Below are 57671 nucleotides of genomic sequence, written 5' to 3' on the forward strand. Positions count from 1 at the left end.
ATATCCGGGTTTACCGTCAGCAGCGCCTCCGGCGAAATTTTGCCGTAAACGCCGGGGAAGCGGCTCGCGGCAATATTATCCCCCCCAGCAAAGGCCAACAGATCGGCAAGATTCCCACGCCCGACGGTGGTACAGCAGTCGCTTTTATCGCCCAAATGCAGTTGAAGCATTACCGTGGGCTTAACGGGTTTAGCGTCCGCTAAGCGTTGGGCAATTTTCTCCATATGCTGCCGATAAAAGGCGATAAACTTCTCCGTTTTCGGCTGGTCGTTGAGCGCTTCGCCAAGAATACGCAGGCTCGGGACGGTGTTATTCAGCTGATCGACGCGGAAATCGACATAGATAACCGGGATATGCGCCTGCGTCAGCTGGTTTAGAAAGCTGTCATGATTGCTCTCTTTTTTGGCGTAGATCGGCAAAATCACCAGGTCCGGGTGCAGGGCGATAACTTTCTCGACGCTTATCTGCGAGAAGTTATTGTTGCCGATAATCGGGATATTGGCGATCTCCGGGAAAGCCGCGGTGTAGCGGTTCCAGGTCTGCGGGTCCAGACGCTGTAGATCCGCAGGCCAGCCGACTACGCGCTTCGCCGGGTTACCGTCTTCTACCAGCGCAAGGGTGTAGATCATCCGGCTTTCGCCGACGACAAGGCGCCGCGGGTTATCCGGCACCTCAACCTTACGCTGCAGAATATCGGTAATCGTTTTGGCCTGACTGCCGGCGCTGAGCGCCAGCAGGGCCGCCAGTAACAGCGACTTTCTCATCTCAGAAACCCACGCTGGCGGAGAGGTAAACGGTGCGAGGCTCGCCTTCGATAACGCGCAGGTTACCGGCGCTGGACTCATAGTACTCACGGTCAAACAGGTTTTTGACGTTCAGCTTCAGCTCGGTGTTTTTGCCAACCAGCTTGCTGTCCCAGGCAATGAACGCATCCGCCACGGTGTAAGCCGGCATGGTGAAGCTGTTTTCCGGGTCACCCGCACGGCTGCCAACATAGCGTCCGCCGCCGCCCAGGCGTAATTCACCCGGCAGCCAGGAGAAACGCAGGGTATGGCTGAGGTAGAGGCCGCCCATGGTCGTCGGGGCGTTCACCAGACGGTTGCCGACGTTTACCGGGTTGATATCGTCTTCGACGATCTCGGTTTTGTCGTAGCTGTAGTTCGCCGTCAGGTTCCAGTCCTCGGCAATTTCGCCGTTGAGCTCTAATTCTGCGCCGGTAGAGCGCGCTTTCGGGATGTTGCGCGTAACGCCATTGATAAACACCGACATGTCTTTTTCATCAATGCGGTAGAGCGCCAGGCTGCTGGTAAGGCGTGGTGACATTTGCCATTTCGCGCCCACTTCCCAGGTGGTGCCTTTTTCGGTGGAGGCGACGTTGCCGTTATCGTCGGTCTGTGTCGAGGGCGTAAATGATTTGCTGTAGCTGCCGTACAGCGAAACGTCCGGAATGATTTTGTACACCAGGCCCATTTGCGGCAGAAAGGCATCGCCTCTGTCTTCAAGCGTGGTTTGCGGCTTTACCCAGCCCGAGCTGGAAGTTTGAGTGTAGCGCTGCAGGCGGCCACCCAGCACGGCTATCCACTGGTCGGTCAGATGAATGCTGTCTTTCGCAAACACGGAGCGGCTGTAGAGATTAGTGCGCAGGTTACTGTTGGCGTCGCTGTAGGTGCTGCTGTTGGTTACCGGCGCTTCGCCGTACACCGGGTTATTCATATTGAAGGTTTTTGACACCTTCCCACGGTACGAATACTTTTTGTAGGTTTCGTTTTGCTCGTAGTCCGCGCCCAGCGTGATGTCGTGGGTCATCCCCAGCAGTTCCGGACTGCCGTTAATATCCCATGACGCGTAATCGGTCTGATGGTTAAAGCCGCGGTTGGCGTCCGCGCGGCGGGAGACGATACCGCTGTTTGGATCGACCGCCGTGGCGCGCACTTCGTTGCTGTCGTAGCGGCGCTGCATCCAGGCGTAGTTCAGATTGGTTTCCCAGGTGTCATCCAGCTTGTACGAGTAATTGGTCGTCAGGCGTTTGTTCTTGCCCCAGGCGTGGTTGGCGTAATCGTCGATGCGGCGATCGTAAGGGATGTTCAGCGGTTTACCGTTGATAAACGCCGTGCCGCGGTCATAAGGAATGTCGAACTTATATTCCACGTAGCTGATGTTGAAGGAGGCTTTATCGCCATACCAGCTCAGGGACGGGGCAATCAACGTGTGTTCATCGGTGCCGAAGTTGCGCCAGTAGTCTTCGTGCTGGCGTTCAGCCACCAGGCGGAAGGCGAAACCGTTGCCGAGCGGGCCGGTCACGTCGACCATGCCGGAACCGCCGCCGTTACTGCTGCTTGTGCCGCTGACGTGGGTGTTCCAGGTGTACTGTGGTTTCTTGCTGACGAGGTTAATTACGCCGCCGGGGTTCAGGATGCCGTAGAGCAGGGAGGCCGAGCCTTTCAACACTTCAACATGATCGATGCTGGAGTCCATCGCCAGGCCCTGGTTGCTGCGCACGCCGTCGATAAACACCGAGCCGTCGCTGTTCGAACCAAACCCGCGTTTGACAAAGCCGTCCTCGATGCCGCCGAGGGTATTACTCTGCGCGACGCCGCTGACGAACTTCATCGCGTCGTTGACCGAAGTGACCGCGTAATCGTCAATCACCTGAGGTGTGACAACGCTAACGGACTGCGGAATTTCGCTGCGCGGCGTTTTGCTGCGCGAGGCGATGGCAGAGTCATCCTGGGTATAGCTGGTTGACGAGCCGTCCGGGTTAGCGTTGGCCACGACCGTCAGCGTGTCTTCTTTGGGCTTATCGGCCGCAAAAGCCGGGGCACCCACGATGAAGGTTGAAATGATTAATAATTTTGAATTAAGAAGCGCCTGGCGAACGAAAGTAGAACCAAATGAAATGCGAGTCATGTTGTTTATTGTCTGTGCTGAAGCGATTTTATAATGGGAATTAAGATGATAATGACAATAATTAGCATTTACAATATTAACTCTGCTTACATAATTACTGGTTTTTTATCCAAAATCCTGATGATTTAGCGGGGAATAAGCAGGAAAAGAGGGGATCGCGGGACGAGCGTCCCGCGTGAATGCGAAGGGGGTTATCCGACTTCCGGCAGCAGGCCAACGGCAATCAGACCCTGAATCACGATAACCGCGATACCGCAGGCGAAGACCAGCGCGAGCAGGGGTTTGCCGCCCGCAACTCGCCAGGCTGCATCGACGTGCTGCTTACGGCTCTGCCACACCAGCATGGAAGGCACCAGCAGGGCAAGCACCGCCAGCGCAACGCCCGCATAGCCCAGCGCCATCACAAAGCCCTGCGGGTAAAACAGCGCAAAGACCAGCGGCGGCAGGAAGGTCATCAGCCCGGTTTGCAGGCGGCCAGAAGCCTTGCGGTTGCGGGCAAAGAGGTCACCCAGGTAGTCGAACAGCCCCAGGGAAACACCAAGGAACGACGTGGCTAGCGCGAAATCGGCAAACAGATGCACCGCCAGCTCCACGTGCGGGGTGGCCACAACCTGACGAACAACCTGCAGGAATCCGTTAAGTCCCGAGTGTTCGGCCATCAGCCCGGTAAAGGTAGCGGAGTCAATCGCGCCGAGGGTGGCGAGCTGCCAGAAGATATAGGCCACCAGCGGAATGGCGCTGCCGACGATAAACACCCAGCGCAGCTTACGAATATTGCCGTTCATGTAGCTAACGATGCTCGGCACGCTGCCGTGGAAGCCAAAAGAGGTGAAAATTACCGGAATAGCGGAAAGCGCCAGCCCTTTTTCAATCGGCATCGTCAGCAGGTTGGTATGATGAATATGCGGCATCATCAGCGCCAGCATCACCACCAGTAAAATGATTTTGGCGCTAAACAACACGCGGTTAAACATGTCCACCATGTGAGTGCCGACGCAGACAATCCCGCCCGCGACCAGGGTAAACATTAATACGCCGGAGGTGGCTGAAATTGAGGTCGAAAGCCATTGACTCAGGCTTGCGGCCAGCAGTTCACCCGCCCCGCTGATGTAGGCCGCCGTAAGAGCGTACATCAGGAACAGCATGCTAAAACCGGTTAACCACTGCCCGGGGCGACCAAGATAGCGCCGGGCGAGGGTGCCAAGGCCGGTGTCCGCAGAGACGTGCTGATAAACTTCAACCAGCAGCAGCGCGGTATAACACATCAATGCCCAAAGGCCGACGAGCATCAGCAGCGTGACGCCAAAACCTACCCCCGCCGAAGCCAGCGGCATCGCCAGCATTCCTGCGCCAATTGTGGTTCCCGCCACGATGAAAACACTGCCAAGAGTCCTGTTCTTCACGCTTCCCTCTGAATTTACGAAGAGCTGTATGCAATTATGCCGCGCAGGGTAAGGGAAAATCTCAGGTGCGTCAAATGAGAGTTACGGTGTGTGTATCGTTATGTTTACAATCCAAATGGAGTTTAAGTGACGTTGTCACGTAATAAAATTAAACCAATGAGCGCTTGCCATGCCGGGGAGAATTAGGGCTTTATTAATATAAATAGTAATAATAACTAATCTCTTTCTCATGGAGAGCATCAATCAATGAAAGCAAATTTTGTCCTGACAGGGTTACTGCTCGCTTCGGCGGGCTGCGGCGCAACCACGTATCCCATCACGGTTACCGACATGGATAACCAGCGCATTACTATCGAAAAAGAACCGCAGCACGTCATTTTGCAGGACGGACGCGACATTCTTTCCCTCGCACTGCTCGACCGCGAAGATCCGTTCAAGCGCGTCGTGGCCTGGAATAACCTGCCGAAAAAACAGGATACCCAAACCTGGGACGTACTGAAGCGCAAATGGCCAGAGGCCACAAAGATTATTGATATGGGCTTTAGCGATCAGGGCGAAGTAAACCTTGAGAGCGTGCTGGCCCAGCAGCCGGACATCATGATTGCGCAACTGCGAGCCAAGCCTGCGCTGGAGCAAACCGGCGTCATTAAATCACTTAAGAAACTGAATATTCCCGTAGTGTTTGTTGATTATGAGCTGCACCCGGTGGAAAACACCGCCAACAGCGTGAAGCTGCTCGGCACCGTGCTTAATCAGGAGAAACGAGCGAAAGAGTACACCGATTATTATCAGCAGCACCTGACCCATATCCAGCAGGTTACCGCCGACGTTAAAAATAAACCGACCGTATTTATTGAGCCGATTGCCGGCAACACCGAAAACTGCTGTTTCACCCACGGGCATAACGGTTGGGGGGCGCTGGTCGAAGCCGTAGGCGGGAAGAATATTGGCTCTACGTTGCTGCCGGGCAGCGCAGGATTTGTGTCGATGGAGCAGATAATCGCCATGAAGCCTGACGTCTATATTATGTCTGGCTCCAAACGCCCGAACCCGAGCGTGTTGCCGTTTGGCTACGGCGGCACGCCTCAGGAAGTGAACGCCACCTTTGATAAGCTGCTGGCTCGTACCACGTTCCAGAGCATTGAGCCGGTAAAAGAGGGCAAAGTGTATGGCGTTTACCACCACTTCTATAATCACCCGTATAACATCATCGGGATGGAGATTTTAGCCAAAGACCTGTATCCGCAAAAATTGCAGGATCTTGACCCTACGGCGGATTACCACCAGATAATTACGCAGTTTACGCAGATTCCTGACGATCCGATTCTGTTGAGCTATTCGTATAAGAAACCGTGATTTCAAGAACCGCAGGCATCCCTCCGCCGCTTTCCGTGCTTTGTGGACTTCATTAAAGTGCGGAATCAAAAGTAAAAAACCCGCCAAAAGGCGGGTTTGAAAGGCTTTCACGATGACTTCGTTAAATAGACGTCCGCCGGTAATCGCGGTATTCCGGCTGCCAGAAGTTCTCATCAATCGCCTGCTTCAGGGCTTCGGCAGAGGTCACCACCGCCACGCCTTGCTGCTGGGCAATTTTCGCCACCGCAAAAGCGATCGCACGGGACACTTTCTGGATATCCTTCAGCTCAGGCAGCACCATGCCTTCACCGTCGTTCAGCAGCGGAGAGTGCTGCGCCAGGGACTCGCTGGCCGCCATCAGCATTTCGTCGGTAATGCGTGACGCACCGGAGGCAATCACCCCCAGGCCAATGCCCGGGAAGATGTAGGCGTTGTTACACTGGGCGATAGGATAGGTTTTGTCTTTCCAGCTCACCGGCGCAAACGGGCTGCCGGTGGCCACCAGCGCGGCGCCGTCGGTCCAGGTGATGATATCCTGCGGAGTCGCTTCCACGCGGGAGGTTGGGTTGGACAGCGGCATCACGATTGGGCGGGCACAGTGCTTGTGCATTTCGCGGATAATCTCTTCGGTGAACAGGCCGGTCTGGCCAGAAACGCCGATAAGAATATTTGGCTTCGCGTTACGCACCACGTCCAGCAGCGAAATCGCTTCGTTTTCCAGATCCCACTCAGACAGGCTTTCGCGACTCTGCACCAGTTTGGTCTGGAAGGAGAGCAGGTTAGGCATGTTGTCGGTCAGCAGGCCGAAGCGGTCGACCATGAACACGTTGCTGCGGGCGGCTTCTTCGCTCAGCCCTTCGCGCTGCATCTGAGCGATGATTTGCTCGGCGATGCCACAGCCTGCAGAGCCTGCGCCCAGGAAGACGATTTTCTGCTGGTTGAGCTGGCTGCCTGCCGCACGGCTGGCGGCGATCAGCGTGCCGACGGTTACCGCCGCGGTGCCCTGAATGTCGTCGTTAAACGAACAGATTTCGTCCCGGTAACGGGTCAGCAGCGGCATGGCGTTTTTCTGCGCGAAGTCTTCGAACTGCAGCAGCACGTCCGGCCAGCGGTGGCGCACGGCCTGAATAAATTCATCCACGAATTCGTAGTAGTCGTCGCCGGTAATACGCGGGTGGCGAGAGCCCATATACAGCGGGTCATTCAGCAGTTGCTGATTATTGGTCCCTACGTCCAGCACCACCGGCAGGGTGTAAGCCGGGCTGATGCCGCCACAGGCGGTGTAGAGCGAAAGCTTACCGATCGGAATGCCCATGCCGCCGATGCCCTGGTCGCCGAGGCCGAGAATACGCTCGCCGTCGGTCACCACGATCACTTTAATGTTGTGGTTAGGCACGTTCTGCAGGATATCGTCCATGTGGTGACGATTTTCATAGTTGATGAACACGCCACGGGAACGACGATAAATTTCGGAGAAGCGTTCGCAGGCCGCGCCGACGGTCGGGGTGTAAATCACCGGCATCATCTCTTCCAGATGATTTTCAACCAGGCGGTAGAACAGCGTTTCGTTGGTGTCCTGAATGTTGCGCAGGTAGATGTGCTTGTCGATTTCGGTTTTGAAGCCCTGGTATTGGATCCAGGCGCGTTCCGCTTGTTCTTCGATGGTTTCAACCACTTCCGGCAGCAGGCCAAGCAGGTTGAAGTTACGGCGCTCTTCGATGCTGAAAGCGCTGCCTTTGTTCAGCAGGGGGAATTCAAGTAAAACGGGTCCGGCGTAAGGGATGTAAAGCGAACGATGTTTTTTAGGTTTGATGTCCATGTGCATACTCTTTTTTCGACGTAACGTCTTGCCAATAAGGCTCATTCGGTGAGTTGTCGCGCGATATTATGGCACAGCGGTTTGGCATCTGACACAGCCAGACTAAGAACTTTGGTTACACAAGTCCCCCAAATCATCAGGAATTTTGTTTCAGCGCGTTCTCCGAGTGTGTTTAAATAGCTAAACCAGTTTAGCAAATTTTAGCTTGAGAATGGAGATACCATGAGCGTACAGGTTTGGGTTCTTGGAGACGCGGTTGTCGACCTGCTTCCGGACGGCAACGGCCGACTATTGCAATGCCCGGGTGGCGCGCCGGCCAACGTCGCCGTAGGCATTGCTCGCCTCGGCGGCAGCAGCGGATTTATCGGCCGCGTAGGGGACGATCCCTTTGGTCGTTTTATGCGGCAAACCCTTAAAGACGAAAACGTAAACATCGATTTTATGCGTCTGGATGCAGACCATAGAACCTCCACCGTGGTGGTCGATCTTGACGAGCACGGCGAACGAACGTTCACCTTCATGGTTCGCCCCGGTGCGGATTTATTCCTTGAATCGGGCGATATCCCGTCCTTCAGGCACCACCAGTGGCTGCACGTCTGCTCGATAGCCCTTAGCGCAGAGCCCAGCCGAAGCACCACGTTTTCAGCGATGGAGCAAATTAAAAAAGCCGGCGGCCAGGTGAGCTTTGACCCCAATATCCGCACCGATCTGTGGCACAACGCCGCCGAGCTTCAGGCATGCCTGATAAGAGCCTTGCTGCTGGCCGATGTCGTGAAGCTTTCCGTCGAAGAGCTGATTTTTATCAGCGGTAAAGCTGACCTTCGGGAAGGTATTACCGAGCTGGCCGGTCGCTATCAGATGAGCCTCCTGCTGGTGACGCAGGGCAAGGATGGCGTGCTGGTCTACTACCGGGGGGAAATCTATCACTTTGAAGCCAGGCCCGTAGTTTGCGTGGACACCACCGGCGCGGGTGATGCCTTCGTCGCCGGGCTGCTCAGCGGCCTGGCGGCTCAGGGATTACCCGAAAGCGAACGGCAGCTGGCCGAGATTGTCGCTCAGGCGCAGCTTTGCGGCGCGCTGGCGACGACGGCGAAAGGCGCGATGACCGCCTTACCGCGTCGCGAGGAAGTCGAGCAGTCGCTGTAGCCGGGTAAAATATATTCTGATTGTCGTGCCTGTCACATTTACTAAATCGGTTTAGCCAAATTCATTGCTTTCAGCATTCAGGCCTGGTTACCCTTTTTTGACTAAACCGGTTTAGCAAAATAACTGACATTAGCCTCTCAGGGACACGACGAACATGTATCAGAAAAGCAAACTGGCGGTGATGATAGCGCTGCTGGTCGGCACGGCCTCCGTACAGGCCACCACGGATTTAAGCAGCATCGAATCACGCCTTGCGGCGATGGAACAGCGATTACAGGATGCAGAAAGCCGCGCTCAGGCGGCCGAGAAACGCGCAACCGTTGCCGAAAATAAAGCTCAACAGCTCGCTTCCCAACAGCAACAAACTCAGGCGACGACCAAAGAAGTTGCTGAACGCACCGCCAGGCTGGAATCTAAAGCGGATAAACAAAATGGCTTTGAGTTCCACGGGTATGCGCGTTCAGGCCTGCTAATGAACGATTCTGCTTCCAGCAGCAAAAGCGGCCCTTATTTAACCCCCGCAGGGGAAACCGGCGGCGCGGTAGGGCGCCTGGGTAACGAAGCGGATACCTACGTTGAGCTGAACCTGGAACATCGCCAGACGCTCGACAACGGCACAACCACCCGCTTTAAGGCCATGCTGGCTGACGGGCAAAAAACCTATAACGACTGGTCGGCAGACTCAAGCGACCTGAACATTCGCCAGGCTTTTGCCGAGCTGGGCAATCTGCCCGGTTTCGACGGCCCGCTTAAAGGCAGTACCTGGTGGGCAGGTAAGCGCTTTGACCGGGACAACTTCGACATTCACTGGCTCGACTCGGACGTGGTGTTCCTCGCGGGTACCGGCGGCGGCGTGTATGACGTGAAATGGAATGACGGCCTGCGCAGTAACTTTGCGGTCTATGGCCGTAACTTCGGCAACCTCGAGGACACCGGCAACACCGTCCAGAACTATATGCTGACCATGAATCACTTTGCCGGGCCGTTCCAGCTGATGGTGACGGGGCTGCGGGCGAAAGACAACGACGACCGCAAAGATGCAAACGGCGATCTGATTCAAAAAGAAGCGGCGAATACCGGCGTGCATACCCTGGTGGGGCTGCATAATGACAGCTTCTACGGCCTGCGCGAAGGTAGCGCCAAAACCGCGCTGCTTTACGGCCACGGCCTTGGGGCAGAGGTGAAGGGCATTGGCTCAGACGGCGCGCTGCTGTCGGAGGCAAATACCTGGCGCTTTGCGAGCTTTGGCGTGACGCCTATTGGCGGCGGCTGGCATATTGCCCCGGCATTGCTGGCACAAAGCAGTAAAGATCGCTACGTGAAGGGCGACAGCTATCAGTGGGCGACGGTCAACGCGCGGCTTATTAAAGAGGTGACGCAAAACTTTGCCCTGGCCTTCGAGGGCAGCTATCAGTACATGGATCTTAAACCCGAAGGTTACAAAGACCGCAATGCGGTCAACGGCAGCTTCTACAAGCTTACTTTCGCCCCAACGCTGAAGGCCGGCAGCATCGGCGACTTCTTCAGCCGCCCTGAACTGCGCCTGTTTGCCACCTGGATGGACTGGAGCAGCAAGCTGGACAAATACGCCGGCAATGACGCCTTCGGCAGCAGCGGCTTTAACGCCGGCGGAGAATGGAACTTTGGCGTTCAGATGGAAACCTGGTTTTAACGAACTTGCCTCCCGCCGCGGCGGGAGAGCCACGAAATAACAATAAAGCGTTTAAGAGGTGTCTATGGATTTCAATCACATTGCCCGCGAGCTGATTCCGCTGCTGGGCGGTAAAGAAAACATCGCCAGTGCGGCACACTGCGCCACCCGGCTGCGGCTGGTGCTGGTTGACGATGCGCTCGCAGACCAGCAGGCGATCGGCAAAATTGACGGGGTGAAGGGGTGTTTTCGCAATGCAGGGCAGATGCAGGTCATCTTCGGCACCGGCGTGGTCAACAAGGTGTATGCCGCGTTTATTCAGGCCGCAGGGATCGCGGAGTCCAGCAAGTCAGAGGCGGCTAATCTGGCGGCGAAAAAGCTGAACCCGTTCCAGCGCATAGCGCGTTTGCTGTCGAACATTTTTGTTCCCATCATCCCGGCCATTGTGGCCTCTGGTTTGCTGATGGGGCTGCTGGGGATGGTGAAAACCTACGGCTGGGTTAGCCCGGACAACGCGCTCTATATCATGCTGGATATGTGCAGCTCCGCCGCGTTTATTATCCTGCCTATTCTGATTGGTTTTACGGCCGCCCGCGAGTTCGGCGGCAACCCTTATCTGGGCGCGACGCTGGGCGGGATTTTAACGCACCCGGCGTTAACCAACGCCTGGGGCGTGGCTGCCGGGTTCCACACCATGAACTTCTTCGGGCTGGAAGTGGCGATGATTGGCTACCAGGGCACGGTCTTCCCGGTGCTGCTGGCGGTGTGGTTTATGAGTATTGTTGAAAAACAGCTCCGCCGCGTTATTCCCGATGCGTTAGACCTGATCCTGACCCCGTTCCTCACCGTCATTATTTCCGGTTTTATTGCGCTGCTGATCATCGGCCCGGCCGGACGGGCGCTGGGTGACGGCATCTCGCTGGTACTCAGCACGCTCATTGCACATGCGGGCTGGCTCGCCGGTTTGCTCTTTGGCGGGCTGTATTCGGTGATTGTGATAACGGGCATCCACCACAGCTTCCACGCCATTGAGGCCGGGCTGCTGGGCAACCCGGCTATTGGCGTCAACTTCCTGCTGCCAATCTGGGCAATGGCCAACGTCGCGCAGGGCGGTGCCTGCCTGGCGGTGTGGTTTAAAACCCGGGACGCGAAAATCAAGGCCATCACGCTGCCCTCGGCGTTTTCGGCCATGTTAGGCATTACCGAGGCGGCCATCTTCGGTATCAACCTTCGCTTTGTTAAACCCTTTATTGCAGCGCTTATCGGTGGCGCCGCGGGCGGGGCCTGGGTGGTCTCCGTGCATGTCTACATGACGGCCGTGGGCTTAACCGCGCTGCCGGGCATGGCCATCGTGCAGGCCAGTTCGCTGGTGAATTACATTATCGGCATGGTTATCGCCTTTGGCGTGGCGTTTTCTCTCTCGCTGCTGCTGAAATACAAAGCGGAGTCTGAATAATGACGTTAGATTCCCGCCTGCCCGCCATCTTACTGGCGGTAATGAAAGGCCAGCCAAAGGCCCTGCAGGATACCCACTACCCGCAGTGGCACCACGCCCCGGTGACCGGGTTAATGAACGATCCCAACGGATTCACCTGGTTTGCCGGGCGCTGGCACCTGTTTTATCAGTGGAACCCGCTGGCGGCCGACCACAAGTACAAGTGCTGGGGCCACTGGAGTTCGGCAGATTTAATGCAGTGGCGGCACGAGCCGCTGGCGCTGATGCCGGATGAAGATTACGACCGCAACGGCTGCTACTCAGGCAGCGCCGTAGATAACGCAGGCAGGCTGACGCTGTGCTACACCGGCAACGTTAAGTTTGACGACGGCAGCCGCACGGCCTGGCAGTGCCTCGCCGTAGAAAACAGCGACGGCGGTTTTGACAAAGTGGGCCCGGTTTTGCCGCTGCCTGCGGGCTACAGCGGCCACGTGCGTGACCCGAAGGTCTGGCAGCACGAAGGCGTCTGGTACATGGTGCTGGGCGCTCAGGATCTGCACAAGCAAGGCAAGGTTTTGCTGTTTTCCTCTGCCAACCTGCATGACTGGGAGAGCAGGGGGGAAATCGCCGGTCACGGCGTCAACGGGCTTACGGATGCAGGCTATATGTGGGAATGCCCCGATCTTTTCCCGCTGGACGGTAAACACCTGCTGCTGTGCTGCCCACAGGGGCTTGCCCGCCGGGCTGAACGTTTTCTTAACGTTTACCCGGCGGCATATCTGGTCGGCGACTTTGATTACGCTTCGGCCAAATTTAACCACGGCGAGCTGAACGAGCTGGACGCCGGCTTTGAGTTTTACGCCCCGCAAACGGCGCTGGCTCCGGACGGACGGCGTTTGCTTGTTGGCTGGATGGGCGTACCGGATGGGGAAGAGATGCTGCAGCCAACGCGGGAGCATGGCTGGATCCACCAGATGACCTGCCTGCGGGAGCTGACGCTTAAAAACGGCAAGCTTTATCAGCAGCCGATTGCGGAACTGGCTCAGCTTCGCGAAGCGGAACAGCGCTGGCAGGGCGAAGCCAGCCTGGCACCGGCGCTGGAGGCAAAAAGTCTTGAACTACAGATAGAGCTGAGCGGCGAGCTGGGCATCCATTTTGGCGGCGGCCTGACGCTAGAAGTTACCGGGCAGGGCATTACGCTTCAGCGTCCGGGCCTGGCGACGGGTGAGCCACTATACCGCTACTGGCACGGCAAGGTTTCTTCCCTGCAGATCCTCAGCGACAGCTCGAGCGTAGAGATTTTTATCAATCACGGGGAAGGCGTGATGAGCAGCCGCTATTTTCCACAATCTTCAGAGCGGCTCTCTTTCAACGGTGAGTCGGAGGTCACGTTGCGCTACTGGTCGCTGCGTTCCTGCATGATAGAATGAGGGTTTGGACTAACTGCCACGGTTGCGCTGTGAAAAAAACCAAACGCGTCACGATTAAAGATATTGCCGAACTGGCGGGCGTTTCAAAGGCGACCGCCAGCCTAGTGCTCAATGGACGAGGCAAGGAGCTGAGGGTGGCGCAGGCTACCCGCGAGCGCATCATGACGATTGCGCAACAGCAGCACTACCAGCCGAGCATTCACGCGCGTTCGCTGCGCGACGATCGCAGCCACACCATTGGTCTCGTGGTGCCGGAGATAACCAACTACGGCTTCGCCGTTTTCTCCCACGAGCTGGAAATGCTCTGCCGCGAGGCGGGCGTTCAGCTGCTTATCTCCTGCACGGATGAAAACCCGGGGCAGGAAAACATGGTGGTCAGCAATATGATTGCGCGCCAGGTAGACGGCCTGATTGTTGCTTCGAGCATGCTGAGTGCGGTGGATTACCACAAGCTGAGCGAACAGCTGCCGGTGGTTCTGTTCGACAGGCACATGAACGACACCACGCTGCCTCTGGTTATCACCGATTCTGTGCAACCTACCGCCGAACTGATTGAGCCTATTGCCCGCCAACATGCGGATGAATTTTACTTTCTGGGCGGGCAGTCAAGATTATCGCCAACGAGGGATCGCCTGGAAGGATTCACTCAGGGACTTACCCGCGCAGGCGTTGCGTTGCGCCCGGAGTGGATTATCCACGGCAGCTATCATCCGAGTGCCGGCTATGAGTCTTTTGCCGCACTTTGCGCGCAGCTTGGCCGCCCGCCAAAGGCGCTTTTCACCGCCGCCTGCGGCCTGCTTGAAGGCGTGCTGCGCTACATGAGCCAGCACAACCTGCTGGAAAGCGATATCCATCTGGCAAGCTTTGACGATCACTATCTCTACGACTCGCTGTCGGTGCGAATCGACACCATTCAGCAGGATAACCGCCAGCTGGCTTTTCATTGCTATGAGCTGATTAGCAACCTGATTGACGGGCAGTCGCCGGAGCCTTTGCAGCGCTATCTTCCGGCCAAAATAGTGCGCCGACACCCATAAACCACGCGGTTCATCGTCCACCAGCGCTACTGATGGCCAGGAAACCATAAGCCAAACCGGGTTACGCCAGCCTGACTTTCAACCCGGCAGCGGCCCTGATGCAGCTGCATGATGGAGTTAACGATGGATAACCCAAGCCCGCTCGAGTGCGCCGAGTCGTTACGGGAAGGATCCGCGCGGTAAAAACGATCGAAAATCCTTTCCTGATGCGCAGGGGAAATCGTCTCTCCGCGGTTAATCACCTCGATAGACAGACCTTTATCTGCTGGCGTCGCCTCAATGAGAATCTCGCTACCAGGCTCTGCATAGCGCACCGCGTTAGAAAGCAGGTTCGCCAGCGCCCGGCGCAGCAGCAGGGCATCGGCATATACCGTTCCGCTGGCGCGAATTTGAATCGTTACGTCACGGTCGGCGGCCAGGTCCTCAAAATACTCACCGATACGATGGACCTCTTCGGCAACCTCAATATGAAGCCGCTGGATCTCCTGGTCAGGCTGCTCCGCCTGGGCCAGAAACAGCATGTTGTCGATCATCCGCGACATGCGCTGCAGCTCTTCAAAATTCGAGCCCAGCAGCCGCTGGTAATAAGCGTTGTCCCTCGCGGTGCCCAGGCCGACTTCCGTCTGGCCGAGCAGGGTGGTTATCGGCGTGCGCAGGTCATGGGCCATATCGGCGCTGACCTGTTTTAACTGCTGGAACCCGCGTTCCAGGCGTTCGAGCATGGCATTAATCTGGTCGATCAGCGTATCAAGTTCGGTCGGAACATCCTGCTTATCAAGCCGTGAAGAGAGCGTTTTGGTGCCGATTTTTGCCGTGCGGTCGGCCAGCCTGCGCAAAGGGGAAATGCCACGACGGGCAAAAATCACCGCCAGCACAACGGAGATTGCCGCCATCATCGAGGCAAAGAGAATAATCTTGTTGCGGTACTCTTCCAGGATATGAGTTCTGTCGCTCAGTACGCGCGCCGAGATAATCTCCAGCGGTGGTAAATCGTTGGCAGAAGGGCTAATCGCGGCCATATACACCATCGGCGTGCCGTCCGCGTTATTGGCGTGATGCACGGCCTCAAGCGTCAGCCGCTGGTTGGCAGCAACTGCCGTAACGCCGGGAATCGCGCGCTGCATGGGGTTCACTTCCAGCAGCGTAGCGCCGCCCACATAGCGGATCACCAGCAGGGATTCAGTATTGCCCAGCATATTGGCAAACAAATGGGGCTTTTCGCGGATCAGCTGCCGCGCGTCAAGATCCCTCAGCAGCGTGCTGATCTGGTCCACGCGGGAAACCAGCGCGGCATCGTCGCGTATCGACAGCTGCTGGCGGAGGGCGTAATAAAGCGCGCTGCCCATCACGGTAAAAGCAACCAACGAGAACGCCGCCAGCAGGACGGCCAGGCGAAAGGTCAGCGAGACGCGCTTCATGACTCTTGCTCGCAGCGGTAGCCCACGCCGTGCACGGTATGAATCAGCCGCACAGGAAAGGGATCGTCCACTTTTTGCCGCAGCCTGCGCACCGCGACGTCCACAACGTTGGTGTCGCTATCGAAGTTCATATCCCAGACGCGGGAAGCCAGAAATGTTCTCGACAAAACCTGCCCCGGATGCTGCAGAAAGCACACCAGCAGCTTGAACTCTTTGTTGGTCAAGGTGATGCGTTTACCTTCTCGCTCGCAGCGGAACTTCGCAACGTCCACCACCAGATCCGCCAGCGACAGCACTTCTTCGGCTTCAGCCAGCGGCTGGCCACGGCGTAAAATTATGCGGATCCTTGCCAGCAGTTCGGCAAAGGAGAAAGGTTTCACCAGGTACTCATCGGCGCCCAGCCCAAGCCCGCGTAAACGGTCTTCGAGCGTGCCGCGCGCGCTGAGAAACAGCACCGGCGTCTGGCTGTGGGCGCGTAAACGCTCCATCACCGTCCAGCCGTTCATTTCCGGCAGCATAACGTCCAGCAGAATCAGGTCATAACTTTCTTCCCGCGCCAGATGCAGGCCGTCGATGCCGTTGGCCGCCCAGTCCGCGGTATAGCCCGCTTCGTTCAGCCCGCTGACCAGATAGGAGGCGGTTTTGGCTTCGTCTTCAATGATGAGGATTTTCAAACGGCGGGATCCTGTTAAAAGGAGAGAAAAGGGCGTGCAGGGCGCCCCAGTCTCGTCAGTATAAGATGCGTGAACCTTAGTATCCAGGCACGTGTGCGGCTTTCATGATCAGGTTAGCGACCGCTTCTGGCTGAGAAATCAGCGACACGTGGCTAGACTTCAGCTCAATGGTCTGAGCGTGCATGCGCTTCGCCATGAAACGCTCCAAATCCGGGTTAATGGTGCGGTCTTCGGTAGACACCGCATACCAGGTTGGTTTGTTGTGCCAGGCGGCAACCGTGGTTTTTGCCGTGGTGATGGCTTTACCGATCGGCTGCTGTACTGCGTAATACGCTTCGGCTTCTTTCACCGGCAGGTCACCGGCGAAATCATGCACAAACGCAGACTCGCTCAGCGCGCCGTAGCCTTCATCGCTCCACTTCAGGCCAGCAGAAGCCGGAGCCGCAAGGTATTTTTTGGTGAGCGCCGGGTAGTCTTCACCCGCTTCTGGCGCGCGGGCGGCGATATACACCAGGCCTTTAACTTCAGGCTCATCGCCAGCCTGGCTGATGACCATGCCGCCGTAAGAGTGTGCCACCAGAATAACCGGGCCGTCTTGCTGCGCCAGCGTGCGTTTCACTGCGGCAACATCATTATCCAGAGAGGTAGTTGGGTTCTGTACCGCAGTCACGTGCAAGCCTTTGGCCTGCAGCAGCGGGATAACTTTGCCCCAGCTAGAGCCATCGGCAAACAGGCCGTGCACCAGCACGATATTCTTCACTTCCTGGGGGGCTGGCGTGGTGTCGGCATGAGCGACGGAGCTGCCCAGCACGGCAAGCACGAGAGAGGCGATAGCAGAGAGATGGCGTAATTTCATGGTGTATCCTCAGGATTCAACAAAGGGGGTCACGGCTAATTTAGCGAGCGGAGGCCAACAAAGTGCTGACCTGGAAATGACAAAAAAATGACAAACGGAAAGCCAGGGCTATCAGCCACCACGGGATTTGTTTTCACGGGTGACCATCACGGCGAGCAGCCCGGCCAGCGCAAAAGCGGCGGCAACATAGGGAATGGGGCGAGGCCCGGTCAGGTTTATCAGCAGGCCGCCTGTCAAAGAGCCCAGCCCGATGGCTGCGTTAAAGACCGAGACGTTGACCGAGGTCGCGGCATCGGCGCCGCCTTCCAGGCGAGAAGCTTCTTTAAACACCAGGGTTTGCAACAGTACCGGCAGTGCGCCGTAGGCCGCGCCCCACAGCGCAATGGTGATGAAGATGGCCGTATGGCTGACGGCTGCCGCATTAAGACCGGCAAGACTGGCGGTGAACAGCGCAGCAACAATTCCCAGACTTGTGCGTGGCGCACGGGCGGCAAATGGCCCGACAGCGAAGTTGGTGATAACGCCTGCTGCGCCATAAACCAGCAGCAGCATGCTGATTTGCCCGCCGCTCTGGCCGGCCATTTGCTCAAGGAACGGCGTAATGTAGGTGTAGGCCAGGAAGTTAGCGGTGACCACCAGCGCGGTGATGCCGAAAATACCCAGTAAGGCGCCACTTTTAAACACCGCGGAAATAGCCCCGCGTTTGGCAGATTTGGCGATCCTCACCGCAGGAACTGACCAGGCGATAAGCGTGAAAACCACCAGGCACAAGATACACAGCGCGGCGAACACGGAACGCCAGCCGTAGAAATCACCCAGCATGGTGCCCGCAGGCACGCCCAGCACCGTTGCCAGAGAAACACCGCCAAAAACAACCGACGTTGCCCGCACGGCATTGCGTGAAGCCACCAGATGCACGGCAGTGACCACGGCGGTTGACCAAAATACGCCGATAGCCGCAGCCACCAGAATACGGCCAATGAATACCACAAAGTAATCCGCTGCCAGCCAGGTAATCAGGTTCCCGGCAAAGCAGGCGGCCAGCAGGCCAGCCATCAGCGTTTTGCGGTTAATGTGCCCCAGCAGCCCGGTGAGCGGGGCGGCGGTGAGGGCCACCATAAAAGCAAAAATGGTGACCAGATAACCGGCCACGCCCAGAGAAACGTTGAGTCCGGCGGCCATGCCCGGCAGTACGCCAACCGGCATCAGCTCGGTGCTGACAAAGGTGAAACAGCCGAGGCTGAGCGCCAGCACCGCCGCGATACTGCGGGCCCGGGACACATGCGCGCCATGCGGCGCAGCAATATTTGTACTGCTTGATTGCATAAAACCATCCTGAAAAGGTGAACAGATCGAAATGACGAGCAAATTGTGGCGTCGCGAAGGGCAGAATGCGATAGCATGAAAGGCATAAGACTTATGACCCGGAGTCACCAATGAGAGCATTAAGTTCGCAGTTGCTGGAAGGCGTGGACGTGATGGCGGCGGTTGTCGATACCCTGAGTTTTGGCGCTGCCGCAGAGATGCTGGATATGTCGCAGTCCGGCGTGAGCAGGGCGATTGCCCGCCTTGAAACAAGGCTTGGGATCCGCGTATTTGAGAGAACAACGCGTTCGGTCAGGCTGACCGATGAAGGTCGTGAGTTCTACGAACAGGTAATGCCGCTGATTGCCGCCCTGGCCGACGTTACCGGCGGGGCCGCAGGGGGCAGGCAAAAAATTCGGGGCAGGCTGAGGGTTAACGTTGACCCGCTGTTTGCCAGCCAGGTTTTGGGGCCGCGCCTCGGCGCCTTTATGGATGAAAACCCGAATCTGGAAATTGAGCTTCGCAGCCGTGATGAGCTGGGCGATCTTATCTCGGACGGCTTTGACCTGGCGCTGCGCTTTGGCCACCCTCAGTCTTCGTCACTGATAGCAAGAAAGCTGTTCGACACGCGGGTTTTTGCCATGGCCTCGCCCGAATATTTGCAGCGCTTTGGCCACCCGAAAACGCCTCAGGAGCTTCAGAACGAGCCGCACCGCTGCATTTTATTCCGCGAGCCGCTGACGGGGAAACCGTTCGCCTGGGAGTTTCACCAGGGGAAAAAGAAGCTGATGATCCAGCCCAGAGGCATGCTGACGGTCAACGATGCGGAAACCGCATTCAGCACCTGCCTGGCCGGGCTCGGCGTGGTGCAGATTTTTGAACTCGGCAGCGAGGAATACGTTTCTTCGGGGCGCCTGGTGCCACTCTTCCCGGCGTGGTCAGATCATCGTTTTCCGCTCTACGCCTATTATCCCTCGCGGCACCACGTTCCGGCGAAAACCCGCGCCTTGCTGGACTTTGTCAGCGGGCTGGTGGGTTGAACTTCTTAGGCAAATCAGGCAAAACGGAAATAGATATTTCGTTGGGAAGGAAAAGTGCATATGCAAATACCAGAACTCCATACAGAACGCTTGCTATTAAAGCCATTAGCCGCCGAAGATGCCTCACTGAAAAGAAAGAGTATGTCGTGTGTGATAATCTGATGTCGGTAAAATTCTAATCGGAGGAAATATGCACGGACCAAATCCAATGAACAAACATCCAATGGAAGGATTTCCTCAGGTTTGTTTCATTAAAAATACAGTGACAAATCCAAACATAATTGTGGGTGATTTCACCTATTATGATGATCCTGAGGGGGCTGAGAATTTTGAACGAAATGTTCTCTATCACTTCCCGTTCATAGGCGATAAATTGGTTATTGGTAAGTTTTGCGCTATCGCAAAAGGCGTCCAGTTCATCATGAACGGCGCTAACCACAAACTATCAGGCTTCTCTACCTTCCCGTTTTACATCTTCGGAAATGGATGGGAAAAAGCTATGCCGCAATCCGGCGATCTGCCCTACAAAGGCGACACGGTTATCGGGAACGATGTGTGGATAGGGTATGAAGCACTTATCATGCCTGGCGTAAAAATTGGTAACGGCGCAATTATTTCCTCGCGATCAGTCGTCACAACTGATGTGTCTGCCTATACAGTCGTTGGGGGGAATCCAGCAAAAGTGATAAAGAAACGATTTTCTGATGAAATAGTATCCGAACTGGAAAAATTAGCGTGGTGGGATTGGCCTGTAGAACGGATTACTGAATACCTCACTGCAATAATGTCTAATGATCTTGAAGCACTTCGCAATACCGAATGAATTGGTTTACGGCTGCCATCTTATATTTGGCAACTTCCGCTCCTCGCTCAAAGCAGCGAAACATACAGCCGCCGGGCCTTTCTGGCATTGATGCATGCTATCGAGGAGTCTGACTAGTAACCCCCAGGATTAACGTTCGGCTATCCACAGCAACGGAATCACCGGCAGGGCGAAAATGATAAGGAAAATCGTCAGCTCTTCACTCCAGCCGTAGCCCACTTTAATAACCCCGATCAGCATATTGACCGCCGTAATAAGGCACCACAGCACCGCAAAGCCTCTGGCGATAATCGCCTGGGCTGGCGGGTAGTCAGGGGTAAAAAGCCGAATCAGCAGATAACACCCGCTGGCGAGTAAAAATCCGCTCAACAGAAAGAGAAACGTGCGCATCAAACACTCCAGGAAATGGCCTGCGGCCTAGCTTTTGCCAGATGCAAGATAAGCCGCAGGCCGGGGGTTTACCGTCGGGGAGTAAGCAGGTCGCCTAAGCCAATACGTTGCAAAAACTCTTTGCGGATGCGGTCGGCCACCGCGTTCACCACTTCGGCGCCGTCGTCGGAGGGATCAACGTGCACCCGGAACGGGCGTTTGCCGTCCGGCGCATTCACGATGTCCACCATCGCCGCGGCCACGTCTGCTACGTCTGCATCTTCCGGCTCGCAGGCCGCCAGGCCTTTCAGCGCTTCATCCTCCAGGCCGGCCGTTGGGCCATGTTTTGTGTACGCCTGTTCGCGTTCGGTATCCGCAGGCTTGCCGGAATGCAGGAAATGGTTGGTGCCTTTGGTAAAGGCGCCCGGCACCAGAATAGAGCTTTCAATACCCCAGCGGCTTAGCTCGGCGGCATAGCTCACGGCCACGGCGTCTATTGCGGCTTTGGCGGCAAAATAAGGGGCCAGATAGGGGGGCGTGCCTCCCCTGGTACTGCTGCTGCCGACCCAAAGCACGAGGCCCTTTCTCTGCTGGCGCAAATAAGGCAGAGCCGCCCGGTTAACGCGCTGGGTGCCCAGCACGTTAATGTCAAACAGCTGGCTGAACTGCTCCGGCAGGAAGGCTTCAGCGGGGCCGTAGGACATATGTCCGGCGTTATGAACCACGACGTCGAGCCTGCCGTGTTCCGCAATAATCAGCGCGATGGCCGCATTCGCAGAATCCTGAGACTGCACGTCAAGCTCAACGGCACGGAGATCGACCTCGTGCTGCCGCGCATAATCCTTAAGGCTTTCAACCTGAGGGGCATTGCGGCCCGCGATGTCCCGCATACTGGCGTAGACGGTATGTCCGGCATGGGCGAGGGCGCGAGCGGATAACGCCCCAAAGCCGCTGGACGCCCCGGTTATCAGAATGATTTGCTGCATGGTTTTCTCCAGTTTGCCGCGAAATTTAAGCAAAGCCGCCGTTGACGCGGATAACCTGAGAATTCACCCAGCTGCCGTCCGGACCAGCCAGCGTGGCAACAATGCTGGCAATTTCGTCAGGTGTGCCGATGCGCCCGAGCGGGGCGAGGTTGGCGATGGCCTGGATTTGCTCTTCGGTTTTACCGTTCAGGAATAGATCCGTGCCGGTTGGCCCAGGCGCTACGGCGTTAACGGTAATATTGCGGCCGCGCAGCTCGTTGGCGAGAACGTGAACCAGGCCTTCAACACCGGCCTTAGAGGCAATGTAAGGGCCGTATGCCGGGAAGGATTTCGCGATAACGCTGGTTGAAAGGGCAATAATGCGGCCGCCTTCGTTCAGTGATTCGGCGGCATTAGCCAGCACCATAAACGCGCCGCGCAGGTTTGTGTTGATGACTTTGTCAAACTCAGCGAGGCCGGCTGGCGTGATTTTCACCATCGGCATAATCCCTGCGCTGTGCACCACTACATCGAGCTGGTTATTAACGGCTTTCGCTTCGGCAAACAGGCGAGCGACATCGCTTTCGGATGAGACATCGGCCTGGATCGCCACGGCTTCACCGCCGCTGGCCTTAATCGCCTGCACCGTTTCATCGGCGCTGGCTTTGTTACCGGCATAGTTGACGATGACGGTGAAGCCGTCGCGAGCCAGTCTTTCGGCAATAGCCCGGCCAATCCCACGGGAAGCGCCGGTCACCAGGGCAGTTTTCTTTGCAGTTGTCATGTTGTTCTCCAGATGCTGTGAGTGGGTCGCCCCGAGTGGGCGTGGGTGCATTGTTAATGTTTTTGAATTCGGGATAAATGGTGCTAATTTGATTAGATAATTTCGTTTTGGTTAATAATAGATGGATAAATTCGATACGTTGCAGCTGTTCACCCGCATTGTTGAGCTGGGCAGTTTCAGCCAGGCCGCAGACCAGCTTGGCATCCCGAGAGCCACGGCAAGCAATGCGATTAAAGAGCTGGAGAGCCAGCTTGGCTGCCGCCTGCTGGAACGGACTACCCGCCACGTGCGAGCTTCCCAGGACGGCAAAGCGTATTACCAGCGCTGCGTATATATTCTGGCAGAGCTGAATGATGCAGAGGCCGCGCTGCGACCGGTGGTCACCAGGCCTCGTGGAATTTTGCGCATCGACCTGCAGGGAACGCATGCGTCACAGATAGTTCTTCCGCTGCTGGATGAGTTTCATCGCCGTTACCCGGACATCGAGCTGATTATCAGCAGCGGCGACAGGCTGGTTGATCTGGTTCGTGAGGGGATCGACTGCGTGGTGCGAGCCGGTAAGCTGCAGGATTCTTCGCTGGTTGCGCGCCACCTGGCGGATTTGCCGCAAATTGTGTGCGCCAGCCCGGATTATCTGGCGTCATTTGGTGTACCTGAGCATCCGGACGATCTCGAGCATCACCAGTGTGTAAACTTCTTCTCGACCACGGGCGGCCTGAATTATCCCTTCGAATTCATCATCGATAACGAGCGGCGAGCCTTCTCGCCCAAAGGCTGGGTGACGGTCAACGAAGCGGAAAATTATGTTATCTGCGCCCTGCGGGGCTGCGGCCTGGTTCAGATCCCGCGTTACCACGTCGAACAGGCGCTGACTGCAGGTCGGCTGGTTGAAGTGATGAGCGACTGGCAAAGTCCGGCCATCGCTGTTTCTGCGGTGTATACCCAAAACCGGCAGCTTTCTCCGCGAGTACGCGTGTTTATCGACTGGCTGAAAGAGATTTATAGCTCGAGGTTTCCTGCGGTGGGTTAGTGCCTGGCTGGCCAGGCACTGAGTACCGGCTAAATAGGTTCAAACGGCAGGCCCAGCGAGTGAACGAACGTTTTCATCTGCGGGTACCACAGTCTGACGCCGGCCTTGCTGTCGGCAAAGTCATGGGAGTTTTTCCCGAAGGTACCGATATCAACCATTCGGGCTCGGTTTGCAGCCCCGGAGGCCTGGCTTGTGTAGGCGCTGAACATCTGCTGCGGCAGCGGCTGCGGCCAAAGTTCATCGTTATCGCCGTAGAACCAAAGCGACGGGTAACGCGCCCGTTGCCCGATACTGTCGTAGGCGTTCACCAAGTTTTGCTGCCAGCCTGCGCAGGTTTTCATGCGTAGCCCGCCGGAAAAGTTAATCACGCCCAGTACGCCGGGAATTTGCCGGGTACTCAGGGCCATGGTCACCAGCCCGCCATCAGACTGACCGGCAACCACGATGCGTGTGCGATCGACATACGGCAACTTTACCAGCGCACTGAGGGCGGCGGCAGAATCTTTGGCCTCGTCAAACGCGTGGCGGCGAACGTCGCATCCGTCGCGCGGATACTGCCCGCCTGATGCCGCGAAGCCTTCCCGCATAGGTATGGCAACCACAAACCCGCGGTGAACAAATACCGAGGCAATTTCAAGGTGACGTGAACGAGGCTGCGTGCGGGCGTTGCCGGGATTTTTGCCGTGATTCATTAACAGCAGAGGGAAAGGACCGTTGCCCGGAGGCTTGTAGAGCGTGGTTTCGAGCTCAACGATTTTCCCGTCAGTTTCGACCGGCAGCATCACAACCTGTTCGTTGAGTCGGCGATCCAGCCGCATTGATGAAGCAGAAGCGTCAGGGGCAGAGCGGCAGCCGCTGAGGGTGAGGAATAGCACCGAAACTGCGATGCTTTTGAGAGCCATTCCGGAGCGCTTTGGTTCCTGGGGTAAAGACGCTATCAGCCACTTCAAAGAACCCATCTGTCTGCCCTGGCAAAAAAATCGCGGTTGAATTACGCCGTGTCGTCCACGGTCGGCTGTTGTTTTGCATACAGATAAACCGACGCCCGCGAAATGCCCAGATGCTGCGCCACGGTTTCCATCGATTTACGGATATCCAGTAATCCTTCTTTTTTCAGCGTCTGCAACAGCTCAATTCTTTCCGAAGTTTTCAGCGCGCGCGGCGTCGTCGCCAGCCCGGCAGCATACTGGTCGATTCTCAGCCTTATGGCCTCTGAACCTACGGGTTCAATGTGCTCTTCCACCGGACCCGCGTGGGTTTCAGTGAAGCGCGACAGCATGCTTTGCATCCCTCTGAACAAGGTCATATCCAGATTCAGGCACAGCGCGGCGACGTACTCCCCGGAGGCATCTTTCAGCCCGATGGAGGTACTTTTTACCGGGCGACCATCGGCAAACTGGTTGGCGTAATTGGCAACCACTGCCGGAAAATCCGGGGAGGCAATGCGAGCCAGCCCCATTTCGGTTGCGGCCTGGCCGACTTTTCGGCCCGACAGATTGTTATGTATGGAGAGAATAGAGTGTTGCGGCTGTTGCAGGTCATGCACTACCACCTCACAAAACGGCGCGAAGGTCTCGCTTATCCCCTGGGCAATATTGTCGAGCTGCTCTAGCAGGGTATTGTCTGCTGGTTTTGTCACGCTATTCTCTCCTGATGTTTAACGCTGTGCGGCCCTGGCGAGTAACTCGCCGTAGCGGCTGATGTCGACGTTACCGCCGCTAAGGATGATGCCCACACGCTTGCCGCGAAGGCTCTCTTTCATCCCGCGTGCGGCAGCAAAACCAAGGCAACCCGTCGGCTCGACGACCATTTTCATGCGCTCGGCGAAAAACTTCATCGAGTCGATCAGTTCGTCATCGCTGGCGGTAAAGATATCGTCCACGTTCTGGCGAATCATCTCGAAGGTATAGTCGCCGAGGAAGGTGGTCTGCGCGCCGTCTGCTATCGTTTTTGGCGTATCGATGCGCACAATCTTACCGCGTCGGAAGGACTGTTGCGCGTCATTCCCCGCCTCCGGCTCAACGCCATAAACCTTACAGTGGGGCGAAAGCCTGCGTGCCGCCAGCGAGCAGCCGGAAATTAAGCCACCGCCCCCCAGGCAGACAAACAGCGCGTCCAGTTCGCCGACCTCGTCAAACAGCTCTTTTGCCGCCGTACCCTGGCCCGCAATCACGTGTGGATGATCGTAAGGAGGGATCAGGGTCAGGCCATATTTCTCAGCCAGATCGTTACCGATCTGCTGGCGGTCTTCGGTGTAGCGGTTATAGAGAATGACTTTCCCGCCGTATTCCCGCGTCGCGGCTATTTTGGCCGCCGGGGCATCTTCCGGCATCACGATAGTGGCCGGAATACCCAACAGCCTTGCTGCCAGCGCAATCGCCTGGGCGTGGTTCCCGGAGGAGAAGGCCACCACGCCAGCTTCTTTCTGCGCGGGCGTGAACTGGGCGAGGGCGTTCATTGCGCCACGAAATTTAAACGCACCCATGCGCTGGTAATTTTCACATTTGAAAAAGACTTCTGCGCCAAACTCTTCATTCACGGTGCGGGAAGTCATCACCGGCGTGCGGTTGGCATGGTCTTTAATACGCTGAGCTGCGGCCACCACATCGTCATAAACGGGAAGAACTAGTTCACTCATTATGCCTCCTTCAATCGGTTGTCTTATTCAGAGAGCGCCACGGCTTCAACTTCAAGCGCTGCGCCGTAATGGAGCTGTGAAACGCCGGCTACCGCGCGGGAAGGGCGATGCTCGCCAATCCACTCCGCGTAGATTTTGTTAAATAGCGGCCAGAGATTGATATCCGTGATGTACACCCGCACGGAAACAAGGTGCTGCTTTGTTACGCCCGCGCAGCCGAGGCAGGACTCTATGTTTTGCAGCACCAGCCGGGCCTGCTCCTCAAAAGGCGCATCGCAGCGTGGGCTGCCGTCAACGGCAACGGGTAGCTGCCCGGAAATAAACACCAATCCGCCTGCGGTAGTGGTGTGCGAATAGTGCCCCACGGGAGCAGGCACGTTTTCGATATTGCGCAGCGTGATATCCGGAGCCATGTGTCCTCTCAATTGCGTTCAGATTTAGACAAATAATCTATATCTGGACTAAATGTTGATCAAGTAGTTTTCAACATGGAAAGCAGCAAGGGAGATAGTGGTGAGCTGGAAGGGAGGAGAAAGTCAGGATCGTGGTCGTTAGAGCGGGAAATGGCAATGTGTTACTATAATAAAAACGGGGTCTTAAGTGTTTAGGGATTATAACTATATGAGATTTTATGGCATCGACTATCTACAAACGCAGTCTAATATTAATGATTATTTAAAATACATCATTATATTTAGTGCTTTATTTATCCTGATCGTTTTTTTTAGCCTCTACATGCGTCATCGCTTACAAACTAAATATCGAGACCTAACAATAATCGTATTTTTATTTTTACTGTTCATTTCTGGTGTTCAGTATGCAGATTATACTGATAGTCAAAATATACACTCTCAATCATCACAAATGGTGAGCTTTGTTAAATTGTTATCAAAAGAAAAAGAAGTGGGTATGGATTCTATATTTTCAAATTCAGTACAGCTCTCGGATGGCATAATCGTTAAAATTAATGATCTTTACTATCGCGTTAATTTAAGTCCGGATCAAAAAACATATAGTTTAGTTGAGGTGTCGTTAGTAAACCCAGGCATAGAAATCATAAAAAACTGAGGAACAGAAATGATAATTTATACGCCAATCATGATAAAATTGGGTCTGGGGATACTGTGCCTGATTATTCAAATAAATCTCATGGGGAAGGGTAATCTGGCTCCTTCATCCGCAATGGACCAGGTTCAGAACTATGTGCTCGGGGGGATTATCGGTGGCGTAATTTATAATGAATCGATAACAGTACTACAGTTTGTTTTGGTGTTAATTATATGGACCTTCCTCGTTTTTGTCCTTAAATTTTTAAAAGAGAACAATCGTCTAGTTAAAAGGATTATTGATGGCAAGCCTATCACCCTGGTACATAATGGCAGTGTCAATGTTAAGGAGTGTTTACGCAATGGTGTTTCTGCAAATGATTTGATGTTCAAGTTAAGGGCGAATGGCATTTATGAAATAGAACAATTGAAGCGCGTAGTTCTCGAACAGAATGGGCAATTAACCATTATACAAAGTGGTGATGAAAATATACGCTATCCAATTATAGTTGATGGTTTAGCTAATCATGATCTGCTCGAAATCCTTAACAAGGACAATGACTGGTTAGAAAATGAAGTTATCAAGCAAGGCTTTAATAAAATCAGCGAAGTATATTTAGGTGAGTATCTCTCGGGCAGGATTAATTTATACGGATATGAAAGATAATATCTAAAACCAAGCGTCTGACCTATTAGGTTATAGATAAAAAAGGAATGCACTTAATCTCTTATATGTCACTTTCCAAGGGGAGCCTTGAGGTCTTCCCAGGATTTTCGGCTTAAAGGAGGGCTCTCTCGTCGAGGCAGTGTTGTACTGATGATGATGCCGCCCATCGCTGGCTTAGAGATAGCTTCAGTCCAGCATGACGGCATAAAAACCCCACCGCAAGGGTGGGGCGAGACAGCTTATTTCCCGGACCAGCCACGCAGCGCATTTTCACGCGCTTCTGCCTGCTGGGCCGTGTTCAACTTGAAGTAGTTTGGCGCTAAGGCACCTTCCCAGTCGCCGTACATTGGGTTAGGCAGCACGATGAACTGGGTGCCGAACTTGCTGCGGTTGTCACTGGCAAACTGCTGACGCTGCGCCTGATCTTTATGGTAAGTCGCTTTGCCAAAGTCATTCAGGTTGTCGCCGATGTACATCACCACGTCATAACCTTCGGCCTTGATCGCATCAAAGCGAGCCTGCTTGTTGGAGCTGTCGGTTTTCAGGCGCACGGTTTTGTCGCTCACGCCGGTAAAGCCCAACGTTTTCATGTTGGCGACGGTCGCGTCAAAGTCTTTGCTGTCGCGGTTTGACACATAGAACATGGTGCCACCGTGGCTGTTAACATAGTTGGCAAAATCCACCGCGCCGGGGACGGCCAGCGCCTGGCGAGCCTGAGTCCACTGGGACCAGGTTTTGTCGTCAAACGCTTTGTTATTTTTCGCCTGCCATGCGCTGTAGGCGCTGTTGTCCAGCATGGTTTCATCCAGATCGACAATCACCGCGCGCTTAGCGTTACCCTGTTTGGCTGACCGATCCCAGGCCAGGCGAGCGCTGTTAAACGACTGATACGCCAGCGCACGGTATTCGCCGGACTGCTGGAACCAGTCAACCGCCATCACCGTCTGGCTGGCCAGTTTTTGATCGGCCGCCTGCTGCTGATTTGCACAGCCCGTCAGGCTGACCAGCACCAGCGCCATCGCGCCACTCAATATACTTTTCTTCATCTTTTTATCCTTACCCTTGCTTATCATTAACGCCATTGATACCTGCCGGCCCCTGTACTGAACAATGCAGCGGCTTTTTCTAACAAAATCAGCAGGTATTATTAAAAAGTGTTTTACCGAATATTAAAGCTACGTTATCAATAGCTTTTTAATGGATCGACACTGGATACTCAATATGACAAAAATATTTCGACGCAATTTTTTTCCCCTGATGGTGGTGGCGGCCTTACCCGGCGTGAGCTTTGCGGCCCATGCCGCTGGCTGTGAAGAGACTCGCGCGGGCATCGACATGGGCTCCGGCACCACCAAGCTGGTGGTCGCCAAAGTGGACACCTGCAAACAGCGCATCAACAAAGTGCTGTTCGAGGATCAGCGCCCAATCGCTTTTAACGAAGATCTGTCCAAATCTGCGGACAACACCCTCAGCCCGGCGATACAGCGGCAGGGCCAGGCTGCGCTGCAGGAGCTGACGGCGGAAGCCGCTCGCTATCATCCAACACGTTTTAACGGCGTTGCGACCGCTGTTTTCCGCAGCGCCTCTAACGCACAGCAGGTTATCGATGCGTTTAACCGCTCCGTGCGGGTTAACTTAAAAATTATCTCCCAGGCGCAGGAAGCCGAGCTGGGCTTCCTGTCCGCCAAAGCCTCGATGCCGGTGCCGCTGGCAGACGACCAGATGGTGGTCTGGGACATCGGCGGCGGGTCGATGCAGATGACCACCTGGCTGCAAAAGCACGACAAATGGCAGCCGGAGATTTACCAGGGCAAGTTGGCTTCCGTCACGCTGAAGAACTACATCATCGACGTGGTGAAAAACAAAGACCTGCATGAGGTCAGTTCGCCAAATCCGATTGGTTCTCTGCGCGACGGCGTGCTGCGTTTTGTTCGCTTCTATGCCACAACCCACGTCAGCCCGGAGATGAAACAGGCGCTGGCAAAGCGTACCGTTGTGGGCATTGGCGGGGTGCATGATTTCTCCGTCAGCAAGCAGTTGAACGAAAAAGTTTACACCCTCGCCGATCTGCAAAAAGCCTCCGCCGGCCAGGTGTGGAAAGGGGACTCAGAGCTGCGCGGTGATTACCGAGCTACGGACGTCAGCAACCTGCTGCTGGTTCAGGGCTACATGGAAGCGCTGAAAATTCCACAGGTGACCGTGGTAAAAGCTAACCTGGTGCAGGGCGTGTTGATTCAATAGCGCCCTTTGAAATCTGCGGCGGCCGTTCTGGCGTGCCGCCGCCTTTCACATCAGCCGCGCTTTCTTCGCCCAATCATATGGATAAGCAGCCCGGCGAGGCTCAATAGGCCGCCCAGCAGCGAGGCCATTTCCCAGCCTCCCAGTCGCCATACCAGGCTTGCTCCCCATGAGCCCAGCGCCCCGCCGATAAACATCCCGCTCATAAACACGGTATTAATGCGGCTCCGGGCTTCCGGACGCAGGGCATAAATCACGTGCTGATTGGAAATAAGCGCCGACTGTTCGCCGAGATCCATCAGGATAATGCCGATCACCAGCCCGGTTAGCGACGTCCACAGGCCAAGCACCGCAAACGAAATAACCATCACCAGCGCGCCAAGTCCGATCACCGCATAAGGTCCCCGGCGGTCGGCAATTCGCCCGGCGAGCGGCGCAATCAGGATCCCGACGGCACCGACAATGCCCATCATGCCGGCAACGTCTGCGCCGAGGTGGAACGCGGCGTGCAGCTGCAGCGCCAGAATCGTCCACAGGCCGATAAACGATCCGAACAGGGCGGCCTGAATCCACGTTGCCCGGCGTAGCAAAGGTTCTTCGCGCCATAGCGAAACCAGCGATCGCATCAGGCTCATATAGGTCTGCTTGTTGCGCGGCGTATGGTGCGGCAGGGTGAAGAACAGCATGAGCCAGCCGCAGGCGGTAGCCACACAGCCCAGCCAGAAGGTGGCTCGCCATCCCCAGTGCTCGCCGCTAAAACCGCCGACGGCCCGGCCCAGCAGAATGCCGCAGAGCACGCCGCTCATCACCGTGCCGACCACCTGCCCACGGCGTTCCGGTTTGGCGAGTTCGGCGGCAAACGGCACAATCTGCTGCGCCACGGAGCCCGTCACGCCTACCGCCGCAGATGCAATAATAATGGTCACGACGTTGGGCGCTAATGCCAGGCAGGCCAGCGCCACCGCAAGCCCCGCCGACTGGCAAAGGATAAGCGTCCGGCGGTTAATTTTGTCGCCAAGGGGAACGAGTAAAAACAGCCCACAGGCAAAACCCAGCTGGGTTGCCGTGGGCGCGAGGCTCACCAGGGCTAACTGCCGGGGAAAAGCCTGTTGCAGCAGCTCCAGCAGCGGCTGGTTGTAGTAAACGTTGGCGACAAAAACGCCGCAGGCCAGCGCCATGATCAGCAGCAGAGTGGACGTTAAAGGCGAGTGTTCTTCGGCCTCGGGCAGGCGTTTAAGGGTAACGTCGAGCGGGTTATCCGACATGATTATTTCTCACAGGTGATGACGAACCCTGATGCTGAACGATTGTCCACCAGCAATCTTTGCCCTAGAATTTCAGACTTCTGAAATTACCTGAAAGCGACCGCACCGATGCCTGTCGACAACGCCCAAACCCGCCCGGAAAGAGATGACGATATGGTGGTCTTTGGCCGCTACCAGCTGTTTCCTGACCTTGGCCTGCTGCTGAGGGACGGCGTTCGCCTTGAGCCGGGCGAGCGGGCGATGGCGGTGTTAAAGCTGCTGGTCAGCGAGGCCGGGCAGGTGGTGGCGAAAGAGACGCTGCTGGAAACCGTCTGGCCAAAAGAGATCGTTGAAGAAAACAACCTGCAGGCGCAAATTTCCGCGTTGCGCAAAATTTTCGGCGCTGACCGCAATCTGATAACGACCGTTTTTGGGCGCGGTTACTGCTTTACCGCCGCGGTCAATAAGCTGCAGGCGGCTACTTCATCATTGCCGGTCAGCCCCACATCAACCAGTCTGCCTCGCCCACGTTCGCCGCTGATTGGCCGCGAAAGAGAGCTGGGTGAGATAAGAAAACTGCTGCTCGAAAATACTCTTTGTACTCTGGCCGGGCCCGCCGGTATTGGCAAAACCAGGCTGCTGCTGGAGGTTGTGCGCGAAGCCGCCGGGCTTTATCCAGACGGCATATTTTTTGCTGATTTATCCAGCCTGAACGGCGGCTCAGATCCGGTTCCGGTCCTGCGCGCGGCAGTAGCCGGCATTCGCGGAGCGGGGAGACAGCATTCTCACCCGGCGCTGCTTGTTATCGATAACTGTGAGCATCTGGCAACCGCCTGTGCGCAGGAAATTGAACGCCTGCTGCAGGCGAATGAATTGCTCAGCGTTTTGCTAACCAGTCAGACTCCGCTGGGCATTGAGGGCGAACAGGTGTATCGCATTGGGCCGCTGGCTCTACCGTCTGCGCAGGTGAACGTCAGCGAGGCACAAAGTTACAGCGCGGTTGAGTTTCTCGTCCAGCGCATTCAGGCGGCGGATTACCAGTTTCGCCTGACGGAAGAAAACGTGCGGCCCGTAGCGGCGCTTTGCCGGCTGCTTGATGCGGTCCCGCTGGCGCTGGAGATTGTGGCCGCCAGGGTTGCCAGCCTGGGGCCGGAAGCGGTGCTGGCCGACCTTGCGGGGCGAGAATCGCTGCCTGACGCTCCCAGTCTTGCCAGGACCTCACGCCACAGAACGTTAGCCGACGCGCTGGACTGGAGTTACCGGCTGCTGACGGCAGACGAGCAGCGAGTCTTTCAGGCTTTGGCTATTTTTCCCGGCGAGTTCGACCTCGCGGCAGCGAAAGGGCTGTTAAACCAGGAGCACACCAGTGACGTTGTAGCGAAAATGGTCGCGAAATCACTGCTGGTATTTCAAGCGGGTGCCAGACCGGCAAGGTATCGCTATCTCACGATTGTTCGCACATACGCTCGCGGGCTGTTGGCGGGCGATAGCGAGCAGCTTTCTCTCAGGCATGCGCATCTGACCGCAGACAACATGGTGCAGGCAACGGAAGCCTGGACGGAAGCATCCAGCCCGCACTGGCGTCGTCAGTATGGTTATTTGATTGACGATCTTCGTGCCGCGGCTGACTGGTGTTTTGGCGCAGGTCAAAACGCGCCGCTTGGCCGCAGTATTCTCGCTAACGCCACGCCTTTTTGGATCCAGCTTTCGCTGCACGGCGAATGCCGCCAGCGTATCACCGCGGCCATTAACAATCCGCAAAACGGGCACGCCACGCAGCGTGAAGAGATGCTGATGCAGGCGGCTTTAGGTTCTGCCCTGGGCTGGGCGCAGGGGCCGGTTGAGGAAAACGGCCAGGCCTGGCGGCGGGCCGGAGAGCTTGCCGGCACGCTCGGGGACCGAGAAATACAGCTGCAGGCAGAATACGGACTGTGGCTGTATCACCTGCGCAGCGGCCGCTATCAGCAGGCCGGGAACAACGGCAAAAAAATGGCCGCGCTTGCCGCCGAAATCGGTGACTATGGCGCTTTATTGACCGCCCGGCGTCTGGTGGGTACCGCGCTGCATTTTTCCGGCGATCAGCAGGCTGCGATCGGCGAAATTCAGGCATTGCTGGATCGCGCCGTGGATGATGACAGCCAGAGAGCGCCATTCCGTTTTGGACTGGATCAGCGCGTGGCTGGCTGGGCTTTCCTGGTCCGCACGCTGTGGGTGACCGGCGACATCGCCAAAGCCAGAAGAGCGGCGCAATTGGCGGTGGAGGAAGCAAGGGAGCTCGATCATGCCTGCTCGCTGTGTGCCGCGCTCGCGGAAGGCAGCTGCACGCTGGCGGCCTTAACCGGCGATATAGACCAGGTGCTGCTGATTGCCTCGCAGATCGAGACAATTGCCGTTGAGCATGGCCTGGGATTCTGGCGGCTTTATGCCTCGGCGTTTACGTTCTGGGGCAGGTTACGCAGGCAGCCAGAAGCTATTCTCCCGCCACAAATTCACGCGATGCTCGCCACCTTACGTGCCAATGGCTTTGATCCGGCTTATTCGATTTTTCTCTCTGATTTTGCCGCTGCTTTGGCGCAGAAAGGTCAGCGGGAGGCGGCGGATACGCTTCTCAGCGAACGCCTGTCCGTGCTCGACGTGAACCAGTCGCTTTGGAACCTGCCCGAGCTGATGCGTGTGCAGGCGCAAATCCGCTATTCCGACAGGCCAGAACATGTTCTGGAGTACAGCCTGGCGTTACAGGCCGCGCTGCTACTGGCGCAGAGCCAAACGGCCAAAGGCTGGATTCAGCGCATAGAGGCCGACATGCGCACTTCTGGTTAATCAACGACAAATCTCAGTCGGCAAAGAAGTCGCTTGCCTGTCATCTTCATCACCATTAATCTCAAAATAAGATTTAAACAAAAAAACATTTCCATTATGAGATTTAAAGGTGAGGCGTCATGACAATGCATTTCAGGCCAGAAATACGCGCGCTGCTGCTGGCGCTTGCGGGCGCGGTCGTGCTGGCTATCGGCATGGGCTACGGGCGTTTTTCCTATACCGGGATCCTGCCGGTGATGCTGAAAGAAGGGCTGCTGTCGCTGCACCAGGGGAACCTGGCCGCCTCGGCTAATTACGCAGGTTATCTTTTAGGGGCGCTGCTGCTGGCAAAGGCGAAGCCTGGCGATGCCCGGCGATTAAACATGGTCTCCGTGGGGTTAACGATTGGCTGCCTGCTTCTGCTGGCATGGACGAGATCGCCGTGGGCGGTTGTGGCGGTGCGCGGCTTTGCCGGGCTGTTAAGCGCGGTGTCGCTTATTGCTGCTTCGCTGTGGCTCCTGCAGCACATGAAACACCACCACGGCGCGCCGGTACTCTATTCCGGCGTAGGGCTGGGGATCTTTTTGTCCGCCGAATTTATCGCGCTCGGCAAGGCGTACGGCTATTCCAGCCAACAGATTTGGCTGATGTGCGGCATTACCGCGCTGCTGCTTTTTATGCTGGTGTTTCGGCTGTTGCTCAGCCCGCCGGATTACCTGGTGGACTACCAGCCCCAGGCGGTGGGCCAGATTGAGCAAGTCAAAGGGCCAGTGAGAGACGCCTGGCGGCTGCTGGCTATTTACGGCCTGGCCGGATTTGGCTACATCATTACCGCCACCTATTTGCCGCTTTTTCTCTCCGGACAGCTTAGCTCGCTGGATCCGGTGCAGCTTTGGGCTATCTTTGGCCTGGCCGCCGTGCCGTCCTGTTTTGTCTGGCACAAGGTCGTGCAGAAGTACGGCTATCGCCGCGCGTTTACCGCGAATCTTCTGGTGCAGGCCGCTGGCGTGGTACTTCCGGCTTTTAGCCAGTCGCTGCTGTTTTGCCTGTTGAGCGCTCTGCTGGTGGGCTTTACCTTTACCGGCACGGTCACCATTGCTTTGCCGGAAGCCAAAAGGCTGGCACACCTTGTCCGCTTCAATATGATTGCGGCAATGACCGCTATTTATGGCATCGGGCAGATTATTGGCCCGCTGGTCGCCGGGGAACTTTACGGTATTACCGGCAGTTTTAGCGGATCGCTGATGGCGGCCACCAGCGCGCTGCTGCTGGCCGGTGGGCTGGTGATGGCAGGGCGTTCAAAGGTTACTGGCTGAGGCAAGTACCTGCTTCATTGCCTCCAGCGCGGGGGAGCTGTAACCCTTACGCCAGACCAGCTGGGTGAGGGCCTGCGTTACAAACTGCTGCCGGGTGTCCTGCGGCAGGACAAGGGTTGCGGCCACGCTTTCCGGCAGCACGCAGCTGCAGCGCCCGGCGGCAAGGTTGGCGACCATCGAATGGTAAGAACTGACGTCCTGCACCTCAACGACGGCCTGGGTGTTGAGCAAAGCTTCGCCGCGTGCACGGTAAGAACAGCCTTTAGGGAAAGCGGCAAGACGAACTTCGTCGTGGCTGACGGAAGCTGGCGTGAGCAAAACCAGGCTTTCGTTAAAAACGTTAACGAATTCGAGATCCGGAGGGCATTCGATAATGCCTTCCGCGTCAGGCAGCAGGCTCACCAGGGCACAGTCCAGCGAGGCATTGCGAACGCGCTCCAGCAGCTGCTGTGTCGACAAGGTCTTTAAGCTCAGACTGACCTCCGGACACTGACCGTGAAACTGCTGAAAGACCGGCATCAGGCGGCTAGCGGCCGTCGCCTCCATTGAACCGATTTTCAGTACGCCAGCGGGCTTACCCGGGTGCAGCGCCTGCCTGGCTTCTTCGGCCAGGCTAAGAATTTTTTGGGCATAGGAGAGGAAGCTTACCCCCTCCGGCGAAAGCGTCATTTTTTTGCTGTCGCGCATGAACAGGGCCACGCCAAGCTCTTCTTCCAGCTGCTGAATGCGGGTGGTGATGTTCGACTGCACGCGGCCAAGCTTTTTCGCCGCTTTGGTCACGCTTTGCTCTTCGGCGACGATTTTGAACATCTGCAGTGTGGTGTGGTTCATATTTTTAATTCTCAATATGACAATAATCTTGATCTTAACATCTTCAAATAAGATGTTAAGCCATCAATCTCTTCCATCATACAGGCCCCCATGGCGGGCGTCTCCACCCGGCGCGGACATGACTCATGCTATCTCCGGCCGCGCGGCCAGCTGAATTACTGCGAACGCTGGTGCGCGAGGCGGGGCTGTAGAGTACCCCCTATTTTAACAGCGCCATCAGGATAGCGGCGACATGCTGCAGGGCGATATCCTGGCTACGGCGCTTGTGCCAGGCCAGGTGCAGCGAAAACCCTGCCAGTTTTAGCGGTGAGGGGAAGGCAACAAGCCCCTGAGTGAAGGGCATTACGCGGGAGGGCAGCAGCGCCAGCAGATCTGATGCGGCCAGCAGCTGCGGCACCATCTGGAAATTAGGCAATACCAGGCCGACCCGGCGGCTTAACCCATGCCTGGCAAGTTCAGCATCAACGGGCGTTACGCTTTCACCTTTGCCGGAGGTAATGACATGTGGAAATGCCAGCCAACGATGGAGGTCAAACTCTTCTGCCGCCGGATGGCCTTCCCGCATCGCCACTACATAATGCTCATTCATCAGCAGCTCGCTGTGGATGTCCGCTGCGGGCTGGGGAAAAACGGAAATGGCGATGTCCGTCGTGCCGTTCAGCAGCGCGATTTCCGCCTGCTCAGCGCCGCTCCACGCCTGCACGACAGGATCAATGCCCGGGGCCGACAGCTGTAGCTTTTGCATCAGCGGCACCAGCACGAATAGCGCCGGATAATCCGCCATGGTGATCCGCAGCTTCTGGCTAATTTGGTGCAGTGGAATCGCCGGAGGGTCGATAAGCTCGGTGATGCCGCCCAGGACAGATTTCAGCGGCGCGCGCAGGGACTGGGCCAAAGGCGTTAGCCTCATGGTTCCTCGCCCACGTTCGAGAAGCTCATCGTGGAAAAGGTCGCGGCAGCGGGCAAGCGCGGCAGAAGTGGCCGACTGCGACAGGCACAGCCTGTCCGCAGCGCGGGTGACGTGCGCTTCGTCGAGCAGGGCGTCCAGCACGACCAGGAGGTTGAGATCCAACGTTCTTAAATTCATGTCATAGATAATAGATTATCTCTATTATCTGTTGGAGTAATTTCTCAGGCCTCGCCATTCTCGTCTCATCAATCCAAGGAGACGACATCATGCACAAAACCCTGATCCTGCTGTTCCACCCGGACCTGTCCCGCTCAAACGCCAACGCCGCGCTGGGGAAGGAGGCGGCAAACCTGGATAACGTTGAAGTGGTCGATATCCAGGCACTGTATCCTGAAGGCATCGACATTTACCGCGACGGCGAGCGTGAAGCCGCAAGGCTGCTGAGTGCCGACCGCATTGTGCTGCAATTCCCGATTCACTGGTACTCCATGCCCGCGATTATGCGCCAGTGGCAGGACGCGGTACTGACCAGAATGTTCTACCTGAATTACGAAGAGGAAGGGCAAAAGCTGGAAGGGACGCCGCTGTTTGTGGCGGTGACCGCAGGCAACGTTGAAGAGTCTTACCGGCCCGATGGGCGCAATCTCTTTACCATTGAATCACTGCTGGCTCCACTTCGTGCCACCGCACATCGCTGTGGTCTCATCTGGCGTTCACCGTTTGTGGTCTACACTGCCGATAAGCTTGAGCCCGTGGGCCTGAAAGCAAAGGCCGAAGAGTACGTTATGGCCCTTCATCTGTGGCGTGAGGAAAAAATTTGAGGATTTTTCATTTTTTTTAGCAATATTTCTCACGCTGATTCGTCTACCTCATCACCAGTGATTATCTGTAACCGTAACGAGGTAAACATAATGAGAGATTTTGATATGCACCGACATGACCATCATCGCCGCGGATTCTGTGGCCACAGAATGGGCAAACCAATTTTGCTGTGCGTGGCGCTTTTTGTTGTGCTCGGCCTGGTCGTAATGACGCTATGGAATGCGGTGTTACCGGGGCTGCTGGGCGTTAAGGCCATCGGTTTTTGGCAATCTTTAGGCCTGCTGGCGCTATGCCGGATCCTGTTCGGTGGCCTGGGCTTCCGTCCCGGCATGTTTGGTAAAGCCCGTCGCCGCATGCACGAACGCTGGATGCAAATGACGCCGGAGCAGCGCGAAGAGTTCATGCAACATCGCCGCGAGAAGTTTGGTTTTGGCCATCGTGACCGCTGCGGCTGGCATGCTCGCGGGGATGAAAGAATGGATCCACGTCCGCAGCAGCCATCGCCGGAAGAAAACAGCGCCAAAAAACCGGACGCTGAGTGACGCCGATGAAAGCCGGAATGGCAGGGGAATCTCTGCTGGTGACAGCGCTGAACGGCTGCCGGACCCGACTTAAAGCTTTTATTCGCGGGCGAACGGCGAGGCGTGAAGATGCCGACGATATCCTGCAGGAGGTCAGCTACCAGCTGATGAAAGTGGAGCAGCCGGTGGAGAACGTCGCCGCCTGGCTGTTCCGCGCCGCCCGCAACGAAATGACCGACCGGGCGAGGAAAAAGCGCGAGCTGCCTCTGGCAGGCTGGTTCGGTGGCGAAGACGAGGATGATTATCCGGAAGATGAGCTGGCCGAAACGCTTTTTGGCACTCCGCAAACGCCGGAGGACGAATACCTGAAGCAGTTGCTATGGGAAGAGCTGGAAACGGCGCTGTCCGAGCTGCCTCCGGCTCAGCGGGACGTATTTATCAAAACCGAGCTGCAAGACTATAGCGTAAAAGACCTTGCTGGCGAGAGCGGCGACACCGTGCAGGCGCTGCTCTCCCGCAAACACAAAGCCGTTCTGTATCTGCGCACCCGGCTGCGCAACTTGTATGACGACCTGGCTGGTCACTGACACAGCCCCCGGATCTGCCCAGGGACGGGCGATCCGGCTTTTTTTAGCCAATCATTCCCCCCAACGCTCCTTGATGTAATTCACCGCCTGCCGGGTCTGTGGCTGGTTCAGGTAGTTTTCCCTGAACAGGATTGTGCCGTTAATGTGCGGCAGGGATTCGTTCAAATCGAGCTGCTTTTTCAGCTCTGGAACGCCGCCGTTAACCGTCCAGTCAGGCTCATTCTTTGAAGGTTCCCCGACTTTGTACAGCGCAATGCCAATATAGAGGCGCGTATGGGTCGGCTTCACGACGTCCGCCCACCATTTCGCCAGCACGTCATAGCGTGCAGCGCTGCGCGAGAAGGGCCAGTAGATCTGCGGGGCGATATAGTCCAGCAGGCCTTTTTGTACCCAAAGCCGTGTATCCGCAAACGACTCGTCATAGGCCGCCGCGCCGCGAGTCTGCGACCCGGCGGGATCGTGGGAAATATTGCGCCATACGCCAGCGGGGCTGACGCCAAACTCAACGCCGGGTTTTAGCTGCCTGATAGTGCGGGAAACCTGCTCAATCAGCAGTTGGGTATTATGCCGCCGCCAGTCGGCTTTCGACGCGTAGCCCTGGCCGTAAGTTCTGTAGGTTTGATTATCGTTAAGCGTGGAGCCCGGGGATTCGGTATAGAAGTAATCATCAAACTGCACGCCGTCAATGGCATAGTGCGAGACAACTTCGGCGACGATGCTGGTTATCCAGTCACGGACTTCCGGAATACCGGGGTCGAGTACGAAGCGGTCGCCAGAGGTTCTTATCCAGTCACGGTGCAGCACAAAGACGCTGGCGGGCTGGAGAGAAAGCGTGCGGTTCAATGCTGCAACAGTGCCGGGCGTGGTGTTCGTGGAAACGCGGTAGGGGTTAAACCATGCGTGCACCTTCATGCCGCGTTTGTGCGCTTCGTCGAGCATAAACTGCAACGGGTCGTAACCGGGATCTTCGCCAATGTTGCCCGTCAGCATATCTGACCACGGCAATATTTTTGAATGCCAAAGGGCGGTACCGTCAGGTTTAACCTGGAAGAACACGGTGTTAATCCCGAGCGACTTCAGCTTATCCAGCTTGTCTTTCAAGGCCTGCTGCTGTTGGTTAATGCGCCCCGATGCGCTACTGCCGTTAACGGAAGAAACCGGCGGCCAGTCCAGCCGGGAAACCGTTGCCAGCCAGACGCCACGCATTGGCTGATTGTTCTGCGCAGGCTGCGGGACATTCGGCTTACCCGATGGAAAGGGCGTCACCAGAGAAACCGGCGGTTTAGAGGCGCAGCTGGCAAGAAACAGCGCGACGGCAAGCATGGCAGCAGGCTTTTTAATCTTCATAACAGAGAGAAAGCGGCGTGAAGAGGCGATGATGTGCTCCAGATTTTTGCCGATCGTTAGATGACATGCATTTTCTTACTATTCAATATCAAGTCAATCTCTAACGCCGTTAAGTAAAGCAGACCCTGACTAACCTTGCTTACGATCAAAATCCTTATTTATCATCACAATAAATAGAACACATTTCGTGTTTTATCCTATTACGATTGTGCACCATGCCTTTGCTGACAGCTTAATCGCCCGATTGCTACTATCCCTTCGTTAATTGCTCATTTTTTATCTGCGTGTCCGCACGCCGTTATTTTTTGCTGTAGAGAAGCAAGGTGACCCGTAATGAAGCCTAAAACGCTGTACGATAAAATCATCGATACCCACGTCATCCGCCCTCTGGACGATCAGGGCAATGTCCTGCTGTATATCGACCGCTCTATCCTCAATGAATACACCAGCCCACAGGCCTTTAGCGGCCTGCGTGACGCTAATCGTCAGGTCTGGCAGCCAAAGAGTATTCTGCTCAACGTCGACCACGTTAACCCGACACGGCCCGAGCGCACGCCAGAGATGACTGACCCTGGCGGTGAGCTTCAGGTTCGCTACTTTGAGTCCAACAGCCGTGATTTTGGCCTCGAACTGTTTGACGTTATGGACCCCCGGCAGGGTATCGAGCACGTGGTTGCGCACGAGCAGGGGATCGTCCTGCCGGGCATGGTGATTGCCGCAGGCGACAGCCATACCACAACCTACGGCGCCTTCGGCGCGTTTGGATTCGGCATCGGCACCTCAGAAATAGAACATATGCTGGCGACTCAGACGCTGGCTTACAAAAAGCTAAAAACGCTGCGCGTGACGGTGAACGGTGAGCTGCCGTTTGCCGCGACGGCGAAAGACATTGTGATGCTGCTTATCGCCGAAATAGGCGCAGATGGCGCGACAGGTTTTGCCATTGAGTTTTGCGGCAGCGCGATTGACGCGCTGAGCGTGGAAGGGCGCATGACCATTTGTAATATGGCGGTTGAAGCCGGGGCGCGCGGCGCTTTTATGGCGCCGGATGAGAAAGTTTATGCCTATATCAAACCAGCACCTCGCGTGCCTAAAGGCGAGATGTGGGAGCTGGCGCTCAAGTACTGGCGCACGCTGCGCAGCGATGCCGACGCGGTCTTCGATAAAGAAGTCGTGCTCGACTGCGCGAACTTAACGCCTCGCGTGACCTGGGGCACTAGCCCGGACCAGGGCGGAAGTATTACGGACCTGGTGCCCGATCCCGCCGCTGAGCCCACAGCGGCAAAACGCCGTGACGTTGAAAATGCGCTGAGCTATATGGGCCTTACGCCCGGCACGCCGCTCTGCCAGATCCCCATTACCCATGCATTTATTGGTTCCTGTACTAACGGGCGTATTGAAGATCTCAGGGCCGTGGCGCAGGTGCTGCGTCACAGGAAAATCGCGCCGGGTGTAAGAGGTATTATCGTGCCGGGGTCAACGCAGGTTCGTGCGCGTGCCGAGCAGGAAGGATTAGCCAAAATCTTTATCGACGCAGGTTTTGAGTGGCGGCAGTCAGGCTGCTCAATGTGCCTCGCCATGAACGAGGACGTGCTGCAACCGGGCGACCGCTGCGCTTCGAGCACAAACCGTAACTTCGCGGGGCGGCAGGGGGCCGGGGCAAGAACCCACTTAATGAGCCCGGCGATGGTCGCGGCGGCGGCAGTGGCAGGCCATCTGACGGATGTTCGTCCGTTTTTACTGCAGGGAGAAGCGTAAATGGAACCCTTTAACCGTGTGACCGGCGTGGCCGCGCCGATGATGGCAGCCAACATTGATACCGATGTGATCATGCCGAAGCAGTTCCTGAAGGGCATTGACCGCAACAACCTGGACAGGGGCGTTTTCTTTGACCAGCGTTTCCAGACTGATGGCACGCCGAACCCGGATTTTATCCTTAACAAACCCGCATGGCAGGGCGCTCAGTTTCTTATTGTCGGCCCTAACTTTGGCTGTGGCTCCAGCCGCGAACATGCGGTGTGGGGATTACGTCAGCTTGGCATTCGCGCGCTTATCGGCACCAGTTTTGCCGGTATTTTTAACGACAACTGCCAGCGTAACGGCGTGCTGACCCTTACGCTGCCGACGGCGGATATTGACCAACTGGCGCAGGCCGCAGGCAACCCGGAGACCAACCGCATTATTGTCGATCTTGCTCAGCAGCAGATTAGCATGGGGGAGAATCATCTTGCCTTTACGGTCGATGAGCTGAAAAAGCATATGCTGCTGGAAGGCCATGATGCCATTAGCTATACGATGCAATACCAGCAGGAGATTCGGGAGTTCGAACAGCGCCACTTTGCCGCGCATCCGTGGCTACTGACCCAGGACTAACATTCAATGATGAAAGATAACGCTGACTTTGTTTGTGACCGGGGGGAGTCTCCTTTTATTCCTGGTTTCCAGTTAATGGACGTGACGCTGGATAACGGTATTTCACTTCGCGCCGCCGTAGGAGGCCAGGGCGAACCGCTGGTTTTACTGCACGGTCACCCGCAAAACCACGTCACCTGGCGTAAAATTGCGCCGGTTCTGGCACGGCATTTTACCGTCATCATGCCGGATATTCGCGGCTACGGAGACAGCGCTAAACCCGCCAGCGACGAAGATCACCGCAGCTATTCCAAGCGTGAGATGGCGAAAGATATCGTTCTGCTGGTGGCACGACTGGGGTTCCATGCAGGCTTTGCTTTTATGGGGCACGACCGGGGGGCTCGCGTTGGGCATCGTCTGGCGCTGGATTATCCTGAGCAGGTTAAACGCAGTATCTTTATTGATATCGCCCCGACGGCAACCATGTATGCGCTGACCGATAAGACGTTTGCCACCCGCTATTTCTGGTGGTTCTTCCTGATCCAGCCTGCGCCGATGCCGGAGAAAATGATCGCCGCAGATCCGGCATTTTTCCTGCGTAAGCACATCGATGGCCAGCTTAAAACGCCCGGCGCTACGGAACCGGAGGTGTTCGCCGAATATCTGCGTTGTTATCAGAATACCGATACGCTACGGGCTATATGTGAGGATTACCGCGCCTCGGCCACCCTCGATCTTGAGGATGACGACGCCGATAAGCATCTGCGCATCACCAGCCCTTTGCTGGTGCTTTGGGGGGAGAAAGGCACCGTGGGCCAGCTTTACGATGTCATCGCAACGTGGCAGGAAAAGGCGCTGGACGTGCGCGGCAAAGCTATGCCTTGCGGACACAGCCCACAAGAAGAGTGTCCTGATGCGCTGCTCGGCGCTATTATGCCGTTCTTAACCTGACTCCAGACGATGGCATAACGATGAGCCCCAATGAAAATCCGCGCGCCCCGTGGCCGCTTATTGAAGACCTGAACGTGTTTGTCACCGTGGTTCGCAAAGAAAGCTTTGCCAACGCGGCGGCGGAGCTGGGGCTCTCACCGTCTTACGTCAGTAAACGCATTGCTCTACTGGAAAAAAGCCTCGGCATGCGGCTGTTACACCGCAGCGCACGCGCCATTCATTTAACGGCAGACGGCCATAAGGCGATGACGGGGGCGCTGTCGGTTCTGGAGAGCATGGGCGATTTTGTTTCGGGGCTTGCCGCCTGGAGAGAGACCCTTGAGGGTAATATCCAGATGAGCTGCTCGTTTGGTTTTGGCTCAACCTATATGCCCGATGCACTGTCGGCGCTGGCGGAACGTTATCCGGCGTTAAACATTAAGCTGACGCTGACCGACAGGGTCGTTGATTTGATAGAAGAGGGTGTTGACGTTGAAATTCGCGTCGGCGACGATATTAAAGATCTGTATATCACCCGCCAGCTCTCTGCTAACCAGCGTGTACTTTGCGCCTCCGCGGACTACCTCACACAGCACGGCACGCCGCAGCAGATAGCCGATCTCCGACACCATAAATGCCTGGTGATTCAGGAACGCAGCTCGCAGTTCGGCGTATGGCCGTTAACCAATGGCATGGAAACTCAGCAGACCCACGTCAGTAGCCAGCTCTCATCCAATAACGGCAGCGTAGTCCTGAAATGGGCGTTGAAAGGGCACGGAATTATTCTGCGCTCGCAGTGGGAAGTGCAGCACTATATTGCCCGCGGCGAGCTGGTGCAGGTTTTGCCGGAGTGGTACCAGACCGCGAATATCTGGGCGGTGTATTCCAACCGCACCAGCGGTTCGGCGAAGCTAAAAGTCTGTATCGATTTTCTGGTGGACTATTTTCAACAGTTTCCGCCGGTGGAAGCGTCAGGCATGGCTAAATAATTTCAACGCCAGAATGCGAGAGATCCCCGTCCAGATGCATCGATGAGCTGAGATAGACCAGGCGTTAAACCTGAAAGATCCATTCATCGGGCTGTTTTTATTGCTATAAAACGCTATGATTTCCCTGGTAATAATTCGCGGCGTTGCGTGAAAAACAGGAGAGATAAAAATTGAGTAAAACGTCATTACAGGTCAAGCGGGTGCCTCTTGTCAGCCTTCTTAAAATTTTTGGTATCGGTTTATCTATACCCATGACCATACTTGGCCTGATCAGCGGGATCATGGGCTTTTTAGGATTTAACGGCGTAATGCTGAACGGGCAGCAGGTGTACGGTTTTTCCGCCCTGGTGGCAGGCCCACTTATTAGCATTATTGTTACGTTATTTTTGGTCTTATTTTTCGGTTTTATTTCATGGCTGGGGTTGAGAGTCTTCTGTAAATTCCGCGTGCTTAACCTAAGCATTCATCTGGATAAAATAGAGCCAGCCCGGGAGTAACAAATTTGCTGACGCTTATCTAATGCGCACAAATGTAATAACCACGCCGGTTTCCGCCAGCCTTTGTCGTGGGTTTTTACTTCTGGGAATATTCATGCTGGTGGGCTGTGCCCGCTCCGACGCGCTGTGGGGCGTGGTCGATAAGGTATGCATGACCAACTATCAGCAAACGAGCAGTCCGGCACCTTGCCAACAGATCTACATGCCGGAGGGGAAGGCTCACGGTTTTAGCGTTATCCAGAACCCGCGTTATCCCTATCATTTTATTCTGGTGCCCACGGCGAAGTTGAGCGGCATTGAAAGCCCGGAACTGGCGGCAGAAGGCCACACGGATTACTTTGGCTACGCCTGGCTTATGCGCCGTCTTTTGGCGTACCAGTACGGAGCCCCTGTGCCGGACGACAGGCTAGGCCTGGCCATTAACTCGGCCTACGGTCGTAGCCAAAATCAGCTGCATATCCACCTGACTTGTCTGCGTGAGGACGTCAGGCGTCAAATGCTGGCAGAACGCCCCTTTATAACGGAAGAATGGCAACCGTTGCCCGATAAGCTCCTGCGTTACACCTGGTACGCGCGGCGGGTGATGCAGCCGACCGTCATGGGAATTGATCCAATTAACAGCGTCGCGAGTCATTTCCATTTAACGCCTGAACAGCTGGCGGAGTGGGGCGTGGCCGTCATTCCCACAACCTACGGTAAGCAAAAAGGGTTTATTTTGCTTACCACTAAGCGGGGCTGGGACCGTAATAATCGTGCCTCGGTGGAAGCATTGCTGGATAAAGAGTGTGCTATTTTGCCGTCGCGAAGCAGTGATTAAATATTGCGTCCCCGCTATCGGCAATGTACACGGCGTCAGACTTTTTTATACATAGGTTATGTCTTTTTCTTATTTGCCAGTATTAGTGCAGTTTGAAAAACTCTTCCGGCCGCACCTGAACGGTGGGTAATTTCAAATTTGTTATTTTTATTGGTTTAAGGAAGACGTAATTTATGCGCTCGGCGATAAAACATACTGTAAAAATTTCTCTGCTGGCTGCTTCAATGGCAGGGGTTATGCTGCTTGCCGGCTGTGGGCCTAAGCAGGACGCGAACCATATTAAAGTAGGCATCAGCGCAGGTATCGATCAACCGCTTTGGGATACCGTCAAAAAGGTCGCCAAAGAAAAATACAATCTTGACGTAGAAGTGGTGACCTTCACCGACTATGTGCTGCCTAACTCTGCGCTGAGCAGCGGCGATATCGACGCTAACTCCTTCCAGCACGGCCCTTATCTGGATAAGCAAATAAAAGAACGTGGCTATAAGCTGGCCGCCGTGGGCAATACTTTTGTTTATCCTATCGCCGGTTATTCCCGCAAAATTAAAGCCGTATCAGAACTGAAGAATGGGGCGCAGCTGGCCGTACCCAATGATCCAACAAACCTTGGCCGCTCGCTGCTGCTGCTCCAGACGCAGGGACTTATCAAGCTCAAGGATAACGTCGGGCTGCTGCCAACCTCTCTCGATATCGTCGAAAACCCTAAGCAGCTGAAAATTGTTGAGGTAGAAGCGGCTCAACTTACCCGAGCTATTGATGATGATAAAATCGATCTCGCGATTATCAATACCAACTATTCAAGCCAGATTGGGCTGACTCCCGCAAAAAATGGCCTGTTTGTTGAAGATAAAAACTCGCCCTACGTGAACATTATCGTTGCCCGGGAAGATAATAAAGACAGCGAAAATGTGAAAAACCTTGTGAAGGCATACCAGACCGATGAAGTGGCCGCCGCCGCTGATAAGATTTATCACGGTGATGCCGTAAAAGGGTGGTAAATGCTATGTCAGGATCCCGATATTCGGGGTCCTAAACACTCAAGATGAATATCATGAATTTTTTATGGTGATAACCTCACCATGATGCAATAGCAGTACGCTAAAACAACGTGATGAAGAAGAGGGCAGAGTAATTTTTCGCTCAGGCGCGTTCATCGATGAAAGGGCATTGCAGCCAGGGTCAAACTTCACCTGATGATTGACTAAAATAACCTCAGACACTCCATATCCTCCAGCATCCCCGATCTCATTTACGTTCTTTTATTTTAAGAACATGTTACGAGCATGTAATTAAAGACATAAGATAAATTAATATTTCATAGATATCATTAAATTAACCATTAATTCAGATGCGGATAAACACATAATATTTTAACAACACTAAATAAAAATAATGCCTGGCATATCAGGGTGGAAATAGCTTCCACGTCCTCGTAAGATAATTCCCAGGCAAGCAAGAAAGCGAGCAGATATAAGTTTAAAACCTCAAATCGAATTAGAACCATTAAACGATCGGTTATTCTCATCTGAATGTTAAAAAAGGAGAACACCATGAACACATCACCGTTCAGCAACACCCCGACCATCACGGTCCTCGACAACCGCGGCCTGACCGTGCGCGACATCGCGTACCACCGCCACCCGGATACCCCGGACGTCACCAGCGGGCGCATCACCCGCCACCGCTACGACGCCCGCGGTTTTCTGACGCAGAGCGCTGACCCGCGCCTGCATGAAACGGGGTTGGCAAACTTCAGCTACCTCACGGACCTGGCCGGCAGCGTCCTGCGTACCGTCAGCGTAGACGCCGGAACCACCGTGGCACTGAACGACGCCGCAGGCCGCCCCTTTATCGCAGTCAGCAATATCCGTACCGCAGGTGACGGTACGGAAGACCTGAGCCAGGCGGTGACCCACACCTGGCAGTATGAGGACGCAGCGCTGCCGGGCCGTACGGTAAGCATCACGGAGCAGCTCACCGGCGAAGCCGCCCGCATCACGGAGCGCTTCGTGTATGCCGGCCACACAGCCGAGGAGAAGGCACTGAACCTGGCGGGTGCATGCGTCAGCCACTACGACACGGCCGGCCTGATACGGACCGAGGGCGTGGCCCTGATCGGCGTCCCGCTCTCCGTCACCCGACGTCTGCTGAAGGACGCGGATAACCCTGACGTCGTGGCCGACTGGCAGGGCGGGGATACCCCGGCCTGGAATGACCTGCTCGTTGGGGAGAGTGAGGGGCATACCAGCCTGACCACCACCGACGCCACTGGCACGGTGCTGACCACCACGGATGCACGGGGTAATATGCAGCGGGTGGCGTACGACGTGGCCGGGCAACTGTCGGGCAGTTGGCTGACCCTGAAGGATGGTACGGAGCAGGTTATCGTGGCCTCCCTAACCTATTCGGCCGCCGGACAGAAGCTGCGCGAGGAGCACGGCAACGGCATAGTGACCACCTACACGTATGAAGCAGAGACACAGCGCCTGACCGGGATTAAAACGGCGCGTCAGGCCGGGCATGCCTCTGGCGCGAGGGTACTACAGGACCTGCGCTATAAGTACGACCCGGTGGGCAATGTATTAAAAATTACTAACGATGCGGAAGAGACCCGCTTCTGGCGCAACCAGAAAGTGGTGCCGGAGAACACGTACGTCTACGACAGCCTGTACCAGCTGGTCAGCGCCACCGGGCGCGAGATGGCAAACGCCGGCCAGCAGGGTAGCCGGTTACCATCAGCCACCGTTCCCATTCCCGCCGACGACGCCGCATACACAAACTACACCCGCACATACACCTACGACGAAGCCGGCAACCTGACGCAAATCCGCCACAGCGCGCCGGCCACAGGCAATAGTTACACCACAGACATTACGGTGAGCAGATGCAGCAACCGGGGCGTGCTCAGCACGCTGACGAAAAAACCTGACGACGTCGACGCCTTTTTCACCGCCGGCGGGCAGCAGAAACAGCTGCAGCCGGGGCAGGACCTGGTCTGGACGCCGCGTAATGAACTGCAGACGGTGGCGCCGGTGGTGCGTGACGGAGGCACAGATGACAGTGAAAACTACTGCTATGACGCGGGCAGTCAGCGCGTGCTGAAGATGAGCGTGCAGGAAACGAAAACCAGCAGCCAAAAGCAGCAGGTGCTGTATCTGCCGGGGCTGGAGCTGCGTAGCACACAGAGCGGTAACACGGAGACGGAGAGCCTGGAGGTGATTACAGTGGGAGAGGCGGGCCGGGCGCAGGTGCGGGTGCTGCACTGGACATCCGGCAGGCCGGCAGAAATCACCGGCGACCAGATAAGGTACAGTTACGATAACCTGACGGGCAGCAGCGGGCTGGAGCTGGACGGTGACGGCAACATTATCAGCGCGGAGGAGTACTACCCGTACGGAGGCACGGCGGTGTGGACGGCGCGCAACGCGGTGGAGGCGGACTACAAAACCCTCCGCTACTCGGGCAAGGAGCGTGATGCGACCGGGCTGTACTACTACGGTTATCGGTACTACCAGCCGTGGGCTGGTAGGTGGCTCTCTACCGATCCTGCTGGCACAATAGACGGTATTAACTTGTTCAGGATGGTACGAAATAATCCCGTGACGCTAAGAGATAACGATGGCCTTTCTCCCGAAAGTATCGCCAGACGCTGGCTGGAAATAAGTAGAAAAAAACGTGCTGATAACAGTTTTCTACGAATGCAAAATAATGGCTCATTATTGAGAGATGGCTTTTTATCTGAGGCTGCATCCATGCCTGGATTCTCAGGGGGGGCGTTTTATCTCACGTCGAGTCTGCTATTTAAATTTCCTAATGCCTTCGGTTCAGAGCGGGACATTAAGGGGCAAGCATTACAAAATCAGAATTCCTTGCGTGCCAGTGAATTCAATACACAAGAAGTTGATTTTATTAAAAACTTCATCAAAGAAGATTTTTATTTGGCACACGCCACAAATGCAAACATCGAAAGTGAAAATGGAAACATAAATTTCTATTCAAGGAAAATGCTGCAAGATAAAAAAATTATTTTCAACGAGTCTAACTCCGATTTGGATGATGTTTATGGGTTAGGTAACGATGATTATGCGTTCTTCTCTCTGGAGATAGGCCCTGCTTTGAAAAAACAGAAAAGTCGGTTTGGCAACACCGTTTATAAAGTTTCAGCATCAAATGGCGCATTTAAGTTCGCATCACTATCACTCGTCGATCAGCTAACTATGGAACTCCCAGAGCCAAAAATACCCGGATTGTCATCTGAAGGTAGTGTTCAATTAGCTGGACGTCCTTCCTTAAAAAGAGAAGAGGTTTTTTTCCATGGTCTGGATGATTCAATTCTATCTCTGGCGAGACATATCGCTCTTTCCACAAGAGTTCTTTCTAAGCAGTCGGATAGAGATGTGATACTTAATGAGCGTAACCCGGACAAACTGGATCGCATAACGAACTATTTATTCAGGCCGGAGGTACGAGTTCCAAGAATGGCGGGGATCAAGAATGGAGGATATTTCAAGTACCGATTTGGAAATAGATAACCATCCCTGAACCAGCTTTATCTTCTCCAGGGCACGTCCCAGCCGCTTGTTATCGATGATGGCGCCCTGGTCAAGTTCTCCCAGACGGTCGTAAGTGATAAAGGGCAGGGAAGTGCCACTGGCCCGGAGCTCGATAGTGCCGTCCGGATACTGACAGACATCGATGTATTTCCTCTGAAAACGATGGTTTTCTTCATTAGCAGCTCCTTAGTATCTGTTTCTGTCATGTATCCAATAAAGAATGCCATAGCCGATTATTAAAATTGCGAAAAATACGATGGTTTGAGCTGTACTTGTTCCATACCACGCCACTTCTGGTTGAAAAGAATTTTCAGGTCGCCATCCTGCTTTGTAATCGAGAATTGGAGTGAAGCATGCCCAAAGTGTTGCTAGTGCAATTGGTATAACTGAGCGTAAAAAACCGCTATAGGTAATCAAGCCAAAAACAACAAGCCATACTAATGTCTGTCTGAGATCTCCAGCCGGCTGGCTGCAAGGCGTGTTGTCAGACGCCGGTCAATAACGTCCTGAAGGATCCTGAGTCGGTTCACATCGTTCATCGAGAAAAACTCCGTTCCGTATGCCGTCATGAGTCTCATCCTTTGGAAGCAGCGATCGCTGTGGTGAGACTGTAGCGCGGACATGTCTATTTGGTCAGAGACGGACATCTCAATTTAGCTACCACATCCTTTGTCAAAGCTCAGTAGAATTGTCTAATCACTGGCTCGTTAGAAATGTCCATATGTTGAAAAGGCCGCTGCGAAAATCCTTCCCGCAGCGGCCTCTTTAGCATAACGTCATTGTGCGAACTAATTTTTAACTATCCAACTCACTTAATTTTGCCGGGTTAACACTGTAAATCATAACAAAAATAGCCAGCAAACCAATGGCGGTTACTTCAACACCAAATTTATTAAAGGTAAGCTCTATAAATCCAGGGTAACAGACTAAAAGCCCGGGTATACTTACGCTAAATAAAGCTCTTATGATAAAATATTGGAGTCCAGTAGGCTTTCTCACGAAAAGGCAAAAAATAAAAACAACACAGCTAATAACAACACCAATAACTAATGGAATAGGCACTGTGCCACTGATTAAATAAGAGGGTAATAATATTAAAAATGCAGCCAGAATCATCAGCGCTGAAAGACCTTTTTTCATGAAGCTAACCTTTGCTTTATTATCAAAACCGTAAGTTGGAAGGTTGTTATCACTTAATAACTTCCTGAGTTTTTTAGTATCGCTTTTGGAATAGTATTTCTTTACCATTCGGTGCATTCCTGCGAATGCAGTTTTGCTTGGTGAAGCGTTAGGGGCAGATTTACACTGTCTATAAATAATATAGTGCGCTACTAACAATTCCAAAGCATCATGACAAGTTTCTGCAAGCCACTGGTTCCAATCGCTGCTTTTAATTTCCTCCAATGAATTATTGTGTGCAGTTTGGTTTTCTAGATAATTAAAAAATTTCTCTGCTGCAGAGTGGGCGTGTTCGAAATCTAACCCGGAGGATTCATGTTCTTCTAGTGAAGATATATAATTATCATAAAGGCGATTGATTTCATTCTTCTGCTTTTCAATAATAGCATGAATGTCCATGTTTGATTTCGCTACCTTTTTTGTTGATTGCCTTTGTTCTGTGCGCTTATTTTTGCAAGTAACTTACTGGCCTTGGATGTATCCAATCCATTGAAAACCATGCGTTTTATTGGTTTTCCGTATGTCCCGAGAACAATGTTCTCGACTACTGAGAAATCTTCACTGCCATTGAGTTTAATTATCTCATTAAACATCTCCTCTAATTGCTGGTTGCTTGGGTTCCATTCGATGATATTGAGTGTTTCTTCTATTGATTTTTTAAACATAAATAAATTGAAAGATAACGCCATCTCTATTCTACCTTCTTCTTGGTTTCTGATGGTTGCTGAGGCTCTTGTTTTTTCAGCAATAACCTTAGTGCTTTAGACGTATCTAATCCGTCTTTTAATGAAACAACATTGCCTCTGTTTTCAATTGTTGCTCCCTCGTCTTTTTGACCTTTATTATTTGTCATGGTTTATCCTCCCCGGTCTTCAGACTATTTTGTAATTCTTGTATTTTAGCAAGTACAGTCAATGCTCTAGCCGTGTTTAGCCCTTTTAAAATCAGGACCTCAATTTGTGGGCCATAGATGCGATAGATAACTTGTGATACTTTTTTTTGGTCTAAATCTTTATTTTTCAACTCTTCATACATTTGTTCAAGCTGAAAATATGTGGGCTGCCATTTGCAAATCCCCATAATTTCTTCAACCAACGTTTTAAAATGATCAAGCTTTGTTGGATTCATTTATTATTATTCTTATTAGTGCTTTTTTGCTGGCTACTTTGTGATTTTTGTATTGTTTCTAGCAATTGTTTAGCTTTAGACGTATCAAACCCATCCTGGGCAAAGCCTTCATGCCTCTTGTGTTGATTTTGCGACCCATTTTTTTCCGCACTCATAATTTTGCCTTTTGATTTCTTTGTGATTGTATTTGCACCGCGTAGCGGTTCGGGGTTCTGTGACACCCGAACTTTACCCCGGTTTCCTTTGTATATAATATCATTGAAGTTATTTACATTTCTCAGAAATCTTCTCTGGTTTTGATTGCAATAGCCGAAAGATAGCGCACACATCGCCGTTGGTCAGTGAGTACGAGGTTTCCGCCAAGTTCACCTTTTGCCAAAGATGGTCTCAGAGCTTCCCTGAAGCTTTATCATGGCTTCAAGCAGGTCATCTTCGTTCAGTGAGCGCTGGGATTTGTTGATACTAGGGGCGTGCCGTCTGCGGGAAGGCTCATCACCAGAACAAGGCAACGATTGTGAGCGATTATTGTCCAGCTTTCTCTGGACCTGACGGGCAACATCCAACACATGGCCAAGTCTCTTGTTATCCACAATGGCGACGGGATCAACCTCAGAAAGCCGGTCATAGGTGGAGTAGGGCAGCAGCACGCCATTTAGTCGCAGCTCCTTATGTCCGTCAGGGTAATGCCAGACATCAATATACTTGCCGATGGCTCTTCGACTGTACTCGTTGTCCTCAATCAGATAGAGCATTTTATCGTATTGTACAGTCAGATTTTTTGATACCCGGCGAGGCTCTCGCCAGGTAAATTCTGCATCAAGGTCATCGTCTAATGCCAGCGGCCGGTGCGCGTTAAAATCATGCAAGGGTTCTTTGGCAAAGCGCCGGTTATAATCCGCCATGTATTCTTCTGCAAATGCGTTGGCTGCTTCTATCGTACAGATCCCCTTAAGCCTGAGCTCCTTAACCAGTCGGTCCTGAAGTGTCAAATGCGCACGTTCAACGCGGCCTTTTGCCTGGCTGGTTTCAGCACATAAAGGAGTAATATTAAGGCAGCGCATGGCCCTGGCAAACTGGGTTTCGCCGGGACCGGTGGTGGCATGCTTATTATTGACTCTGAATACGCTGGCTTTATCGCTGTAGAGGATCATCGGTTTACCGTATTTCTCGATATAACCACGGGTCGCTTCAAAATAGGTAAATGTGGACTCAGATTTCACAAACAGCAGATGCATCAGGCGACTGGTGGCATCGTCAACATAGACCAGGGCAGTGCAGGGTCGACCCCGGTTTTCAAACCAGTGGTGGTCGCAGCCATCAATTTGTATCAGCTCGCCAGTACAAGGCCGCCGGTAACGGGGCTGATGAATTTTCGGTGCGCGTTGTCTGCGGGGGATCCAGAGTCCGGCCTTTATCATGAGACGTCGGATGGTTTCCTTTCCAAGGGCCAGACCGTGAACTTCCTCCAGCTTTTCCCGCGCCAGCGTGGGGCCAAAATCACGGTAGTGCTCCCGGATTATACTGAGTGCCTGATCTGTCAGTGACGCTGGCAACAGACGGTTACCAGTGCGGCCACGACTCTGGTTGTTCATGCCAAGCGGCCCGGACTGGCGATAACGTTTGAGCAGACGGCTGCAATGACGTGGCGTGATGCCCAGTATTTCGGCAGCCTGTCTAGGACGGAGATTGCGATCGATGACATCCTGAAGGATTTTGAGGCGATTGATTTCTTTCACGGTGAACATTCCGGCGTCATGTATAGCCATAGAAAACTCCTCATCAGGAAAAAGTGAGTCGTTGTCTAGACATACGGATCTGAGAAACTATAGCCTGGACATTCCTAATGAGCCACAAATAGACATTAGCATTGAGCCTCTACATCCTTGGTGCGCATAATGTATATTATGTTAAATTGAATACGCACCAGTCCTGTCCATATCCGATGCATATCTCCTTCCTGGCATTATGGCCTTACCTTATGCTGTAGCTTCTATTCCTCGAACCGCAATGGAAGATCGTTGATCGGCGGACACTCTTCGATGTCGACCGGCACTAATACCCTGCCTTGGTAGACCTGCGCCAGGCGTGGCTGTGGCTGGGGGGCTTCCGGGTTTTGCTCCATCACACCGCCTGATACACCGGTGATTCACTTAACACTTTTTATTCAAAAGTGGCCGGCATGGCAAAGAAGATGAAGAACCGATCAATATGCCGCCGTTAATGACATGATTATAAAGGAATTAGTGGATTATCCGTGCGCTACGTGAATTCTGGAGTTTTGGCAGTACCACAATGCGTCAGAATTCACATATGGAATGCAAACTCATGTTCAAGAAAACGCCCCCTCATTATCTGAAGCTGTAGAGCATTGTGCTATTAAGCTTCCTCGTATGTTCTTGAACCTATGCGATATTAAGGTCATATTTTTTTATCTTGCGGTACAGCGTAGCAATCCCAATGCCTAGTTCGTCTGCCGCCTGTTTTTTGTTGCTATACCGGGTTAAGGCATCGCGAATCATCTGCCGCTCCATCTCCTCCAGTCCGGTAACGCCCTCTTCTTCTTTTGCGGTCATAACGCGGGCAAGTGGCGTTGTCGGTTCGATGCGCTCATTCAATTTTCCGCTGTTGATCAGATTTGGTGGCAACAAAGACACGTCAATCACTTCACCAGACGGCACGACATGCACCAAATACTCCATCAAGTTGCTCAGCTCGCGGATATTGCCCGGCCATCGATACTGCTTCAGCAGCGTTATCACTTCAGGCGCAACGCCGGGATACACCAGCTCAAGTCGTCGGGTATGCAAATGAAGAAAATAATGAATCAGAAGCTCAATATCATCTTGTCGCTCCCGCAGCGGCGGCAGCCGGAGCGGAATAACGTTCAGCCGGTAGTAAAGATCCTCGCGAAACTTGCCGTCGGTGATAAATTGGTTAAGGTTTTGGTTGGTCGCCGAAATAATACGAATATCCACCGGTACGGGGTGGCTGGCACCCACCGGTTGAATTTCACGAGATTCAATTGCGCGCAGCAGCTTCGCCTGGAGCGTTAACGGCATATCGCCAATTTCATCGAGAAATAAAGTACCGTTATTTGCCGCCTGAATAAGCCCGATTTTGCCGTTAGCCGAAGCGCCGGTAAACGCCCCTTTTACGTAGCCAAAAAGCTCACTTTCCAGCAGCTGCTCTGGAATCGCAGCACAGTTAATAGCGATAAACGGCTTATCTTTACGGTCGCTGAGCGTATGTACCGCCCTGGCGACAACTTCTTTGCCGGTACCGCTTTCCCCTGCAATCATCACGCTGGTAGGGCTTGGTGCTATACGGCTAATTAACTTTTTTAGCTGCCGCATTGGCCGGCACTCTCCCACCATTTGCTCAATCTGCGGCCCCTCCTGCGGCGTCGAAATATCGGCTGAAGTATGTGACTGATGAAACGCCATGAGAAACAGCCATTGATCCTGGACAGCATGAAGCTGGCCAATGATCAGTTCTTTTTTATCATCGATAGAAATAACGTGCTGCATATGACCACGAATAAAATTTTGAGCAAAAGTCAGAGGGCGAAAATTAATCGCTTTACCCATTATACTGTCCTGACTTACCCCAAGTATTTTTAACGCCGCTTGATTGACGAACTTGATATTTTGCTCCTGACTGACGACCAATACTCCCTGATCCATGTTATCAATCATCGTTAAAAACATTTTTTGGATATTATCACCGCCACTTTGATCTTCAAGTAAGCGCGAAACAAATATAGAGGATACGTGACGAACGTAATCGGAAAACTCGGTGATGTTATCGTTTATTCTTTCTTGCTGATCGCACGTTAATGCGACCAGACTAATCACGCCTACGCACTGCTCTTGATAAATAATGGGAGTACCGAGGAAGGCTTTTTCTTTACAGGTTTCTTTACTCTCACAACCTTTACACAGTGGATCAAAGCGTGAGTGGGCGACTACCTTTTCCTTTTTTGTTTCGATAATGTAACGAAGAAGTCGCGAGTCTGTATTTAATTTTCGCCCAAGAAACTTTCCGTAAGTTCCCGTGCCGGCAACCCGGCACAGCGCATTGTCGACAATTTCAACCTCAAGTTGAAGTACGCTCGAGAGCATACGGGCAAAGCGTTGAATAGTAGGCTGAATTTGCATCAAAATGGATGGTGTATTCGAAGGTATCATAATATCACTCACTGAAAGCAATGCCGGGTGAACAACCGTACGTGTGGTTTTTGATGATACTACCTCAGCGCCAGGCAATAATTGATTCAGGCAGACTCTCTTTTGTACACTTAAAGGAAATATGGAATTCGCATCACACTTTATTATCAATATGATAATTGATGATGCTATTTTATCAATTATGTAAATTTCTCGCCCGGCATGTAATCCCCTCCCCCCTTAATCGGTATGCAAATATATACATAACGATTCCGGACATTAAACCTACGACAAAAAACCTCATTCGATTGTCTTGATTTCGTGACTCCCCTCTCATAACTCCGTCATTTTCACGTTCAAAACCGAATTAATCAGCAGTTGGCATGTTTATTGTTAGTTGAATTACAGCGCTGGCCTTAATACACCGCCACCAACAATTAACAAGCTGCTTCACTACCAGGATTGAAAAATGAAAACTGTTAACGAACTGATTAAGGATATCAACAAGCTTAATTCCAGCCTGCATGAGAAAGACTTTCTGCTAACGTGGGAACAGTCTCCTGACGAACTGAAACAGGTACTGGACGTGGCTGAGGCGTTAAAGACCCTGCGAGCCGAAAATATTGCCACCAAAGTGTTTAACAGC

The 57671-nt window shown here is 54.3% G+C and carries 53 protein-coding genes and 1 pseudogene (2 of these 54 cut by a window edge); 26 read left to right on the forward strand and 28 right to left on the reverse strand.

Going from position 1 to position 57671, the window contains the following annotated elements:
* The 3 genes from ACE38U_RS08380 to tyrP form a co-directional block, all read right to left on the reverse strand.
* Positions 1-764 carry the 5' portion of an ABC transporter substrate-binding protein gene (locus ACE38U_RS08380; protein ID WP_375529493.1) on the reverse strand. The gene continues 334 nt to the left of window position 1, outside the view, so 764 of the gene's 1098 nt are visible here — the first part of the coding sequence; its start codon is at positions 762-764; its stop codon lies beyond the left edge, outside the window.
* Between the two features lies 1 nt (position 765).
* Complete coding sequence (locus ACE38U_RS08385; RefSeq protein WP_375529494.1) at positions 766-2907, reverse strand: TonB-dependent siderophore receptor; 2142 nt, start codon at positions 2905-2907, stop codon at positions 766-768.
* A 191-nt stretch (positions 2908-3098) separates the two neighbouring features.
* Complete coding sequence (gene tyrP, locus ACE38U_RS08390) at positions 3099-4310, reverse strand: tyrosine transporter TyrP (protein ID WP_038472283.1); 1212 nt, start codon at positions 4308-4310, stop codon at positions 3099-3101.
* 246 nt (positions 4311-4556) lie between these two features.
* On the opposite strand from tyrP, the gene ACE38U_RS08395 reads away from it, so the two are divergent.
* Positions 4557-5666 (forward strand): ABC transporter substrate-binding protein, encoded by a 1110-nt coding sequence (locus ACE38U_RS08395; RefSeq protein ID WP_176982527.1) that lies wholly within the window; start codon positions 4557-4559, stop codon positions 5664-5666.
* A 121-nt stretch (positions 5667-5787) separates the two neighbouring features.
* Here the strand turns inward: ACE38U_RS08395 and ACE38U_RS08400 are convergent, their stop codons facing one another.
* On the reverse strand, positions 5788-7485 hold the full coding sequence (locus ACE38U_RS08400) for an NAD-dependent malic enzyme (protein WP_375529495.1): 1698 nt from the start codon (positions 7483-7485) through the stop codon (positions 5788-5790).
* 222 nt (positions 7486-7707) lie between these two features.
* Between ACE38U_RS08400 and cscK the strand changes: the two genes are divergently transcribed.
* The 5 genes from cscK (at position 7708) to ACE38U_RS08425 (ending at position 14184) form a co-directional block, all read left to right on the forward strand.
* The gene (gene cscK, locus ACE38U_RS08405) at positions 7708-8631 is read left to right on the forward strand and encodes a fructokinase (RefSeq protein ID WP_375529496.1); all 924 of its coding nucleotides are present in this window, start codon (positions 7708-7710) and stop codon (positions 8629-8631) included.
* Between the two features lie 154 nt (positions 8632-8785).
* The gene (locus ACE38U_RS08410) at positions 8786-10303 is read left to right on the forward strand and encodes a carbohydrate porin (protein ID WP_375529497.1); all 1518 of its coding nucleotides are present in this window, start codon (positions 8786-8788) and stop codon (positions 10301-10303) included.
* A gap of 64 nt (positions 10304-10367) precedes the next feature.
* Entirely contained in the window at positions 10368-11738 is a 1371-nt protein-coding gene (locus ACE38U_RS08415) for a sucrose-specific PTS transporter subunit IIBC (protein WP_375529498.1), read from the forward strand.
* Positions 11738-13147: a sucrose-6-phosphate hydrolase gene (locus tag ACE38U_RS08420; RefSeq protein WP_375529499.1), complete on the forward strand. Its 1410-nt coding sequence runs from the start codon at positions 11738-11740 to the stop codon at positions 13145-13147. The genes ACE38U_RS08415 and ACE38U_RS08420 overlap by 1 nt, the downstream gene beginning before the upstream one ends.
* Before the next feature lie 29 nt (positions 13148-13176).
* Positions 13177-14184 carry a LacI family DNA-binding transcriptional regulator gene (locus ACE38U_RS08425; RefSeq protein WP_038472300.1) on the forward strand — a complete coding sequence of 336 codons (1008 nt, stop codon included), beginning with the start codon at positions 13177-13179 and terminating at the stop codon, positions 14182-14184.
* 26 nt (positions 14185-14210) lie between these two features.
* Here ACE38U_RS08425 and ACE38U_RS08430 read toward each other — a convergent pair whose 3' ends face one another.
* From ACE38U_RS08430 to ACE38U_RS08445, 4 genes are all read right to left on the reverse strand, one after another.
* Positions 14211-15602, reverse strand: a complete 1392-nt coding sequence (locus tag ACE38U_RS08430; RefSeq protein ID WP_375529500.1) for a heavy metal sensor histidine kinase — start codon at positions 15600-15602, stop codon at positions 14211-14213.
* Entirely contained in the window at positions 15599-16276 is a 678-nt protein-coding gene (locus ACE38U_RS08435; RefSeq protein ID WP_038472304.1) for a heavy metal response regulator transcription factor, read from the reverse strand. Before ACE38U_RS08435 ends, ACE38U_RS08430 begins: the two co-directional genes overlap by 4 nt.
* 76 nt (positions 16277-16352) lie before the next feature.
* Positions 16353-17132: an alpha/beta fold hydrolase gene (locus tag ACE38U_RS08440; protein ID WP_375529501.1), complete on the reverse strand. Its 780-nt coding sequence runs from the start codon at positions 17130-17132 to the stop codon at positions 16353-16355.
* Positions 17133-17243: 111 nt separating this feature from the next.
* Entirely contained in the window at positions 17244-18458 is a 1215-nt protein-coding gene (locus ACE38U_RS08445; protein WP_375529502.1) for an MFS transporter, read from the reverse strand.
* Positions 18459-18568: 110 nt separating this feature from the next.
* Here ACE38U_RS08445 and ACE38U_RS08450 point away from each other — a divergent pair, with 110 nt between their 5' ends.
* Entirely contained in the window at positions 18569-19477 is a 909-nt protein-coding gene (locus ACE38U_RS08450; protein WP_375529503.1) for a LysR family transcriptional regulator, read from the forward strand.
* Positions 19478-19667: 190 nt separating this feature from the next.
* Positions 19668-20300, forward strand: a complete 633-nt coding sequence (locus tag ACE38U_RS08455) for a Vat family streptogramin A O-acetyltransferase (protein WP_038472312.1) — start codon at positions 19668-19670, stop codon at positions 20298-20300.
* A 129-nt stretch (positions 20301-20429) separates the two neighbouring features.
* Here the strand turns inward: ACE38U_RS08455 and ACE38U_RS08460 are convergent, their stop codons facing one another.
* The 3 genes from ACE38U_RS08460 to ACE38U_RS08470 all read right to left on the reverse strand — a co-directional run bounded on the left by ACE38U_RS08460 (position 20430) and on the right by ACE38U_RS08470 (position 22418).
* Positions 20430-20690 carry a hypothetical protein gene (locus ACE38U_RS08460; protein ID WP_375529504.1) on the reverse strand — a complete coding sequence of 87 codons (261 nt, stop codon included), beginning with the start codon at positions 20688-20690 and terminating at the stop codon, positions 20430-20432.
* 68 nt (positions 20691-20758) lie between these two features.
* Positions 20759-21655, reverse strand: a complete 897-nt coding sequence (locus tag ACE38U_RS08465) for an SDR family NAD(P)-dependent oxidoreductase (protein ID WP_375529505.1) — start codon at positions 21653-21655, stop codon at positions 20759-20761.
* A 25-nt stretch (positions 21656-21680) separates the two neighbouring features.
* Complete coding sequence (locus ACE38U_RS08470) at positions 21681-22418, reverse strand: SDR family oxidoreductase (RefSeq protein WP_038472317.1); 738 nt, start codon at positions 22416-22418, stop codon at positions 21681-21683.
* Positions 22419-22539: 121 nt separating this feature from the next.
* Here ACE38U_RS08470 and ACE38U_RS08475 point away from each other — a divergent pair, with 121 nt between their 5' ends.
* Positions 22540-23448 (forward strand): LysR family transcriptional regulator, encoded by a 909-nt coding sequence (locus tag ACE38U_RS08475; protein WP_176982538.1) that lies wholly within the window; start codon positions 22540-22542, stop codon positions 23446-23448.
* 29 nt (positions 23449-23477) lie between these two features.
* Here the strand turns inward: ACE38U_RS08475 and ACE38U_RS08480 are convergent, their stop codons facing one another.
* From ACE38U_RS08480 to ACE38U_RS08495, 4 genes are all read right to left on the reverse strand, one after another.
* The gene (locus ACE38U_RS08480) at positions 23478-24350 is read right to left on the reverse strand and encodes a dienelactone hydrolase family protein (RefSeq protein WP_255483414.1); all 873 of its coding nucleotides are present in this window, start codon (positions 24348-24350) and stop codon (positions 23478-23480) included.
* A gap of 89 nt (positions 24351-24439) precedes the next feature.
* Positions 24440-25087, reverse strand: coding sequence for a helix-turn-helix transcriptional regulator (locus ACE38U_RS08485; protein WP_176982540.1), 648 nt, complete (start codon positions 25085-25087; stop codon positions 24440-24442).
* A gap of 18 nt (positions 25088-25105) precedes the next feature.
* Positions 25106-26086, reverse strand: a complete 981-nt coding sequence (locus ACE38U_RS08490; RefSeq protein ID WP_038472326.1) for a threo-3-hydroxy-L-aspartate ammonia-lyase — start codon at positions 26084-26086, stop codon at positions 25106-25108.
* Between the two features lie 23 nt (positions 26087-26109).
* Complete coding sequence (locus tag ACE38U_RS08495; RefSeq protein ID WP_176982541.1) at positions 26110-26499, reverse strand: RidA family protein; 390 nt, start codon at positions 26497-26499, stop codon at positions 26110-26112.
* 208 nt (positions 26500-26707) lie between these two features.
* Between ACE38U_RS08495 and ACE38U_RS08500 the strand changes: the two genes are divergently transcribed.
* A complete protein-coding gene (locus ACE38U_RS08500; RefSeq protein ID WP_038472332.1) occupies positions 26708-27154 on the forward strand; it encodes a DUF3290 domain-containing protein in 447 nt (148 codons plus the stop codon).
* 9 nt (positions 27155-27163) lie between these two features.
* On the forward strand, positions 27164-27799 hold the full coding sequence (locus ACE38U_RS08505; protein ID WP_038472335.1) for a DUF421 domain-containing protein: 636 nt from the start codon (positions 27164-27166) through the stop codon (positions 27797-27799).
* A gap of 239 nt (positions 27800-28038) precedes the next feature.
* On the opposite strand, the gene ACE38U_RS08510 is transcribed toward ACE38U_RS08505, so the two are convergent.
* On the reverse strand, positions 28039-28845 hold the full coding sequence (locus ACE38U_RS08510) for a 5'-nucleotidase, lipoprotein e(P4) family (RefSeq protein ID WP_176983347.1): 807 nt from the start codon (positions 28843-28845) through the stop codon (positions 28039-28041).
* 211 nt (positions 28846-29056) lie between these two features.
* Between ACE38U_RS08510 and ACE38U_RS08515 the strand changes: the two genes are divergently transcribed.
* A complete protein-coding gene (locus ACE38U_RS08515) occupies positions 29057-30040 on the forward strand; it encodes a Ppx/GppA phosphatase family protein (RefSeq protein WP_176983349.1) in 984 nt (327 codons plus the stop codon).
* A gap of 50 nt (positions 30041-30090) precedes the next feature.
* Here the strand turns inward: ACE38U_RS08515 and ACE38U_RS08520 are convergent, their stop codons facing one another.
* The gene (locus ACE38U_RS08520) at positions 30091-31302 is read right to left on the reverse strand and encodes an MFS transporter (RefSeq protein WP_038472339.1); all 1212 of its coding nucleotides are present in this window, start codon (positions 31300-31302) and stop codon (positions 30091-30093) included.
* A 108-nt stretch (positions 31303-31410) separates the two neighbouring features.
* On the opposite strand from ACE38U_RS08520, the gene ACE38U_RS08525 reads away from it, so the two are divergent.
* Positions 31411-34101 (forward strand): ATP-binding protein, encoded by a 2691-nt coding sequence (locus tag ACE38U_RS08525; protein WP_375529506.1) that lies wholly within the window; start codon positions 31411-31413, stop codon positions 34099-34101.
* Between the two features lie 119 nt (positions 34102-34220).
* On the forward strand, positions 34221-35396 hold the full coding sequence (locus ACE38U_RS08530; protein WP_176982973.1) for a YbfB/YjiJ family MFS transporter: 1176 nt from the start codon (positions 34221-34223) through the stop codon (positions 35394-35396).
* Here the strand turns inward: ACE38U_RS08530 and ACE38U_RS08535 are convergent.
* Positions 35379-36227, reverse strand: a complete 849-nt coding sequence (locus tag ACE38U_RS08535; protein WP_176982972.1) for a LysR family transcriptional regulator — start codon at positions 36225-36227, stop codon at positions 35379-35381. The two genes, ACE38U_RS08530 and ACE38U_RS08535, sit on opposite strands and share 18 nt — an antisense overlap.
* A 199-nt stretch (positions 36228-36426) precedes the next feature.
* A complete protein-coding gene (locus ACE38U_RS08540) occupies positions 36427-37299 on the reverse strand; it encodes a LysR family transcriptional regulator (protein ID WP_255483463.1) in 873 nt (290 codons plus the stop codon).
* Positions 37300-37403: 104 nt separating this feature from the next.
* Between ACE38U_RS08540 and ACE38U_RS08545 the strand changes: the two genes are divergently transcribed.
* From ACE38U_RS08545 to ACE38U_RS08555, 3 genes are all read left to right on the forward strand, one after another.
* Positions 37404-37958 carry an NAD(P)H-dependent oxidoreductase gene (locus ACE38U_RS08545; RefSeq protein ID WP_176982970.1) on the forward strand — a complete coding sequence of 185 codons (555 nt, stop codon included), beginning with the start codon at positions 37404-37406 and terminating at the stop codon, positions 37956-37958.
* Positions 37959-38048: 90 nt separating this feature from the next.
* Positions 38049-38501 carry a hypothetical protein gene (locus ACE38U_RS08550; RefSeq protein ID WP_038472353.1) on the forward strand — a complete coding sequence of 151 codons (453 nt, stop codon included), beginning with the start codon at positions 38049-38051 and terminating at the stop codon, positions 38499-38501.
* Positions 38502-38506: 5 nt separating this feature from the next.
* Complete coding sequence (locus ACE38U_RS08555) at positions 38507-39067, forward strand: RNA polymerase sigma factor (protein WP_038482593.1); 561 nt, start codon at positions 38507-38509, stop codon at positions 39065-39067.
* A 51-nt stretch (positions 39068-39118) separates the two neighbouring features.
* Here ACE38U_RS08555 and ACE38U_RS08560 read toward each other — a convergent pair whose 3' ends face one another.
* Entirely contained in the window at positions 39119-40414 is a 1296-nt protein-coding gene (locus ACE38U_RS08560) for a glycoside hydrolase family 10-like protein (protein ID WP_375529507.1), read from the reverse strand.
* 333 nt (positions 40415-40747) lie between these two features.
* On the opposite strand from ACE38U_RS08560, the gene leuC reads away from it, so the two are divergent.
* From leuC to ACE38U_RS08600, 8 genes are all read left to right on the forward strand, one after another.
* The gene (gene leuC / locus ACE38U_RS08565; protein WP_176982967.1) at positions 40748-42172 is read left to right on the forward strand and encodes a 3-isopropylmalate dehydratase large subunit; all 1425 of its coding nucleotides are present in this window, start codon (positions 40748-40750) and stop codon (positions 42170-42172) included.
* Entirely contained in the window at positions 42173-42787 is a 615-nt protein-coding gene (leuD, locus tag ACE38U_RS08570; RefSeq protein ID WP_375529508.1) for a 3-isopropylmalate dehydratase small subunit, read from the forward strand.
* Positions 42788-42793: 6 nt separating this feature from the next.
* Positions 42794-43717, forward strand: a complete 924-nt coding sequence (locus ACE38U_RS08575; RefSeq protein ID WP_375529509.1) for an alpha/beta fold hydrolase — start codon at positions 42794-42796, stop codon at positions 43715-43717.
* A gap of 20 nt (positions 43718-43737) precedes the next feature.
* The gene (locus ACE38U_RS08580; RefSeq protein ID WP_375529510.1) at positions 43738-44685 is read left to right on the forward strand and encodes a LysR substrate-binding domain-containing protein; all 948 of its coding nucleotides are present in this window, start codon (positions 43738-43740) and stop codon (positions 44683-44685) included.
* Positions 44686-44855: 170 nt separating this feature from the next.
* The gene (locus tag ACE38U_RS08585; protein WP_038472367.1) at positions 44856-45182 is read left to right on the forward strand and encodes a hypothetical protein; all 327 of its coding nucleotides are present in this window, start codon (positions 44856-44858) and stop codon (positions 45180-45182) included.
* A gap of 94 nt (positions 45183-45276) precedes the next feature.
* On the forward strand, positions 45277-45999 hold the full coding sequence (locus tag ACE38U_RS08590) for a CDP-diacylglycerol pyrophosphatase (RefSeq protein WP_375529644.1): 723 nt from the start codon (positions 45277-45279) through the stop codon (positions 45997-45999).
* A gap of 173 nt (positions 46000-46172) precedes the next feature.
* The gene (gene metQ, locus ACE38U_RS08595) at positions 46173-46997 is read left to right on the forward strand and encodes a methionine ABC transporter substrate-binding lipoprotein MetQ (RefSeq protein ID WP_375529511.1); all 825 of its coding nucleotides are present in this window, start codon (positions 46173-46175) and stop codon (positions 46995-46997) included.
* 552 nt (positions 46998-47549) lie between these two features.
* Positions 47550-50531: an RHS repeat protein gene (locus ACE38U_RS08600; RefSeq protein WP_375529512.1), complete on the forward strand. Its 2982-nt coding sequence runs from the start codon at positions 47550-47552 to the stop codon at positions 50529-50531.
* Between the two features lie 6 nt (positions 50532-50537).
* Here the strand turns inward: ACE38U_RS08600 and ACE38U_RS08605 are convergent.
* The 8 genes and pseudogenes from ACE38U_RS08605 to ACE38U_RS08640 form a co-directional block, all read right to left on the reverse strand.
* Positions 50538-50708, reverse strand: a pseudogene (locus ACE38U_RS08605) (ISNCY family transposase); the annotation flags it as partial.
* A 639-nt stretch (positions 50709-51347) separates the two neighbouring features.
* Positions 51348-52130, reverse strand: coding sequence for a hypothetical protein (locus tag ACE38U_RS08610; protein WP_375529513.1), 783 nt, complete (start codon positions 52128-52130; stop codon positions 51348-51350).
* 11 nt (positions 52131-52141) lie between these two features.
* Positions 52142-52420, reverse strand: coding sequence for an S-(hydroxymethyl)glutathione dehydrogenase (locus tag ACE38U_RS08615; protein WP_375529514.1), 279 nt, complete (start codon positions 52418-52420; stop codon positions 52142-52144).
* A 2-nt stretch (positions 52421-52422) separates the two neighbouring features.
* Positions 52423-52584 carry a hypothetical protein gene (locus ACE38U_RS08620; protein ID WP_375529515.1) on the reverse strand — a complete coding sequence of 54 codons (162 nt, stop codon included), beginning with the start codon at positions 52582-52584 and terminating at the stop codon, positions 52423-52425.
* Positions 52581-52859, reverse strand: coding sequence for an S-(hydroxymethyl)glutathione dehydrogenase (locus ACE38U_RS08625; protein ID WP_375529516.1), 279 nt, complete (start codon positions 52857-52859; stop codon positions 52581-52583). Before ACE38U_RS08625 ends, ACE38U_RS08620 begins: the two co-directional genes overlap by 4 nt.
* Positions 52856-53080 carry a hypothetical protein gene (locus tag ACE38U_RS08630; protein WP_375529517.1) on the reverse strand — a complete coding sequence of 75 codons (225 nt, stop codon included), beginning with the start codon at positions 53078-53080 and terminating at the stop codon, positions 52856-52858. The genes ACE38U_RS08625 and ACE38U_RS08630 overlap by 4 nt, the downstream gene beginning before the upstream one ends.
* 144 nt (positions 53081-53224) lie before the next feature.
* Positions 53225-54625, reverse strand: a complete 1401-nt coding sequence (locus ACE38U_RS08635; RefSeq protein WP_375529518.1) for an ISNCY family transposase — start codon at positions 54623-54625, stop codon at positions 53225-53227.
* 636 nt (positions 54626-55261) lie between these two features.
* Entirely contained in the window at positions 55262-57046 is a 1785-nt protein-coding gene (locus ACE38U_RS08640; protein WP_038482604.1) for a sigma-54 interaction domain-containing protein, read from the reverse strand.
* A 448-nt stretch (positions 57047-57494) separates the two neighbouring features.
* Between ACE38U_RS08640 and ygeW the strand changes: the two genes are divergently transcribed.
* A protein-coding gene (gene ygeW, locus ACE38U_RS08645; protein WP_375529519.1) for a knotted carbamoyltransferase YgeW crosses the window boundary here: on the forward strand, positions 57495-57671 show its 5' end (the start). It continues 1011 nt past the right edge of the window; 177 of the gene's 1188 nt are visible here — the first part of the coding sequence; the start codon lies at positions 57495-57497; its stop codon lies off the right edge, out of view.

It is taken from the genome of Cedecea selenatireducens (assembly GCF_042138895.1).
In the GTDB taxonomy this organism is placed as follows: Bacteria; Pseudomonadota; Gammaproteobacteria; order Enterobacterales; family Enterobacteriaceae; genus Cedecea; species Cedecea selenatireducens.

Bases quoted from the DNA above. Each gene is read 5' to 3' on its own strand.
- ACE38U_RS08430 (WP_375529500.1), bottom strand. From the start codon at position 15,602: ATGAAGCGCGTCTCGCTGACCTTTCGCCTGGCCGTCCTGCTGGCGGCG.
- ACE38U_RS08545 (WP_176982970.1), top strand. From the start codon at position 37,404: ATGCACAAAACCCTGATCCTGCTGTTCCACCCGGACCTGTCCCGCTCA.
- ACE38U_RS08620 (WP_375529515.1), bottom strand. From the start codon at position 52,584: ATGACAAATAATAAAGGTCAAAAAGACGAGGGAGCAACAATTGAAAAC.
- ACE38U_RS08575 (WP_375529509.1), top strand. From the start codon at position 42,794: ATGATGAAAGATAACGCTGACTTTGTTTGTGACCGGGGGGAGTCTCCT.
- ACE38U_RS08445 (WP_375529502.1), bottom strand. From the start codon at position 18,458: ATGCAATCAAGCAGTACAAATATTGCTGCGCCGCATGGCGCGCATGTG.
- cscK (WP_375529496.1), top strand. From the start codon at position 7,708: ATGAGCGTACAGGTTTGGGTTCTTGGAGACGCGGTTGTCGACCTGCTT.
- leuD (WP_375529508.1), top strand. From the start codon at position 42,173: ATGGAACCCTTTAACCGTGTGACCGGCGTGGCCGCGCCGATGATGGCA.
- ACE38U_RS08615 (WP_375529514.1), bottom strand. From the start codon at position 52,420: ATGGCGTTATCTTTCAATTTATTTATGTTTAAAAAATCAATAGAAGAA.
- ACE38U_RS08635 (WP_375529518.1), bottom strand. From the start codon at position 54,625: ATGGCTATACATGACGCCGGAATGTTCACCGTGAAAGAAATCAATCGC.
- ACE38U_RS08590 (WP_375529644.1), top strand. From the start codon at position 45,277: ATGCTGGTGGGCTGTGCCCGCTCCGACGCGCTGTGGGGCGTGGTCGAT.
- ACE38U_RS08455 (WP_038472312.1), top strand. From the start codon at position 19,668: ATGCACGGACCAAATCCAATGAACAAACATCCAATGGAAGGATTTCCT.
- ACE38U_RS08440 (WP_375529501.1), bottom strand. From the start codon at position 17,132: ATGAAATTACGCCATCTCTCTGCTATCGCCTCTCTCGTGCTTGCCGTG.
- ACE38U_RS08555 (WP_038482593.1), top strand. From the start codon at position 38,507: ATGAAAGCCGGAATGGCAGGGGAATCTCTGCTGGTGACAGCGCTGAAC.
- ACE38U_RS08580 (WP_375529510.1), top strand. From the start codon at position 43,738: ATGAGCCCCAATGAAAATCCGCGCGCCCCGTGGCCGCTTATTGAAGAC.
- ACE38U_RS08515 (WP_176983349.1), top strand. From the start codon at position 29,057: ATGGTGGTGGCGGCCTTACCCGGCGTGAGCTTTGCGGCCCATGCCGCT.
- ACE38U_RS08625 (WP_375529516.1), bottom strand. From the start codon at position 52,859: ATGAATCCAACAAAGCTTGATCATTTTAAAACGTTGGTTGAAGAAATT.
- ACE38U_RS08560 (WP_375529507.1), bottom strand. From the start codon at position 40,414: ATGAAGATTAAAAAGCCTGCTGCCATGCTTGCCGTCGCGCTGTTTCTT.
- ACE38U_RS08530 (WP_176982973.1), top strand. From the start codon at position 34,221: ATGACAATGCATTTCAGGCCAGAAATACGCGCGCTGCTGCTGGCGCTT.
- ACE38U_RS08510 (WP_176983347.1), bottom strand. From the start codon at position 28,845: ATGAAGAAAAGTATATTGAGTGGCGCGATGGCGCTGGTGCTGGTCAGC.
- ACE38U_RS08410 (WP_375529497.1), top strand. From the start codon at position 8,786: ATGTATCAGAAAAGCAAACTGGCGGTGATGATAGCGCTGCTGGTCGGC.
- ACE38U_RS08610 (WP_375529513.1), bottom strand. From the start codon at position 52,130: ATGGACATTCATGCTATTATTGAAAAGCAGAAGAATGAAATCAATCGC.
- ACE38U_RS08640 (WP_038482604.1), bottom strand. From the start codon at position 57,046: ATGATACCTTCGAATACACCATCCATTTTGATGCAAATTCAGCCTACT.
- ACE38U_RS08490 (WP_038472326.1), bottom strand. From the start codon at position 26,086: ATGAGTGAACTAGTTCTTCCCGTTTATGACGATGTGGTGGCCGCAGCT.
- ACE38U_RS08500 (WP_038472332.1), top strand. From the start codon at position 26,708: ATGAGATTTTATGGCATCGACTATCTACAAACGCAGTCTAATATTAAT.
- ACE38U_RS08550 (WP_038472353.1), top strand. From the start codon at position 38,049: ATGAGAGATTTTGATATGCACCGACATGACCATCATCGCCGCGGATTC.
- ACE38U_RS08520 (WP_038472339.1), bottom strand. From the start codon at position 31,302: ATGTCGGATAACCCGCTCGACGTTACCCTTAAACGCCTGCCCGAGGCC.
- ACE38U_RS08505 (WP_038472335.1), top strand. From the start codon at position 27,164: ATGATAATTTATACGCCAATCATGATAAAATTGGGTCTGGGGATACTG.
- ACE38U_RS08460 (WP_375529504.1), bottom strand. From the start codon at position 20,690: ATGCGCACGTTTCTCTTTCTGTTGAGCGGATTTTTACTCGCCAGCGGG.
- leuC (WP_176982967.1), top strand. From the start codon at position 40,748: ATGAAGCCTAAAACGCTGTACGATAAAATCATCGATACCCACGTCATC.
- ACE38U_RS08600 (WP_375529512.1), top strand. From the start codon at position 47,550: ATGAACACATCACCGTTCAGCAACACCCCGACCATCACGGTCCTCGAC.
- ACE38U_RS08475 (WP_176982538.1), top strand. From the start codon at position 22,540: ATGGATAAATTCGATACGTTGCAGCTGTTCACCCGCATTGTTGAGCTG.
- ACE38U_RS08525 (WP_375529506.1), top strand. From the start codon at position 31,411: ATGCCTGTCGACAACGCCCAAACCCGCCCGGAAAGAGATGACGATATG.
- ACE38U_RS08385 (WP_375529494.1), bottom strand. From the start codon at position 2,907: ATGACTCGCATTTCATTTGGTTCTACTTTCGTTCGCCAGGCGCTTCTT.
- ACE38U_RS08480 (WP_255483414.1), bottom strand. From the start codon at position 24,350: ATGGCTCTCAAAAGCATCGCAGTTTCGGTGCTATTCCTCACCCTCAGC.
- ACE38U_RS08465 (WP_375529505.1), bottom strand. From the start codon at position 21,655: ATGCAGCAAATCATTCTGATAACCGGGGCGTCCAGCGGCTTTGGGGCG.
- ACE38U_RS08420 (WP_375529499.1), top strand. From the start codon at position 11,738: ATGACGTTAGATTCCCGCCTGCCCGCCATCTTACTGGCGGTAATGAAA.
- ACE38U_RS08400 (WP_375529495.1), bottom strand. From the start codon at position 7,485: ATGGACATCAAACCTAAAAAACATCGTTCGCTTTACATCCCTTACGCC.
- metQ (WP_375529511.1), top strand. From the start codon at position 46,173: ATGCGCTCGGCGATAAAACATACTGTAAAAATTTCTCTGCTGGCTGCT.
- ACE38U_RS08395 (WP_176982527.1), top strand. From the start codon at position 4,557: ATGAAAGCAAATTTTGTCCTGACAGGGTTACTGCTCGCTTCGGCGGGC.
- ACE38U_RS08495 (WP_176982541.1), bottom strand. From the start codon at position 26,499: ATGGCTCCGGATATCACGCTGCGCAATATCGAAAACGTGCCTGCTCCC.
- ACE38U_RS08415 (WP_375529498.1), top strand. From the start codon at position 10,368: ATGGATTTCAATCACATTGCCCGCGAGCTGATTCCGCTGCTGGGCGGT.
- ACE38U_RS08535 (WP_176982972.1), bottom strand. From the start codon at position 36,227: ATGAACCACACCACACTGCAGATGTTCAAAATCGTCGCCGAAGAGCAA.
- ACE38U_RS08450 (WP_375529503.1), top strand. From the start codon at position 18,569: ATGAGAGCATTAAGTTCGCAGTTGCTGGAAGGCGTGGACGTGATGGCG.
- ACE38U_RS08470 (WP_038472317.1), bottom strand. From the start codon at position 22,418: ATGACAACTGCAAAGAAAACTGCCCTGGTGACCGGCGCTTCCCGTGGG.